The organism is Streptomyces sp. NPDC056503, assembly GCF_042794995.1.
Lineage (GTDB): Bacteria > Actinomycetota > Actinomycetes > Streptomycetales > Streptomycetaceae > Streptomyces.
The window spans coordinates 1-54,878 of the sequence record NZ_JBHTST010000034.1; the positions used below are offsets into that span (position 1 = coordinate 1).

General features: G+C 72.2%; 56 protein-coding genes and 3 tRNA genes. 31 read left to right on the forward strand and 28 right to left on the reverse strand.

The features are described 5' to 3' along the window. Positions 1 to 47: 47 nt before the first annotated feature. Complete coding sequence (gene wrbA / locus ACFQ8C_RS13145; RefSeq protein WP_383455797.1) at positions 48 to 656, reverse strand: NAD(P)H:quinone oxidoreductase; 609 nt, start codon at positions 654 to 656, stop codon at positions 48 to 50. 157 nt (positions 657 to 813) lie between these two features. Here wrbA and ACFQ8C_RS13150 point away from each other — a divergent pair, with 157 nt between their 5' ends. The 5 genes from ACFQ8C_RS13150 (at position 814) to ACFQ8C_RS13170 (ending at position 5,371) form a co-directional block, all read left to right on the forward strand. After that, on the forward strand, positions 814 to 1,497 hold the full coding sequence (locus tag ACFQ8C_RS13150; RefSeq protein ID WP_383455798.1) for a TetR/AcrR family transcriptional regulator: 684 nt from the start codon (positions 814 to 816) through the stop codon (positions 1,495 to 1,497). 235 nt (positions 1,498 to 1,732) lie between these two features. Continuing rightward, on the forward strand, positions 1,733 to 2,308 hold the full coding sequence (locus ACFQ8C_RS13155; RefSeq protein ID WP_383455801.1) for an RBBP9/YdeN family alpha/beta hydrolase: 576 nt from the start codon (positions 1,733 to 1,735) through the stop codon (positions 2,306 to 2,308). A 10-nt stretch (positions 2,309 to 2,318) separates the two neighbouring features. Continuing rightward, entirely contained in the window at positions 2,319 to 3,341 is a 1,023-nt protein-coding gene (gene pip, locus ACFQ8C_RS13160) for a prolyl aminopeptidase (protein WP_383455804.1), read from the forward strand. Between the two features lie 154 nt (positions 3,342 to 3,495). After that, positions 3,496 to 3,702 (forward strand): hypothetical protein, encoded by a 207-nt coding sequence (locus ACFQ8C_RS13165; protein ID WP_383455806.1) that lies wholly within the window; start codon positions 3,496 to 3,498, stop codon positions 3,700 to 3,702. Between the two features lie 115 nt (positions 3,703 to 3,817). Further along, a complete protein-coding gene (locus ACFQ8C_RS13170; RefSeq protein WP_383455808.1) occupies positions 3,818 to 5,371 on the forward strand; it encodes a M28 family metallopeptidase in 1,554 nt (517 codons plus the stop codon). A gap of 69 nt (positions 5,372 to 5,440) precedes the next feature. Here the strand turns inward: ACFQ8C_RS13170 and ACFQ8C_RS13175 are convergent, their stop codons facing one another. Next, entirely contained in the window at positions 5,441 to 7,174 is a 1,734-nt protein-coding gene (locus ACFQ8C_RS13175; protein ID WP_383455810.1) for a helicase HerA-like domain-containing protein, read from the reverse strand. A gap of 96 nt (positions 7,175 to 7,270) precedes the next feature. Here ACFQ8C_RS13175 and ACFQ8C_RS13180 point away from each other — a divergent pair, with 96 nt between their 5' ends. Together ACFQ8C_RS13180 and ACFQ8C_RS13185 are read left to right on the forward strand one after the other, a co-directional pair. After that, positions 7,271 to 7,567: a type II toxin-antitoxin system VapB family antitoxin gene (locus tag ACFQ8C_RS13180; RefSeq protein WP_006377352.1), complete on the forward strand. Its 297-nt coding sequence runs from the start codon at positions 7,271 to 7,273 to the stop codon at positions 7,565 to 7,567. Between the two features lie 208 nt (positions 7,568 to 7,775). After that, positions 7,776 to 8,405 (forward strand): LytR C-terminal domain-containing protein, encoded by a 630-nt coding sequence (locus ACFQ8C_RS13185; protein WP_383455813.1) that lies wholly within the window; start codon positions 7,776 to 7,778, stop codon positions 8,403 to 8,405. A gap of 66 nt (positions 8,406 to 8,471) precedes the next feature. Here ACFQ8C_RS13185 and upp read toward each other — a convergent pair whose 3' ends face one another. Continuing rightward, a complete protein-coding gene (gene upp, locus ACFQ8C_RS13190) occupies positions 8,472 to 9,107 on the reverse strand; it encodes a uracil phosphoribosyltransferase (RefSeq protein WP_383455816.1) in 636 nt (211 codons plus the stop codon). A 244-nt stretch (positions 9,108 to 9,351) separates the two neighbouring features. Between upp and ACFQ8C_RS13195 the strand changes: the two genes are divergently transcribed. From ACFQ8C_RS13195 to ACFQ8C_RS13235, 9 genes are all read left to right on the forward strand, one after another. After that, positions 9,352 to 9,558: a hypothetical protein gene (locus ACFQ8C_RS13195; protein WP_383455818.1), complete on the forward strand. Its 207-nt coding sequence runs from the start codon at positions 9,352 to 9,354 to the stop codon at positions 9,556 to 9,558. Between the two features lie 198 nt (positions 9,559 to 9,756). Beyond that, the gene (locus tag ACFQ8C_RS13200) at positions 9,757 to 10,311 is read left to right on the forward strand and encodes a hypothetical protein (protein WP_383455819.1); all 555 of its coding nucleotides are present in this window, start codon (positions 9,757 to 9,759) and stop codon (positions 10,309 to 10,311) included. 47 nt (positions 10,312 to 10,358) lie between these two features. Next, positions 10,359 to 10,787 (forward strand): tRNA adenosine(34) deaminase TadA, encoded by a 429-nt coding sequence (tadA, locus tag ACFQ8C_RS13205; protein WP_383455941.1) that lies wholly within the window; start codon positions 10,359 to 10,361, stop codon positions 10,785 to 10,787. Positions 10,788 to 10,830: 43 nt separating this feature from the next. Beyond that, positions 10,831 to 10,918 (forward strand) — tRNA-Ser (locus ACFQ8C_RS13210). 508 nt (positions 10,919 to 11,426) lie between these two features. Further along, on the forward strand, positions 11,427 to 11,591 hold the full coding sequence (locus tag ACFQ8C_RS13215; RefSeq protein WP_360604463.1) for a hypothetical protein: 165 nt from the start codon (positions 11,427 to 11,429) through the stop codon (positions 11,589 to 11,591). A gap of 9 nt (positions 11,592 to 11,600) precedes the next feature. After that, the gene (locus ACFQ8C_RS13220) at positions 11,601 to 11,894 is read left to right on the forward strand and encodes a Dabb family protein (RefSeq protein WP_383455822.1); all 294 of its coding nucleotides are present in this window, start codon (positions 11,601 to 11,603) and stop codon (positions 11,892 to 11,894) included. Between the two features lie 256 nt (positions 11,895 to 12,150). Then, positions 12,151 to 12,999: an RNA polymerase sigma factor SigF gene (locus ACFQ8C_RS13225; RefSeq protein WP_383455823.1), complete on the forward strand. Its 849-nt coding sequence runs from the start codon at positions 12,151 to 12,153 to the stop codon at positions 12,997 to 12,999. Between the two features lie 236 nt (positions 13,000 to 13,235). After that, positions 13,236 to 14,162 (forward strand): RNA polymerase sigma factor SigF, encoded by a 927-nt coding sequence (locus ACFQ8C_RS13230; RefSeq protein WP_383455825.1) that lies wholly within the window; start codon positions 13,236 to 13,238, stop codon positions 14,160 to 14,162. Positions 14,163 to 14,749: 587 nt separating this feature from the next. Further along, a complete protein-coding gene (locus ACFQ8C_RS13235) occupies positions 14,750 to 15,049 on the forward strand; it encodes a hypothetical protein (RefSeq protein ID WP_383455828.1) in 300 nt (99 codons plus the stop codon). Here the strand turns inward: ACFQ8C_RS13235 and ACFQ8C_RS13240 are convergent. Further along, on the reverse strand, positions 15,036 to 15,983 hold the full coding sequence (locus ACFQ8C_RS13240; protein WP_383455830.1) for an oxidoreductase: 948 nt from the start codon (positions 15,981 to 15,983) through the stop codon (positions 15,036 to 15,038). The two genes, ACFQ8C_RS13235 and ACFQ8C_RS13240, sit on opposite strands and share 14 nt — an antisense overlap. 81 nt (positions 15,984 to 16,064) lie before the next feature. Between ACFQ8C_RS13240 and ACFQ8C_RS13245 the strand changes: the two genes are divergently transcribed. Continuing rightward, a complete protein-coding gene (locus tag ACFQ8C_RS13245) occupies positions 16,065 to 16,703 on the forward strand; it encodes a TetR family transcriptional regulator (RefSeq protein WP_383455833.1) in 639 nt (212 codons plus the stop codon). A gap of 61 nt (positions 16,704 to 16,764) precedes the next feature. On the opposite strand, the gene ACFQ8C_RS13250 is transcribed toward ACFQ8C_RS13245, so the two are convergent. After that, entirely contained in the window at positions 16,765 to 16,998 is a 234-nt protein-coding gene (locus ACFQ8C_RS13250) for a hypothetical protein (protein ID WP_383455836.1), read from the reverse strand. 183 nt (positions 16,999 to 17,181) lie between these two features. Here ACFQ8C_RS13250 and ACFQ8C_RS13255 point away from each other — a divergent pair, with 183 nt between their 5' ends. Together ACFQ8C_RS13255 and ACFQ8C_RS13260 are read left to right on the forward strand one after the other, a co-directional pair. Then, positions 17,182 to 17,628, forward strand: a complete 447-nt coding sequence (locus tag ACFQ8C_RS13255; protein ID WP_383455839.1) for a MarR family winged helix-turn-helix transcriptional regulator — start codon at positions 17,182 to 17,184, stop codon at positions 17,626 to 17,628. Between the two features lie 59 nt (positions 17,629 to 17,687). After that, entirely contained in the window at positions 17,688 to 19,280 is a 1,593-nt protein-coding gene (locus ACFQ8C_RS13260; protein WP_383455841.1) for an MDR family MFS transporter, read from the forward strand. 79 nt (positions 19,281 to 19,359) lie between these two features. Here ACFQ8C_RS13260 and ACFQ8C_RS13265 read toward each other — a convergent pair whose 3' ends face one another. The 11 genes from ACFQ8C_RS13265 to ACFQ8C_RS13315 all read right to left on the reverse strand — a co-directional run bounded on the left by ACFQ8C_RS13265 (position 19,360) and on the right by ACFQ8C_RS13315 (position 31,218). Further along, positions 19,360 to 20,133, reverse strand: coding sequence for a TetR/AcrR family transcriptional regulator (locus tag ACFQ8C_RS13265; RefSeq protein ID WP_383455843.1), 774 nt, complete (start codon positions 20,131 to 20,133; stop codon positions 19,360 to 19,362). 34 nt (positions 20,134 to 20,167) lie between these two features. Continuing rightward, entirely contained in the window at positions 20,168 to 21,688 is a 1,521-nt protein-coding gene (locus ACFQ8C_RS13270; RefSeq protein ID WP_383455846.1) for an MFS transporter, read from the reverse strand. 74 nt (positions 21,689 to 21,762) lie between these two features. Continuing rightward, on the reverse strand, positions 21,763 to 23,988 hold the full coding sequence (locus ACFQ8C_RS13275; protein ID WP_383455849.1) for an ArnT family glycosyltransferase: 2,226 nt from the start codon (positions 23,986 to 23,988) through the stop codon (positions 21,763 to 21,765). Next, positions 23,985 to 25,268, reverse strand: a complete 1,284-nt coding sequence (locus ACFQ8C_RS13280; protein ID WP_383455850.1) for a glycosyltransferase — start codon at positions 25,266 to 25,268, stop codon at positions 23,985 to 23,987. Before ACFQ8C_RS13280 ends, ACFQ8C_RS13275 begins: the two co-directional genes overlap by 4 nt. 26 nt (positions 25,269 to 25,294) lie before the next feature. Then, complete coding sequence (locus ACFQ8C_RS13285) at positions 25,295 to 26,836, reverse strand: sensor histidine kinase (protein ID WP_383455853.1); 1,542 nt, start codon at positions 26,834 to 26,836, stop codon at positions 25,295 to 25,297. Between the two features lie 6 nt (positions 26,837 to 26,842). After that, positions 26,843 to 27,598 carry a response regulator transcription factor gene (locus tag ACFQ8C_RS13290; RefSeq protein WP_383455856.1) on the reverse strand — a complete coding sequence of 252 codons (756 nt, stop codon included), beginning with the start codon at positions 27,596 to 27,598 and terminating at the stop codon, positions 26,843 to 26,845. A gap of 73 nt (positions 27,599 to 27,671) precedes the next feature. Further along, entirely contained in the window at positions 27,672 to 28,601 is a 930-nt protein-coding gene (locus tag ACFQ8C_RS13295; protein ID WP_383455859.1) for an amidohydrolase family protein, read from the reverse strand. Beyond that, entirely contained in the window at positions 28,588 to 28,923 is a 336-nt protein-coding gene (locus ACFQ8C_RS13300) for an antibiotic biosynthesis monooxygenase family protein (protein ID WP_383455862.1), read from the reverse strand. Before ACFQ8C_RS13300 ends, ACFQ8C_RS13295 begins: the two co-directional genes overlap by 14 nt. Before the next feature lie 70 nt (positions 28,924 to 28,993). Next, entirely contained in the window at positions 28,994 to 29,815 is an 822-nt protein-coding gene (locus tag ACFQ8C_RS13305) for a DUF2797 domain-containing protein (protein WP_383455865.1), read from the reverse strand. 89 nt (positions 29,816 to 29,904) lie between these two features. After that, positions 29,905 to 30,726, reverse strand: a complete 822-nt coding sequence (locus tag ACFQ8C_RS13310) for a Bro-N domain-containing protein (RefSeq protein ID WP_383455867.1) — start codon at positions 30,724 to 30,726, stop codon at positions 29,905 to 29,907. Between the two features lie 126 nt (positions 30,727 to 30,852). Further along, on the reverse strand, positions 30,853 to 31,218 hold the full coding sequence (locus ACFQ8C_RS13315; RefSeq protein ID WP_043224835.1) for a PH domain-containing protein: 366 nt from the start codon (positions 31,216 to 31,218) through the stop codon (positions 30,853 to 30,855). Positions 31,219 to 31,969: 751 nt separating this feature from the next. On the opposite strand from ACFQ8C_RS13315, the gene ACFQ8C_RS13320 reads away from it, so the two are divergent. Further along, positions 31,970 to 32,182: a hypothetical protein gene (locus tag ACFQ8C_RS13320; RefSeq protein ID WP_383455871.1), complete on the forward strand. Its 213-nt coding sequence runs from the start codon at positions 31,970 to 31,972 to the stop codon at positions 32,180 to 32,182. A 142-nt stretch (positions 32,183 to 32,324) separates the two neighbouring features. Further along, positions 32,325 to 32,675, forward strand: coding sequence for a tyrosine-type recombinase/integrase (locus ACFQ8C_RS13325; RefSeq protein ID WP_383455944.1), 351 nt, complete (start codon positions 32,325 to 32,327; stop codon positions 32,673 to 32,675). Positions 32,676 to 33,937: 1,262 nt separating this feature from the next. Here ACFQ8C_RS13325 and ACFQ8C_RS13330 read toward each other — a convergent pair. After that, entirely contained in the window at positions 33,938 to 34,630 is a 693-nt protein-coding gene (locus tag ACFQ8C_RS13330; protein ID WP_383455873.1) for an HAD family hydrolase, read from the reverse strand. Then, positions 34,617 to 35,483 carry a GntR family transcriptional regulator gene (locus ACFQ8C_RS13335; RefSeq protein WP_383455875.1) on the reverse strand — a complete coding sequence of 289 codons (867 nt, stop codon included), beginning with the start codon at positions 35,481 to 35,483 and terminating at the stop codon, positions 34,617 to 34,619. The genes ACFQ8C_RS13330 and ACFQ8C_RS13335 overlap by 14 nt, the downstream gene beginning before the upstream one ends. A gap of 199 nt (positions 35,484 to 35,682) precedes the next feature. Here ACFQ8C_RS13335 and ACFQ8C_RS13340 point away from each other — a divergent pair, with 199 nt between their 5' ends. The 6 genes from ACFQ8C_RS13340 (at position 35,683) to ACFQ8C_RS13365 (ending at position 40,292) form a co-directional block, all read left to right on the forward strand. Next, complete coding sequence (locus tag ACFQ8C_RS13340) at positions 35,683 to 36,093, forward strand: hypothetical protein (protein WP_383455878.1); 411 nt, start codon at positions 35,683 to 35,685, stop codon at positions 36,091 to 36,093. Positions 36,094 to 36,358: 265 nt separating this feature from the next. Further along, a complete protein-coding gene (gene repSA, locus ACFQ8C_RS13345) occupies positions 36,359 to 37,738 on the forward strand; it encodes a replication initiator protein RepSA (RefSeq protein ID WP_383455880.1) in 1,380 nt (459 codons plus the stop codon). Further along, positions 37,726 to 37,932 (forward strand): excisionase family DNA-binding protein, encoded by a 207-nt coding sequence (locus ACFQ8C_RS13350; RefSeq protein ID WP_383455883.1) that lies wholly within the window; start codon positions 37,726 to 37,728, stop codon positions 37,930 to 37,932. The genes repSA and ACFQ8C_RS13350 overlap by 13 nt, the downstream gene beginning before the upstream one ends. Further along, positions 37,920 to 39,161, forward strand: a complete 1,242-nt coding sequence (gene xerC / locus ACFQ8C_RS13355) for a tyrosine recombinase XerC (protein WP_383455886.1) — start codon at positions 37,920 to 37,922, stop codon at positions 39,159 to 39,161. Before ACFQ8C_RS13350 ends, xerC begins: the two co-directional genes overlap by 13 nt. Positions 39,162 to 39,483: 322 nt before the next feature. Beyond that, positions 39,484 to 40,041, forward strand: a complete 558-nt coding sequence (locus tag ACFQ8C_RS13360) for a hypothetical protein (protein WP_383455889.1) — start codon at positions 39,484 to 39,486, stop codon at positions 40,039 to 40,041. Next, on the forward strand, positions 40,038 to 40,292 hold the full coding sequence (locus ACFQ8C_RS13365) for a hypothetical protein (RefSeq protein WP_383455891.1): 255 nt from the start codon (positions 40,038 to 40,040) through the stop codon (positions 40,290 to 40,292). The genes ACFQ8C_RS13360 and ACFQ8C_RS13365 overlap by 4 nt, the downstream gene beginning before the upstream one ends. 332 nt (positions 40,293 to 40,624) lie before the next feature. On the opposite strand, the gene ACFQ8C_RS13370 is transcribed toward ACFQ8C_RS13365, so the two are convergent. The 7 genes from ACFQ8C_RS13370 to ACFQ8C_RS13400 form a co-directional block, all read right to left on the reverse strand. Beyond that, positions 40,625 to 41,968 carry a phage major capsid protein gene (locus ACFQ8C_RS13370; protein WP_383455894.1) on the reverse strand — a complete coding sequence of 448 codons (1,344 nt, stop codon included), beginning with the start codon at positions 41,966 to 41,968 and terminating at the stop codon, positions 40,625 to 40,627. 246 nt (positions 41,969 to 42,214) lie between these two features. Further along, a complete protein-coding gene (locus ACFQ8C_RS13375) occupies positions 42,215 to 42,469 on the reverse strand; it encodes a hypothetical protein (RefSeq protein WP_383455897.1) in 255 nt (84 codons plus the stop codon). 14 nt (positions 42,470 to 42,483) lie between these two features. After that, complete coding sequence (locus ACFQ8C_RS13380; protein ID WP_383455900.1) at positions 42,484 to 44,154, reverse strand: phage/plasmid primase, P4 family; 1,671 nt, start codon at positions 44,152 to 44,154, stop codon at positions 42,484 to 42,486. After that, positions 44,151 to 44,999, reverse strand: coding sequence for a bifunctional DNA primase/polymerase (locus ACFQ8C_RS13385; protein ID WP_383455903.1), 849 nt, complete (start codon positions 44,997 to 44,999; stop codon positions 44,151 to 44,153). The genes ACFQ8C_RS13380 and ACFQ8C_RS13385 overlap by 4 nt, the downstream gene beginning before the upstream one ends. Then, positions 44,996 to 45,316, reverse strand: a complete 321-nt coding sequence (locus tag ACFQ8C_RS13390; RefSeq protein WP_383455906.1) for a hypothetical protein — start codon at positions 45,314 to 45,316, stop codon at positions 44,996 to 44,998. The genes ACFQ8C_RS13385 and ACFQ8C_RS13390 overlap by 4 nt, the downstream gene beginning before the upstream one ends. A 125-nt stretch (positions 45,317 to 45,441) precedes the next feature. Further along, positions 45,442 to 45,639, reverse strand: coding sequence for a helix-turn-helix domain-containing protein (locus tag ACFQ8C_RS13395; RefSeq protein WP_383455908.1), 198 nt, complete (start codon positions 45,637 to 45,639; stop codon positions 45,442 to 45,444). Further along, entirely contained in the window at positions 45,636 to 45,824 is a 189-nt protein-coding gene (locus ACFQ8C_RS13400; RefSeq protein WP_383455911.1) for a helix-turn-helix transcriptional regulator, read from the reverse strand. The genes ACFQ8C_RS13395 and ACFQ8C_RS13400 overlap by 4 nt, the downstream gene beginning before the upstream one ends. A 155-nt stretch (positions 45,825 to 45,979) precedes the next feature. Here ACFQ8C_RS13400 and ACFQ8C_RS13405 point away from each other — a divergent pair, with 155 nt between their 5' ends. Then, entirely contained in the window at positions 45,980 to 46,453 is a 474-nt protein-coding gene (locus tag ACFQ8C_RS13405) for a helix-turn-helix domain-containing protein (protein ID WP_383455914.1), read from the forward strand. Next, the gene (locus tag ACFQ8C_RS13410; RefSeq protein ID WP_383455917.1) at positions 46,446 to 47,666 is read left to right on the forward strand and encodes a tyrosine-type recombinase/integrase; all 1,221 of its coding nucleotides are present in this window, start codon (positions 46,446 to 46,448) and stop codon (positions 47,664 to 47,666) included. The genes ACFQ8C_RS13405 and ACFQ8C_RS13410 overlap by 8 nt, the downstream gene beginning before the upstream one ends. A gap of 118 nt (positions 47,667 to 47,784) precedes the next feature. Here ACFQ8C_RS13410 and ACFQ8C_RS13415 read toward each other — a convergent pair. Together ACFQ8C_RS13415 and ACFQ8C_RS13420 are read right to left on the reverse strand one after the other, a co-directional pair. Beyond that, positions 47,785 to 47,860 (reverse strand) — tRNA-Arg (locus ACFQ8C_RS13415). A gap of 353 nt (positions 47,861 to 48,213) precedes the next feature. Further along, positions 48,214 to 48,304 (reverse strand) — tRNA-Ser (locus ACFQ8C_RS13420). Positions 48,305 to 48,634: 330 nt separating this feature from the next. Between ACFQ8C_RS13420 and ACFQ8C_RS13425 the strand changes: the two genes are divergently transcribed. Beyond that, positions 48,635 to 49,090, forward strand: coding sequence for an SSI family serine proteinase inhibitor (locus ACFQ8C_RS13425; protein ID WP_383455920.1), 456 nt, complete (start codon positions 48,635 to 48,637; stop codon positions 49,088 to 49,090). A gap of 150 nt (positions 49,091 to 49,240) precedes the next feature. Beyond that, positions 49,241 to 53,101, forward strand: coding sequence for a PAS domain-containing protein (locus ACFQ8C_RS13430; RefSeq protein ID WP_383455923.1), 3,861 nt, complete (start codon positions 49,241 to 49,243; stop codon positions 53,099 to 53,101). A 92-nt stretch (positions 53,102 to 53,193) separates the two neighbouring features. On the opposite strand, the gene ACFQ8C_RS13435 is transcribed toward ACFQ8C_RS13430, so the two are convergent. Continuing rightward, a complete protein-coding gene (locus ACFQ8C_RS13435) occupies positions 53,194 to 54,846 on the reverse strand; it encodes a long-chain fatty acid--CoA ligase (RefSeq protein WP_383455926.1) in 1,653 nt (550 codons plus the stop codon). Positions 54,847 to 54,878 lie beyond the last annotated feature (32 nt).

The window sequence follows — 54,878 nt, forward strand, 5'->3', positions numbered from 1 at the left end:
GCGGAAGGTCCTTCCGCCGGGGGCGCGCTCTCTTCGCGGTGCGGGGGTCAGTCGACCGCCAGGCCCTTCAGGCGCTTGGCGATCGTGGTGAGGCGGGTGCCCTGGTAGCGGGCGGCGGCCAGGACGTTCTCGGCGGGGGCGCCGTTGGCGGCGGGGTGGGCGGTGCCGTAGGGGTTGCCGCCGGCCGCGTACACGGCGGGGTCGGTGAAGCCGGGGGAGACGATGACCGAGCCCCAGTGGTGGAAGGTGTTGTAGAGGGCGAGCAGCGTGGACTCGTTGCCGCCGTGGAGGTTGTGGGCGCTGGTGAAGGCGGTGGCGGGCTTGTCCGCCAGGACGCCGCGCTGCCAGAGGCCGCCGGTGGTGTCGACGAACTGCTTGAGCTGGGCCGCCACGTTGCCGAAGCGGGTCGGGGAGCCGAGCGCGTACGCGTCCGCCCACTCCAGGTCGTCGAGGGTGGCGAGCCCGACGCCCGCGGTGGCGTCCACGTGGGCGCGCCAGGCCGGGTTGGCGTCGATCGCGGCGTCCGGGGCCAGTTCGGGCACCCGGCGCAGGCGGACCTCGGCGCCGGCCTTCTCGGCGCCCTCGGCGACGGCCTGGGCGAGCTGGTGCACGGCACCGGTGGACGAGTAGTAGACGACGGCGACCTTGACGGACATGACGGGCTCCTCGCACACGACGACCGGTAAGCGGATTGGTTTCCGTTTAACTGGTCCGAGGCTAAACGGATAACGATCCGGATTGCAAGGGGGGCAGGTATGCTCGGAGGACGGGGACATCGACGACGGGGGCGCGACGAAGGGCAGGAACGGGCCGATGAGCACGAGAACACCGGGCATCCCGGGGCCGGACGACGACGGGTCCGCGCGGCTGCTCACCGTGCTGCCGACCGCACCCGGCACCGGGCCGAACGCCGGCCCCGGCAGCGGCCCCGCTCCCGTCTCCGAGCGCGCCGACGCCGCCCGCAACCGGCGCCGGATCCTCGACGCCGCCGCCCGGATCGTCGCCGAGAAGGGTCCCGACGCGGTCACCATGAACCAGGTCGCCCACGCCAGCGGCATCGGCGTCGGCACCGTCTACCGCCGCTTCGGCGACGTCTCCCAGCTGCTGTGGGCGCTCCTCGACGACCGCGAACGGCAGTTCCAGGAGGCGTACATGAGCGGGCCTCCGCCGCTCGGCCCCGGCGCCCCCGCCGACGAACGGCTCGACGCCTTCCTCGACGCGCTCGTCGACCGGGTCGCCGAACAGCGCCCCATCCTGCTCGCCGCGCACTCCGCGGCGCCCCGCGCCCGCTACCACAGTGGCGCCTACCAGGTCATGCACACGCACGTGGCGATGCTGCTCTCCCGGCTCCGGCCCGACGCCGACTCCACCCTCCTCGCCCACCTCCTCCTGGCCCCCTTCTCGCCGGACCTGATGCACCACCTCGCGGTGGAGCAGGCGCTTCCCGCGGAGCGGGTCAAGGCGGGCGTACGGGAGCTGCTCGGCCTCCGGGCGTGACGGGAGGCCGGGCGGGCGGGGCGGGCGGGGCGGTACGAGAAGGCCGGGCGTCTCCAGGAGACCGGACGGGCCGGAGGTCCGGGTGGAGCCGGGAGGCCGGGCGTCTCCCGGAGGCCGGGCGTCCCCGGAGGTCCGGCGTCTCCCGGAGGCCGGGCGTCCGGAAGCCCCCGCCCCCGGGAGTCCAGCCCTCGGAATCCTCTGGACCCGGGATCCGGGCGCGGCTCACGATCGCCTCATGACCACCGCGCCGAAGACCTTCCTCATCCTCCACGGGTTCCAGAACCACCGGCCCGTCGGCCACTGGCAGCACTGGCTCGCCGGGGAGCTGCGCGCACGCGGGCACGAGGTGCGCTACCCGCAGCTGCCCGAGCCGGACGCGCCCGTCCTCGACGACTGGATCGCGGCGCTGGAGGAGCACGGGAAGCGGCCGGCCGAGGGCGAGTTCGTCGTCCTCGCGCACAGCCTGTCCGTGCTGCTCTGGCTGCGGGCGGGCGCGCGTCGGCCCGCGGCCGACCGGGTGCTGCTCGTCGCCCCGCCCTCCCCCGCCGTCACCGCCTCCGTCCCGGAGATCGCCGGCTTCGCCGACGGGCTCGACCTCGCCGAGGAGGGCGTGACGGCCCGGCTCGTGTACGGGGACGGGGACCCGTACTGCCCCGAGGGCGCCGACCTGCACTACGGCACCCCGCTCGGCCTCGGGCTCGACCTCGTCGCGGGCGGCGGCCACCTCAACCCCGACACCGGCTTCGGGCCCTGGCCCGCCGTCCTGCGCTGGTGCGAAAACCCGGGGGACCGGATCACCGGCGCCGAGTAGCGTCGGGCGGATGCGATCCGAGCCCTCTCCCCCTCCCTCGTCCCCAGCCCCGTCCCCGTCCCCGTCCCCGTCCCCGTCCCCGTCTCCGACCCCGGCCCCGGCCCCGGCCCCGGCCCCGTACGAAACCGGGCTGCTCGACGTCGGCGACGGCAACCGCGTCCACTACGAGGTCCACGGGAACCCGCGGGGCAAGCCCGCGCTCGTCGTGCACGGCGGGCCGGGCTCCGGGTCCTCCCGGAACTCTCCCCGGCTCTTCGACCCGGAGAAGTACCGGGTCGTCCAGTTCGACCAGCGCGGCTGCGGGCGCTCCCTCCCGCACGCGAGCGACCCGGCCGCCGACCTCTCCGTGAACACCACGGCCCATCTGGTGGCCGACATGGAGCTGCTCCGGGTTCACCTGGGGATCGACCGGTGGCTGCTGTACGGCGGCTCATGGGGCTCGACGCTGATCCTGGCGTACGCGGAGGCGTACCCGGAGCGGGTGAGCGAGATCGTCATCGCCGCCGTCACCACCACCCGACGCTCCGAGACGGCCTGGCTGTACGAGGGGGTCGCCCGCTTCTTCCCCGAGGCGCACGAGCGGTTCCGGGCCGGTGTGGACCACGCGGAGGACCTGGTGGGGGCCTACGCGGCCCGGATGAACCACCCCGACCGGGCCGTCCGGGAGCGCGCGGCGGCCGACTGGTGCGCCTGGGAGGACGCCGTCCTGTCGATGGAGGGCATGGGGACCCCTTACACCGACCGCGTCGACGACACCCGGCTCGGCTTCGTCCGGATCTGCTCGCACTACTTCGCGCACGGCGCCTTCCTGGAGGAGGGCGCCCTGATCCGGGACGCGCACCGGCTCGCCGGCATCCCCGGCGTGCTGATCCACGGCCGGCTCGACATGGGCGGGCCCCTCGCCACCGCCTGGGAGCTGACCCGGGCCTGGCCGGACGCCGAGCTCCACGTGGTGGAGGCGGCGGGGCATCTGGGCGGCGACGAGACCCGGCGCCTGGTCGTCGACGCCCTGGAGCGCTTCGCGGACGCCTGAGCCCGTGCGTCTGAGCCCGTGCGCCGGACCTAGGACGCCTGAGCCCGTGCGCCGGACCTCGGACGCCTGAGCCCGTACGCCGGACCTCGGGCGGACGGACCTCGGGCGGACGTCCCGCCGGGCGGACCCGCCCGCCCGGCGGGATCATCGAACCATGAGCCCCGCGAGCACGAAGAGCGTCGACAGGACCAAGAGCACCGGGATCCGCCTCGCCCGGGATCCCGAGGCCCTCCGGCGGACCGCCGACAGCGGCGAGGGGCCGCTCGCGAACGTCCGCGCCCCCCAGCGGGAGGTGAAGGCCGATGCCAAAGCGGCGAAAGCCGTCAAGGCGACCAAGGACGGCAAAACCTCAGGGAATTGAGAATTCCAGATGTCAATCCTGTTCAAGGTGACATGAATTGCGCCGAACGTGTTCACAGAACGCCCTTCCGGTGGCTAACTTCCCCTCAACCTCGTCCCCATCGGGAAGGACTTCTGTGAACGCAACGCAGCGTCGTACCGCGGCCATCCTCGCCGCGGCGGCCCTCGCCACCCCCCTGGTCCTCGCCTCTCCGGCCACCGCCGTGAAGGACCCCGCCGCCGCGCCCGCCCGGGACGCCGCGAAGCTGGCGAAGAAGCTGGTCCGGGAGACCACCGGCCAGGACGCCTTCAAGCACCTGCAGAAGTTCCAGGCGATAGCCGACTCGGCCGGCGGTCACCGCGCGGCCGGCTCCCTCGGTCACGACGCCTCGGCCGCGTACGTGTACACGCAGCTCAAGAAGGCCGGCTACAACGTCTCGTACGAGAAGTTCGACTTCGTCTACACCGAGACCACCGCCGAGAAGGCCTCCGTCCTCGGCGACGCGCCCCGCGCGCTCGACATCCGGGCGATGACCTACACCAAGTCCACCCCGGTCGGCGGCATCACCGCCGGTCTGGCCGCCGTCCCGGTCGACGCCGACGGCACCACCGGCTGCGAGCCGGCCGACTTCGCCTCCGGCACCTTCACCGGGAAGATCGCCCTGATCAAGCGCGGCGGCTGCACCTTCGCCGTGAAGCAGGAGAACGCCGCCGCGGCCGGCGCCGTCGGCGCGATCGTCTACAACAACACCGCGGGCCTGCTCTCCGGCACCCTCGGCGCCGCCGACGCCGGCAAGGTGCCGACCGCCGGTCTCTCCCAGGCCGAGGGCGAGCAGCTCGCCGCCGACCTCGCCAAGGGCCCGGTGAACCTCTCCTTCGAGGTCCGCCAGCTCAACGAGAACCGCTCCACCAACAACGTCATCGCGGAGACCAAGGGCGGCAACGCCGCCAACACCGTGATGCTCGGCTCGCACCTCGACTCCGTCACCGCCGGCCCCGGCATCAACGACAACGGCTCCGGCTCCGCCGGTCTCCTCCAGACCGCCCTGGAGCTCGCCAAGTCGAAGGACCAGGTCCGCAACAAGGTCCGCTTCGCCTGGTGGTCCGCGGAGGAGAACGGTCTCCTCGGCTCCGAGCACTACGTCGCCAACCTGACGGAGCTCGACAAGAAGGAGATCAAGCTCTACCTCAACTTCGACATGATCGCCTCGCCGAACTACGGCCTGTTCGTGTACGACGGCGACGACTCGGACGGCGTCGGCGCGGGCGCCGGCCCCGCGGGTTCCGCGCAGCTGGAGCGCGACATCAACGACTTCATGGACAAGCGCGGGCTCCCGCACGAGGGCACCGACTTCACCGGCCGCTCCGACTACGGCCCGTTCATCGAGGTCGGCATCCCCTCCGGCGGCACCTTCACCGGCGCCGAGGGCATCAAGACCCCCGAGCAGGCCGCCAAGTTCGGCGGTGAGGCGGGCGTCGCCTACGACGTGAACTACCACGCCAAGGGCGACGACATCACCAACGTCAACCGCGAGGCCTTCGACGCCAACATCGACGTCATCGCCAACGCCGTGGGCACCTACGCCCACGACATCTCCTCGCTGCGCAAGCCGGTCGTCTCCGTGCCGACCACGGGCGACGCGGGCAGCGGCGGCGGCCTGCACGACGACCACCACGAGGTCACCGAGTAGCAGGCGGACGGGCCACCGGCCGGCCGGTGGCCGCCGCGTGGTCGGCGCGTGGTCGGTGGCGGGCGGCCGTCACCGCCTGCGGCGGGCCGTCCCGAAGATCGAGCGGCTGATCTCCCGGCCCAGCTGGGTGCCGACCGACCGGGCGAGGGACCTGAACATCCCGCTGCCGACGACCTGTTCGACGAGCGAGGGCTCCTCCTTGGGGGCCCTCGCTCCCGTCTTCGCCTCCGCCTTCGCTTCCGCTTTCGCCTCCGCCTTCGCTTCCGCTTTCGCCTTCGCCTCCGCCTTCGCTTCCGCTTCCGCCTCCGCCTTCGCGGCCTCCGCGCGGGCCGCCTCCGCCGTGCGCGCCTCCTCGTCCGCCGACAGGCGCTCGTACGCCGACACCCGGTCCACCTCCGGCGCGTACCGCCCGTACAGCGGCGAGCCCTTCACCGCCGCGTCGAGCGCGGCCGCGTCGACCGGCCCCATCAGCGACTCCGGCGCCCGCAGCCGGGTCGCCGCCACCGGGGTCGGCGCGCCCCGCTCGCTCAGTACGGTGACCACCGCCTCGCCCGTACCCAGCGAGGTCAGCACCTCCTCCAGGTCGTAGGCCGACGCGGGGAAGGTCCGCACGGTCGCCTTCAGGGCCTTGGCGTCGTCCGGGGTGAAGGCCCGCAGCGCGTGCTGCACCCGGTTGCCGAGCTGGGCGAGGACGTCCGCCGGCACGTCCTTCGGGGTCTGGGTCACGAAGAAGACGCCGACGCCCTTGGACCGGATCAGCCGGACCGTCTGGGTGATCGACTCCAGGAAGGCCTTCGACGCCCCCTTGAAGAGGAGGTGGGCCTCGTCGAAGAAGAAGACCAGCTTCGGCTTCTCCTGGTCGCCGACCTCCGGCAGTTCGTTGAAGAGGTCCGCGAGCATCCACATCAGGAAGGTCGAGAAGAGCTGCGGCCGCTCCCGCACGGAGGGCAGCTCCAGGACCGAGACCGTCCCCCGCCCGTCCGGCGCGGTCCGCAGGAACGCGGAGGTGTCGAACTCCGGCTCCCCGAAGAAGCCGCCCGCGCCCTGCTGCTCGAAGGCGGTCAGGGCGCGCAGGATCACCCCGGCGGTCACCGTCGACAGACCGCCGATCCCCTTCAGCTCGGGCCTGCCGACGTCCGAGACGAGGAAGGCGACCACCGCCCGCAGGTCCTTCAGGTCCACCAGCTCCAGGCCCTTGGCGTCGGCGTAGTGGAAGATCAGGCCGAGCGACTGCTCCTGCGTCCGGTTCAGCTGGAGCACCTTGGAGAGCAGCACCGGGCCGAAGCCGGTGACGGTGGCGCGGACCGGGATGCCGGGGCCGGTGCCGCCGAGGCCGTAGAACTCGCAGGGGAAGCCGGTGGGCGTCCACTCCTGGCCGACCTGCGCGGCCCGCTCGCGTACCTTCTCGCCGTCCTCGCCGGGGGCCGAGACGCCGGAGACGTCGCCCTTGATGTCGGCGAGGAAGACCGGGACGCCCTGGGCGGAGAGCTGCTCGGCGATCAGCTGGAGGGTCTTGGTCTTGCCGGTGCCGGTGGCGCCGGCGACGAGGCCGTGCCGGTTGAGGGCGGGCAGGGGGATCCGTACGCGCGCGTCCGGGTGACAGATCCCGTCCCACAGCACGGCGCCCAGGTCGAGCGCGGGGCCCTCGAAGGCGTACCCGGCGGCGATCCCGGCGACCGGCCCGGGAAGCGCGCCGGGCGGTTCCTGGGCGGGCGCGGGCGGTTCCTGGGCGGGCGCGGCAGTGGGGCCGGGTGCCGGGCCGGGCGGCTCCGGGGTCGTCGGCTGCTGCTCCGGCTCGCTCATGCGGCACCCCAATGTCGCTTATGTCATGGTCCGTGACAGCATCCCATCGGTTCCGCGTGGCTGCGCCGGTAGCCGCTCGCCCGGTAGGCTTTCCGTGTGATCTTCAAGCGCATCGGAAACGGCCGACCGTATCCCGACCACGGCCGGGAAAGCACCCGGCAGTGGGCGGACGTCGCCCCGCGCCCGGTCCGCCTCGACCAGCTCGTCACCACCAAGGGCCAGCTGGACCTGGAGACCCTGCTCGCCGAGGACTCCACGTTCTACGGCGACCTCTTCGCGCACGTCGTGAAGTGGCAGGGCGACCTGTACCTCGAGGACGGACTGCACCGCGCCGTCCGCGCGGCCCTCCAGCAGCGCCAGGTGCTCCACGCGCGCGTGCTCGAGATGGACTGACGCGCCGCCGCACCAGGCCGGACCGACAGCACCGGAGCAGGCCCGAGCGACACCGCCGGAGCAGGTCCGACCGCGATGTCCGGGCCGGTCCGCGGGCTCCCCGAGGGGCGTCCGCGGCTGATCCTTTCGGGGGCAGTTCGCGCCCATCCGGCCGCGATCACATGATCATCAAGTAGGCATCGCGCACGGGCGGCATTACGCTGCGCCCATGAGCATGCTCACTCCCCCCGGCATGGGCGGAAAGTACCGCATCACGGGGGATGTCTACCCGCGCATGCGTCGACCCCACCGCCGGCGCAGGATCGTCCTGGCCTCGACCGCCGCGGTGGTCGTGCTCGGCGCGGCCGGCTGGGGCACGCTCCAGCTCGTCGACGTCTTCTCCGGCGGCGACGACACCCGGAAGACCACCGCCGGCAAGCAGGCCGACTGCAAGCCCGCGCCCACCCCCAGCGCCACGGCCGCGGCCAAGCCGCCCAAGCCCGCGCAGGTCACGGTGAACGTCTACAACGCGACCCCGCGCAAGGGACTCGCCAAGGCCACCGCCGACGAGCTGAAGAAGCGCGGCTTCGCCATCGGCAAGATCGGGAACGCGCCCGCCGCCTACGACAAGAAGGTCCCCGGCGCCGGGCTGCTGCTCGGCGCCCCGGCCGCCACCAAGGGCACCTTCGCCGTCCTCGGCACCCAGCTCGCGGGCGCCACGACGAAGGTCGACGCCCGCACCACGGCGGACGTCGACCTCATCATCGGTACGGCCTTCAAGACCCTGTCGCCCAAGGCGACGGCGGACGCGGCCCTCGTGGCCCTGAACAAGCCGAAGCCGGTACCGGGCCGCTGCTGAGCCCCGTGGGCCCGGGCCCGGGCCCGGAAGCCCGGAGCCCGGAGCCCGGAGCCCGGCGGGAGGGTCCTACTCGGCGGTGCCGTACATGCGGTCACCGGCGTCGCCCAGGCCCGGGACGATGTAGCCGTGCTCGTTGAGCCGCTCGTCGACCGAGGCCGTCACGACCGTCACCGGCGTGCCGGCGAGCTCGCGCTCCATGACCTCGACGCCCTCCGGGGCGGCGAGCAGCACCACGGCCGTCACGTCGTCCGCGCCGCGCCGGATCAGCTCCTGGATCGCCGCGACCAGCGTGCCGCCGGTCGCCAGCATCGGGTCGAGCACGTACACCTGGCGGCCGGACAGGTCCTCCGGCATCCGGGTGGCGTAGGTCGACGCCTCCAGCGTCTCCTCGTTGCGGATCATGCCCAGGAAGCCGACCTCGGCCGTCGGGAGCAGCCGCACCATGCCGTCGAGCATGCCGAGCCCGGCGCGCAGGATCGGGACGACCAGCGGGCGCGGGTACGACAGCTTCACGCCGCTCGTCGGCGTGACGGGGGTCTCGATGTCGACCCGCTCGGTCCGCACGTCCCTGGTGGCCTCGTAGGCGAGCAGGGTGACCAGCTCGTCGGCGAGCCGGCGGAAGGTCGGGGAGTCCGTGCGCTTGTCGCGCAGGGTGGTGAGCTTGTGGGCGACCAGCGGGTGATCGACGACGTGGAGACGCATGACCCCACAGTAGCCCGCCCCGCACCGGGCACCGGCCCACCACCGGCACCGCGCGCGAGTGGCACCGAGCCGCCGCCGGCGCGGCGCGCGAACGGCACCGAGCCGCCCCGGGCACCACGCGCGAACGGCACCGGCCCGTCCCCGGGCACCGCGCGCGAACGGCGTCGACCCACCACTGGCATGGAACCGCGCGGCTGCGGCAAGGTGGGGAGCACAGGGACCCAGCGATGGGGTGGTGTGGCCGATGCCCAACCCGAAGAACACATCCGGCCGGGCGCCGGAGAAACAGCCGGACAGCGACACGGAGACCGACGCGGAGCGCCGCAGGCGCCGCGCCCAGTTCCTCCGTGAGCTCGGCGAGGCCAAGGCGCTGCGCGACCGGGTCCAGCCCCGGCGCGCCCGGGCGGCCCGCATGAGACAGGCGATGCGCATGCGCACCTTCCGTTGGTGAGGCCCCTGGCCACGACGGCCGCGCCCCCTCCGTGCGCCGGGGTCGTACGCCCACCCGAACGCGGTGTGGTTCAGACTGATGCACGACGCAAGAGCCGAAGACCTCTCCTCAGGCCGTCGTTTCTGTCACGATGCCGATTGGGCGGGGCTCAGGAGCGCGCCGCCGGATCATCACACCTCTGATCAGTGGGAGAGTCAGGTGTACTTCGCCGCACTGCTCGCGCGCACCGAAGACGGGTGGGAAGCGAGCGATACGGAGCTCGACGACGTGGAGACGCTGGCGGACCTGGCCGATCTGGCCCGTGAGGCGGCGGCCGACGAGGGGGAGACCGTCCTCGTCTTCATCGAGCAGGAGGACGCGTGGTTCGGCATCGTCCGCGTCGACGGAGAGGACGACCCCCGGGTCTACGTCTCCCACGCGGCGGCCGCGGCCCGGTCCTCGTACGGGGAGATCCTCACCTCGGAACTGCTCGGCGCCGACGACCCGGACAGCGAGCTGGACGAGCTCGACAAGCTCGCGGACCTGGACGGCACCGAGGACGGTGAGCCGGAGCACGCGGCCGGCGAGGACCGCGACGAGGACGACGCCTCCGCCGGGAGCGCCGGCATCGCGCCGGCCGGCCCGCTCGGGGAGGGCCGGATCCTCGCCGACCTCGGCATGTCGGAGCGGACCCTGCTCGGCCTGAGCGAGGACGCCCTCGGGGAGATCGCCGACGCCATCGGCGCCTCCGAGATCCTGGAGGCCGTCCGCTAGTGCCACCCGCCGTACCCGGCCCCGTGCCGGACCCCTGGCGGGACGCCATGCGTCTCGCCCTCGCCGAGGCCGACGCGGCCGTGCCGGCCGGTGACGTACCGGTCGGCGCGGTCGTGCTCTCGCCGTCCGGCGAAGTCCTCTCCCTCGGTCACAACGAGCGGGAGGCGACCGGCGATCCGACCGCCCACGCCGAGCTCCTGGCGCTGCGCCGGGCCGCCGCCGCCACCGGCGAGTGGCGGCTGACCGGCTGCACCCTCGTGGTGACCCTGGAGCCCTGTGTGATGTGCGCGGGCGCACTGGTCCAGTCCCGCGTCGAGCGGGTCGTGTACGGCGCCGACGACGAGAAGGCGGGCGCCGCCGGCTCCCTGTGGGACCTCGTCCGCGACCGCCGCCTCAACCACCGTCCGGAGGTCGTCCGGGGCGTCCTCGGCGAGGAGTGCGCGGAGCGGCTCACCGCCTTCTTCCGCGCTCGCTGAAACGGATTTCTTGCCTGGGCGACTTTGGGCTAAGCTCTCTCTCGGTAGCGTGTCCGAGCGGCCGAAGGAGCTCGCCTCGAAAGCGAGTGTGGGGAAACTCACCGAGGGTTCAAATCCCTCCGCTACCGCCACTACGAAGGGCCCGACGCGAAAGCGCCGGGCCCTTCGGCGTATCCGCTCCTCCTTCCCCCGCCCCCTTCCCCCGCGCGATCGCGGTCACGGCGGATGCGGGTGCGGTCACGGCGGATGCGGCGGTACGGGGCGGACACGTCGAAGGGCCCCGGCGCACCACCGGGGCCCTTCGACGTCCTGCTCGCGTCCCTGCTCACGTCCCGCCTGACGTGGGGACGGGGGGAGCGGCATCGGGGGGACAAGCCGCTCCCCCCGATGAGAACCGGTCCGGCAAGCCCTGCGCCGCAGTCAGGGGGAAGCTCGCGGCGCGGACCCCGCAGTGCGGGCCGGTTCCATGTGCCCTGCGGATTCCTGCCAGATCCGCCGGGCTCGACATCCATCCTGCCCCCGGTGCACCCGTCCGGGGGATGGCGAAAGACCCCGAACGCAGGGCCCTTGGTCCATAAAGGCTCGGTTAGAGTGGGCCACCGCCGAGGCGGGGTGACGGTACGGGGAGGGGAGGGGCTGATGTCCCAGGCGAGGAAAGTCGCGGTCTACGCGTTCGGGGTCTTCGTGCTGTACGCGATCATCACCGCCCCCGACCGCTCCGCCGAGCTGGTCCAGATAGGCTTCGAGGGCCTTTCCAGCGCCGCCAAGGGTGTCGGAGAGTTCATGACCGAACTCATCAACTAGGAGCCCTCCGTGATCCGCCATCTGGTCCTCTTCAAGCTCGCCGAGGGTGTCGAGCGGGACGAGCCGCGTGTCGTCGCCGGCGTGGAGGCCTTCCGGGCGCTCGGCGGCCAGATCCCCGAGCTGCGCTTCTGGGAGTGCGACTGGAACGTGTCGGAGCGGCCGATCGCCTACGACTTCGCGATCAACTCGGCCGTGGAGGACCTGGAGGCGCTCCAGCGGTACCTCGACCACCCGGCGCACCAGGCGGGCGTGGCGCTCTGGCGCGAGTTCTCCACCTGGGTGATCGCGGACTACCCCTTCTAGGGCGGTTCCAGGGCCGTTCGGCCCCGTACGTCTCCGAGACCCCCCGCCGTCCGGGCGGGGGGTCTCGCGCGTTTCCGCCCACCACGCCTCTGGCCTCCGGTTTTTCGTCCACCATGCCTTCAACACGTGCTGATGCGGTGCTTGCACACAGTGGACATGTCTTGTGATGCTATGACCGCTTTTGATGGATGAGTTGACCGTTTGACCGTAGTTGTCCCAATCGACCAGCTACACCAGCCAAAGGGGTGGCGTGAACGTGCCGGCCAGTACAGCGCCTCAGGTCCCGCCCCAGCACGAGGGAGGCGAGGCCGCGGACGCCCCCCGCCCCCGGGACCGGAGCACTCGCGGCGCCGACACCAGGGCGCTCACCCAGGTGCTCTTCGGGCAGCTCAAGAACCTGGAGCCGGGCACCCCCGAGCACGACCGGGTGCGCGCCGCGCTCATCGAGGCCAACCTGCCGCTCGTGCGGTACGCGGCGGCCCGCTTCCGCTCGCGCAACGAGCCGATGGAGGACGTCGTCCAGGTCGGCACCATCGGACTCATCAACGCCATCGACCGCTTCGACCCGGACCGGGGCGTGCAGTTCCCGACCTTCGCCATGCCCACCGTGGTCGGCGAGATCAAGCGGTACTTCCGCGACAACGTCCGCACCGTGCACGTGCCGCGCCGGCTGCACGAGCTGTGGGTGCAGGTGAACGGTGCCACCGAGGACCTGACGACCGCCCACGGCCGCTCCCCCACCACCGCCGAGATCGCCGAGCGGCTGCGGATCGGCGAGGACGAGGTGCTCGCCTGCATCGAGGCCGGACGGTCGTACCACGCCACCTCCCTGGAGGCCGCGCAGGAGGGCGACGGGCTGCCCGGACTGCTCGACCGGCTCGGTTACGAGGACCCCGCGCTCGCCGGCGTCGAACACCGCGACCTGGTCCGGCACCTGCTCGTCCAGCTGCCCGAGCGGGAGCAGCGGATCCTGATGCTGCGCTACTACAGCAATCTGACGCAGTCCCAGATCAGCCAGGAGCTCGGGGTCTCGCAGATGCACGTGTCAAGGCTCCTCGCCCGCAGCTTCGCCCGGTTGAGATCCGCAAACAGAATCGAGGCATGACCGGATCGGGTAGACCGGTTCGGAGCGGTTCCACGGCACCCCCTTTGCCGTACACCCCTTGTTTCCTGCGGATATGCGTCCACTCCTTGTCGACAAGTCACTACAGCGTGTTGCCGACATGTGACATTCTGCTGGGGACGCGTTTGCCGCAGCCCCACGGCCGGTATTCAGGTGGAAGCTGCGTTCCTCCGATGGTCGCGGCCCACCGCGACCGTCCGCGACCTCTAGGGGGTGGCATGTCCGCAGATCAGGGCAGCTCGAAGGTGCTCACGCTCACGCCCGTTCCGGTCCTCGTGTCCGAGCCCGTACCCATGCAGAAGACGGCGACGACGGCGGCCGAGAGCGAAGCGCTCCTCCCCCCGCCGCCGCCCGCCGCCGCCCCGGAGACCCTCGACACCCGCACCCTCTCCCGCTCCCTGTTCCTGCGGCTGCGCGCCCTCGACACCGCGGGCACCGCGGCCGACAGCCCGGAGCGCACCTACGTCCGCGACACCCTCATCGAGCTGAACCTGCCGCTCGTGCGGTACGCGGCGGCCCGCTTCCGCTCGCGCAACGAGCCGATGGAGGACATCGTCCAGGTCGGCACCATCGGCCTGATCAAGGCGATCGACCGCTTCGACTGCGAACGGGGCGTGGAGTTCCCGACGTTCGCGATGCCGACGGTCGTCGGCGAGATCAAGCGCTTCTTCCGCGACACCTCGTGGTCGGTGCGCGTCCCCCGCCGGCTCCAGGAGCTGCGGCTCGCCCTCACCAAGGCCAGCGACGAGCTCGCGCAGAAGCTCGACCGCTCGCCGACCGTCCCCGAACTCGCCGCCGTCCTGGGCGTGTCGGAGGAGGACGTCGTCGACGGCCTCGCGGTGGGCAACGCGTACACGGCCTCCTCGCTCGACTCGCCCTCCCCGGAGGACGACGGCGGCGAGGGCTCCCTCGCGGACCGCCTCGGCTACGAGGACACGGCCCTGGAGGGCGTCGAGTACCGCGAGTCGCTGAAGCCGCTGCTCGCCAAACTCCCGCCCAGGGAGCGGCAGATCATCATGCTCCGCTTCTTCGCGAACATGACCCAGTCGCAGATCGGCGAGGAGGTCGGCATCTCGCAGATGCACGTCTCGCGCCTGCTCACCCGGACCCTGGCGCAGCTCCGCGAGGGCCTGATCTCCGACTGACTTCCGCGAACACGCCTCTTGTTGACGTTCCGTCAGCCACACTGGGACGCATGAGGCGCAGGAAGCAGCCGGTACTCGTGGCGGTGGCGCTCTGCCTCGGCGGAGCGCTCACCGCGTGCGGAGGCGGAGGAGACGGCGAGGGATTCGCGGCGGTCGGCGCCGGTCCCTCGCCCGGCGGCGCGGTCGCCCCCTCGGGCGCGGTCACCCTGGTCCCGCTGGACAGCCCCACGGCGAGCGGCACCACCTCCAGCACCTCGTCCCCGCCTCCGGGCCCGGACGCACCGGAGCGCCCTGGCCCGTCCCCGTCGCCCTCGCCGCCCCTCGGCACGGGTCCGGGGTCCGGATCGGGGTCCGGATCGGGGTCGGGGTCGGGGTCGTCCGGTTCCGGGTCTGGTCCCGGGTCCGGGTCCGGAGGGCGTACGGAGTCGGGGGCGCCGCCCGGGGGTTCCTCCGGCGACGGCTCGTCGTCCGGCGCGACGACCGCCCCTCCCGGTACCCCCGGCACCACCCCCGCGCCGCCCCCGTCCACCACGCCCGTCCCCCCCGCGCCCCGGCCGTCCACACCGACGCCGGCGCCCGGGCCCGCCGTGCTCTCGGTCTCCGCGCCGGTCACCGCCGACGGCGACGAGCGCTGGTGCGAACGGGTCACGGTGACCTTCCGGAACACCGGCGGCTCCCCCGTCGCCTCCGGCACGGCGAGCTTCGCCACCCATGTCATCGGCGCGCTCGGCATCGACTGGGGCACGGTCACCACCAGCCAGCCGCTGCCGGCCCCGATCGCCGCCGGGGCCGCGCGGAAGCAGACGTACACGGTCTGCGTGGAGTCCTGGCGGGTGCCGCTCGGCATGCGCGTCGACACCCGCGAGGTGACCGCTAGCTGGCGGTGAGCCCGTACCGGACCCCCGTCAGCTCCTCGGAGAGGTCCCAGAGGCGGCGGCCCGTCTCCGGGTCGGCCGCGGCGGCCGAGGGCTTGACCCGGGCCGGGACGCCGCGCAGTTCGCCGAGGCCGTCCGGGCCGATGAAGTCCCCGCCGGCCGCGTCCGGGGCGGTGGCGGCGTACAGCTGGGGCAGGACTCCGCGCTCCGGTCGCTGGGCGACGAGCGGGTTGCCGATCCGGCCGTAGAAGAAGCGGGCGAGGCCGGTGGCGTCGCGGGTCTGGAGGCTGGTCGCGGTGTAGCCGGGGTGGGCGAGGACGCTGCGGACCTGACTGCCGGCGGCGGTGAGACGGCGGTGCAGCTCGCGGCCGAAGACCGCGTTGGCGAGCTTCGACTGGTTGTAGAAGGCCATCGGGGCGTAGCCGCGCTCGCCCGCGAGGGCGGCGGGGTCGTCGAGGCGGAGCCTGCCCTGGCGGTGCACCAGCGAGCTGACGGTGACGACCCGGCCGCCGGCCGGCAGGCGGTCGAGGAGGAGGCCGGTGAGGGCGAAGTGGCCGAGGTGGTTGGCGGCGAACTGGAGCTCGTGGCCCTGGGCGCTGAGCGTGCGGGGCGGGCCCATCACGCCCGCGTTGTTGAGGAGCACGTCCAGGCGCGGATGGTCGGCGCGCAGGTCCTCGGCGAAGGCGCGCACCGAGTCGAGGTCGGCGAGGTCGATCCGGCGGACGGTCAGGAGGTCCCCGTCGATCCCCTCGGCGGTGAGGGCGGCGACCGCCTGCCGGCCCTTCTCCTCGTCCCGTACGGCGAGGACGACCCGCCCGCCCCTCCGGGCGAGGGCGCGGGTGGTCGCGAGACCGAGGCCGCCGGTGGCTCCGGTGACGACGTGGACCCGCCCGCTGAGGTCGGGGATGGCATCGGCGGTCCAGTGCTGGATACGCGTACGACTCATGCGACACACACTGCCCCTGGTGTCACTCGGTGTCAACCACGTCGTTGACTGCCTTCGGCGACACCGCGTTACCATCGACGCGTGAGCACCCCACCCGGCCCCCGCACCCCGGCGCCCGCGCCCCCCGCCTCCACCCTCGCCCAGCGCAAGAGGCAGCTCGTCGCCACCGAGCTGACCGAGACCGCGCTCCAGCTCTTCGCGCACAAGGGGTTCGAGGCCGTCACCGTGGACGAGGTCGCGACGGCCGTCGGGGTCTCCAAGCGGACGTTCTTCCGGTACTTCGCGTCCAAGGAGGACGTCGTCGTCCAGTTCCTGGCCGGGATGGGCGCCGAGATGCGGGCGGAGCTCGCGGCCCGGCCGGCCGGCGAGCGGACCTCGGCCGCGCTGCTGCACGCCGTCTCCGTGCCGCTCGCCGCCTGCGGGGACCACGCCGAGCGCACCCTGCCCGTGGTCCGGCTGATCCTGCGGACGCCCGCGCTGCTCGCCCGCTTCCTGGAGCACGAGGCCGGGTGGCGCGAGGAGCTGGCCGGGGAGCTCGCCGTCCGGCTCGGGCTCGACCCGGCGGAGTCGCTCCATCCGGCGCTCGCGGCCGGCATGGCGCTCAGCGCCTTCGACACGGTGCTGCGCCGCTGGAGCGAGGACGCCCGGGCCGCCGACCCGCGCGCCCTGATCGAGCAGGCCTTCGAGCTGCTGGCCCCGGCCCTGGACGCCGCCGGGTGACGCGGAGGGGCCCGATCCGTGCGGATCGGGCCCCTCCGGGTGGGGTCGCGAACGGGAGGAGTCAGAAGGCGGCGAGCCAGACGACGCCCGCGACGACCACGATCGCCGCGATCACACCGGCGATCACGCCGACGCGCGGGCCGCCCGTCGCGGCCGTGGCCTGCTGCGGCTGGTGCTGGTTCTGCGGGGTGCCCTCGTCGACGAAGGCGCGGAACATCTGGGTGCTGCCGGCGGGGTCGTAGCCCTCGGGGCCCTGGGCGCCCTGGCCGTACGGTGCTTGCGGGTTGTGTGCCATGGGCCAGGACCCTAGCGAAATCGGGGCGAGGGGCCCAAGCCCTGGCACTCCGCCTCCCCCACACCCCCTCCACGCCTCCCCTTTGCCGATTCTTTAGCGCCGTTTGACCGATTTAGTTTGCCTGGAGCAACCATCCATCTCTATGGTTGCCCTAAGCAACAAGTTGGAAGGGGTCCGGACTCCGTGGAGCCGAGCAGCAGCCGCTACGAGGACCTCGCCCGCGCCATCAGCGCGATCGGGGCCGTGAAGCGCGGCGTCGCCCGCGTCCTGCCCGGCGACTGCCAGGGCGGCGCCGCCGCCGTCCTCGCCATGCTCAAGCACCACGGGGACATGCGGACGAGCCGGCTGGCCGAACTGATGGCCGTGGACATGTCCGTATGCAGCCGCCACGTCGCGCACACCGTCTCGCGCGGCTGGGTCGAACGACTGCCCGACCCCGACGACGGCCGCTCCCGCATCCTGCGGCTGAGCCCCGAGGGCTTCGCCATGCTCACCGAGCTCGACCGCCGGGTGACCGAAGCCTTCACCCGCTACCTCGCGGAGTGGTCCGACGACGACGTCGCACTGCTCACCACCCTGCTCGCCCGACTCCGCGACTCCTTCGGGGACTGCCGGGCCATCCACGCCTGACCACGCCGACCGCGCGTGAGCCCGCCCGACCACGCTTGAAACCAGAGGAATCCCACTTCATGGCTACGACCACACCCGAGACCGGTGTGCGGGGCGCCCCGGCCGCCGAAACCGGAGACTCCGCCACTCCGATGACGCACCGTCAGATCATGGAGGCGCTCTCCGGGCTGCTGCTCGGCATGTTCGTCGCCATCCTGTCCTCGACGATCGTCTCCAACGCCCTCCCGCAGATCATCACCGACCTGGAGGGCGGCCAGTCCGCCTACACCTGGGTCGTCACCGCGACCCTGCTCTCGATGACCGCCACCACCCCGCTCTGGGGCAAGCTGGCCGACCTCTTCTCCAAGAAGCTGCTCATCCAGATAGCCCTGACGATCTACGTCGCGGGCTCGATCGTCGCGGGTCTCTCCCAGTCCACCGGCATGCTCATCGCCTGCCGCGTGGTCCAGGGCGTCGGCGTCGGCGGTCTCACCGCCCTCTCCCAGATCATCCTCGCCGCGATGATCGCCCCCCGTGAGCGCGGCCGCTACAGCGGCTACCTCGGCGCGGTCTTCGCCGTCGCCACCGTCGGCGGCCCGCTGCTCGGCGGCGTCATCACCGACACCGAGTGGCTCGGCTGGCGCTGGTGCTTCTACGTCGGCGTGCCGTTCGCGATCATCGCGCTGGTCGTCCTCCAGAAGACCCTCAAGCTCCCCGTCGTGAAGCGCGAGGTCAAGGTCGACTGGGCCGGCGCCTTCTTCATCAGCGCCGCCGTCTCCCTGCTCCTCGTCTGGGTCACCTTCGCCGGCGACAAGTACGACTGGATGTCCTGGCAGACCGCCGCCATGGTCGGCGGATCGGTCCTGCTCGGCGCGGTCTTCGTGTTCGTCGAGTCCCGCGCCTCCGAGCCGATCATCCCGCTGCGGCTCTTCCGCAACCGGACCATCACGCTCGCCTCGCTCGCCTCGCTCTTCGTCGGCGTCGCGATGTTCGCCGGCACCGTCTTCTTCAGCCAGTACTTCCAGCTGGCCCGCAACGAGTCGCCGACCATGTCCGGCGTCCTCACCATCCCGATGATCGCCGGCCTCTTCGTCTCCTCGACGGCCTCCGGCCTGATCATCACCAAGACCGGCCGCTGGAAGGCCTGGCTGATCAGCGGCGGCGCGCTCGCCACCGCGGGCCTGGGCCTCCTCGGCACCCTGCGGTACGACACCCCGTACTGGCACATCGCGCTCTTCATGGCGGTGCTCGGCCTGGGCATCGGCATGATGATGCAGAACCTGGTGCTCTGCACGCAGAACCAGGTCGCCCCCGCCGACCTCGGCTCCGCCTCCTCCGTCGTCACCTTCTTCCGCTCCCTCGGCGGCGCGATCGGCGTCTCGGCGCTCGGCGCGGTCATGGCCCACCGGGTCACCGACTACGTCAAGGAGGGCATGGCGGAGCTCGGCCCGAAGGCCGCGGCGGCGATGGGCCAGGGCGGCACCGGCGGCGGCATCCCCGACATGGACAAGCTCCCCGGCCCGATCCGCACCGTCTTCGAGAGCGCGTACGGACACGGCGTCGGCGACGTCTTCCTCTACGCGGCGCCCTTCGCGCTGCTCGCCTTCCTGGTGACGCTCTTCATCAAGGAGGTCGCGCTGAAGAGCAACACCGTCACGGCGGAGGACGCCTAGAAGACTCCCGGCCGCGCTTCGAGCGGAGGCGCGACCGGGTCGGAACGGAGCGGCGGGCAGGGGACGGCCCGCCGCTCCGTCATGCCTCCGGGGCCTCCCGGGCCACCATCGCCTCGATGCCGGCGACCAGGAGGTCCAGGGCGAAGGCGAAGTCCCGGTCCCAGATGTCCGTGACGGAGCCGTGCGTGGCCCGCTCGTCGAGGAGGTCCGCCATAGGCTCCAGCGCCTCCATGAAGGCGGGGTCCTCCCTGAACGCCTTGACCGACTCGCCGTAGAAGTCGTCCGCGTCCATCCCGGCCTCGACGGCCCGCCGCCCGAACTGCGACTCGATCGTCCCGTAGCCGTACACGAACTGGAAGACCGCCGACATCGCGCTCGGCTGCCGGCCGACCGGCAGCCCGGTGTCGCGGATCGCCTGCTGGATCCTCGCGCCGACGGCGATCGCGTTCGGCCCGATGTTCAGGTACTGGCCCGCGCACGGCGACATCCACGGGTGGCGCACCAGCATGCGGCGGTAGTGCAGGGCGAGCGTCCGGAGGCGCTCCCGCCAGTCGGCCCCGGCGGCGACCGCGTCCAGGTCGACCTCCCCGTACACGGTGTCGATCGCGTACTCGATGATGTCGTCCTTGGTGTCCACGTACCAGTACAGGGACATCGCGGTCACGCCGAGCTCGGCGGCCAGCCGGCGCATCGACAGCTTGGCGAGCCCGTCCTGGTCGAGCATCCGGACCGAGGCGGCCACGATCCTGTCCCGGTCGAGCCCGGCCGGGCCGCCGCCCGTGCGGGCGGCCCGTCGCTCCAGCCAGACACTGGAGCCCGCCGGGTTCTTCTCCCGGTCCGCGGCCTTGACCATGCGGTTCCTCCGTCCGTCGGCGCTCGTGACCATGCTAGGCAGCGGTGACGGTCTCGGGTGCCACGGACTGCTCCGCCCGCTCCGTCCGCTCCGCCCGCCGGAGCAGGAAGGCGGCGAGCAGACCGCCGACGAGGACGGCGACCGCGCCGACCAGCTGGCTGGTCTGGAGCCCGGAGGCGAAGGCGTCGGAGATCCGCGCCCGCTCGACCTCGTCGCCGGCCGCGGCGAGGGCCGCGGGGAGCGAGGTGGCGGTGACAGTGACGAGGGCGGCGAAGCGGGCGTTGAGGACGGCGCCGAGGACGGCGACGCCGAGGCCGTTGCCGAACTCGGCGAGGGTGCCGTTGACGCCCGCGCCCACACCGGCCTTCTCCGGCGGGATCGCGCTCATGATCGCGTTGGCCATGGCCGGGTTGGAGACCGCGAGGCCGATGCCCATGAGGACCAGGCCGAGCAGCATGCCCCAGTAGGTGCCGTCCGTGCCGCCGCCGATCAGGGCGATCGACGCGAGACCGGCCGCGACCAGCGTCATGCCGACCGTGACGGTGAGCGGGGTGCCGAGCTTCATCACGATCCGCGGGCCGATGCCGCTGAGGTTGAGGACGACCACGGTCAGCGCGAGCGGCGCCATCCGCAGGCCGGCCTCCAGCGGCGCGTACCCGAGCACGAACTGGAGGTGCTGGGTGAGCAGGAACATCGAGCCGCCCATCCCGAACATCACCAGGATGGCGCCGGCGACCGCGCCCACGAACTTCTGGTTGCGGAAGAAGTGCATGTCGAGCATGGGGTACGGGGTCCGCAGCTCCCACAGCGCGAAGGCGGCGAGCACCGCGACGCCGATCGCGGCCGGGACCAGCACCTCGGTGGAGGTCCAGCCGTGCTCGGGGCCGGTGATGATCGCGTACACGGCGGCGGTCATGCCGATGGTGGAGAGCAGCGCGCCGAGCAGGTCGGGGCGGTCGCCCTGGGGGTTCTTCGACTCGGGGACGAGCTTGAGGACGGCGACCAGGCCGACGACCGCCACCGGGATGTTGACGAGGAAGATCATCCCCCACCAGAAGTGCTCGATGATGACGCCGCCGATGAGGGGCCCCGCGGCGAAGCCGAGCGAGCCGACGGTGGCCCAGAGGGCGATGGCCTTCACGCGCTCGGAGTCGTCGAAGATCTGCATGACGACGGCGAGGGTGGTGGTCATCAGGAGCGCTCCGCCGACGCCCATGCCCGCGCGGGCGGCGATCAGCTGCGCGGTGGAGTCGGCGAGTCCGGCGGCGAGCGAGCCGAGGCCGAAGAGCGCGAGGCCGACGGCGAGCAGCTTCTTGCGGCCGTAGCGGTCGGCGGCGTTGCCGGCGGTCAGGAGCAGGCCGGACTGGACGAGCGAGTAGGCGTTGATCATCCACTGGATGTCGCTGGTGGAGGCGTGCAGCTCCGTGGTCAGCGAGGGGATGGCGACGCTGAGGACGGTGTTGTCGAGCAGCACGGTGAGCTGGGCGAGGCAGATGACGCCGAGGATCAGCCAGCGCTGGGGATGGCCGCCTGTCGCCGTGGGCGTGGCCGTCATGGAAACTCCTTTACGGTGTACGAGGCTCTGGGCTCGTACACCGTATAGGAGGTCTCGTACGCTGTATAGGGCTTTTACTTCGGGGCGGTCAGGTCGTAGAAGGTGGCGCTGCCGACGGTGGTGGCGGTGAAGTTCTCCTGGACCCAGGTGCTGATGTCGGAGCTGCCGCCGCCACCGGGGCCGCCCATGCCGCCGCCTCCGCCGCCTCCGCCGATGAAGTAGTGGATCCGGCCTTCGGCGACGTACTGCTTGAACTGGGCGAGGGTCGGGGACGGGTCGCTGCCGTTGAAGCCGCCGATCGCCATGACCGGCTTCTCGGTGGCGAGCTGGTAGCTGGCCGCGTTCTGGGCGCCGATGGCCGCGGCGGCCCAGGTGTACGCGTCGGCGTCCTGGAGCAGCTTCGCCTTGGCCTCCGCCCCGACGCTGGCGCCGTTGAGGAGTCCGCCCATGCCGCCGCCCATGCCGCCGCGTTCACCGAAGCCGGGCATCTGGCCGGCCGGGAGCTGCGTCTGACCGCCCCCCTGCGCCTGGCCGTTCGGAGCCTGGCCGTTCGGAGCCTGGCCGCCCTGGGCCTGGCCGTTGGGGACCTGGCCGCCCTGGGCCTGGCCGCCGCCCGGGAAGCCGTTCGGGAAGCCGTTCGGGGGCTGCATGCCGTTGGGGGGCTGCATGCCACCGCCCTGATTGCCGCCGGTCCCGCCGTCCGGACGCTGCCCGGCGCCGTCCGTGCGCTGGCCGCCGCCGGGGAAGCCCCCGCCTCCCCCCGGTCCGCGGCCGCCGAAGCCGGCGCCCGACGGGCCCGCCGTGACGATGGAGCCCTGGTGCCCGGTGGAGAGCGTCTCCAGGGTGTACGCGAACGGGCCCGCGAGTCCCGCCGCCAGGCCGAGGCCCGCCGCGGCGAGTCCCAGCCGCCGGTCGACCCGGCCCGCGGCGAGCAGGCCGACCGCGGCCACCGCGCCCGTACCGAGCACGGTCCAGCGCAGCCACGGCAGGTAGTCCGGCGTACGGCCGAGCAGGGTCCAGCCCCACCAGGCCGTCACGCCGACCGCCGCCGCGAGGCCCGCGGAGGCGAGGATCCTCGTCCGCTCCTCCCACAGCACCGCGGCGCCCATGCCGATCAGGGCGGCGAGGTACGGGGCCAGGGCCACCGTGTAGTACTCGTGGAAGATGCCGGCCATGAAGCTGAAGACGCCCAGCGTCATCAGCAGAGATCCGCCCCACACCAGGAACGCGGCCCGGGCCGTGTCCGTGCGCGGCGCCCGCCAGGTGACGACGAGTCCGGCGAGGAGCAGGAGCAGCGCGGCCGGGAGCAGCCAGGAGATCTGGCCGCCGATGGAGTCGTTGAACATGCGCAGCAGCCCGGTCTCGCCCCAGCCGCCGCCCTGCCCGCCGCCGCGTCCGCCGCCGCCACCGACGCTGCCGACCTCGTTGCCGTTGATCCGGCCGAGGCCGTTGTAGCCGAAGGTCAGCTCCAGGAAGCTGTTGTTCTGCGAGCCGCCGACGTACGGGCGCGAGGCCGCCGGCCAGAGCTCGACGAGCGCCACCCACCAGCCGCCGGAGACGACCAGCGCCAGCCCGGCGAGGCCCAGCTGGCCGAACCGCCGCAGCGGACGGGCCGGGGCGCACACCGCGTACACGAGCGCGAGCGGCGGCAGGATCAGGAAGGCCTGGAGGGTCTTCGTCAGGAACGCGAAGCCGAAGGCGACCCCCGCCGCGACCAGCCACTTCGTGGCCCCCTCGGCCCGCTCCAGGGCCCGCAGCACCGCGTACACGGCCACGGTCATCAGGAGCGCGAGCAGCGCGTCCGGGTTGTTGAAGCGGAACATCAGCGCGGCGACCGGGGTGAGCGCGAGCACCGCGCCCGCGATCAGGCCGGCGCCCGCGCCGAAGCGGCGGCGGACGGCCGCGTACAGCACGGCGACCGTGCCCACGCCCATCAGCACCTCGGGCAGTAGGATCTGCCAGGAGCCCAGGCCGAAGAGGCGGACGGAGAGCGCCATCGGCCAGAGGGCGGCCGGCGGCTTGTCGACGGTGATGGCGTTGGCCGCGTCGAGGGAGCCGAAGAAGAAGGCCTTCCAGCTCTCGCCTCCGGCCTGGACGGCCGCCGAGTAGAAGGAGTTGGCGTAGCCGGAGGCGCTCAGGTTCCAGAGGTAGAGCGCGGTGGTGACGGCGAGCAGGCCGAGGAAGGCGGGGCGCACCCAGGGGGCGTCGTCGGGGCGGCCGCGCCAGAGCCGGGCGAGCCGGCCGGGCGCCCGGGGGCCGGCGTGCGCGACCGGTGTCGCGGGCGGTGTCAGAGCGGTCATCGGGGGTCCCCCGTGGGGTGTCGGCGGTCCGGGAAGACCCAGAGCCGGAAGAGCAGGAAGCGCAGCACGGTCGCGGCGAGGTTGGCGACGACGAGCACGGCGAGTTCGGTGGAGTGCGCCGGGTCGCCGGTGGCCGCGCCGAGCGCGGCGAGGGAGCCGCTGGTCAGGGCGAGGCCGATGGCGAAGACGACGAGCCCCTGTGCCTGGTGGCGGACGGCCCGGTCGCGGCCTCGGACGCCGAAGGTGAGCCGGCGGTTGGCGGCCGTGTTGGCGACGGCGGAGACCAGGAGGGCGGCGGCGTTGGCGATCTGGGCGCCGGCGCCGCCCCGGAAGAGGGAGTAGAGCGCGAGGTAGAAGAGCGTGGAGAGCACGCCGACCACGCAGAACCCGACGAGCTGGCGGGCGAGTCCGCCGGGGACGCCGGAGAGGTCGCGGTCGCGCGGGTCGTCGCCGAAGGGCCGGGCGAGCCGGTCCAGCGGCAGCGAGCCGGTCGCGAGCGCCCGTCCGACCCGCCAGACGCCCTTCAGGTCGTCGGTGGCGGTCCGCACGATGTGCACGGTCGAGTCGGGGTCGTCGACCCAGTCGACCGGCACCTCGTGGATCCGCAGGCCCGCCCGCTCGGCGAGGACGAGCATCTCGGTGTCGAAGAACCAGCCGGTGTCCTCGACCATCGGCAGCAGCCGCTCGGCGACATCGCGCCGGATCGCCTTGAAGCCGCACTGGGCGTCGGAGAAGCGGGCGGCGAGCGAGCCGCGCAGGATCAGGTTGTAGGCGCGGGAGACGAACTCCCGCTTGGGCCCGCGCACCACCCGCGAGGAGCGGGCGAGCCGGGAGCCGATGGCCAGGTCGGAGTGGCCGGAGATCAGCGGCGCGACCAGCGGGAGAAGCGCGTTCAGGTCGGTGGACAGGTCCACGTCCATGTAGGCGAGGACGGGGGCGTCGGAGGCCGACCACACGGTCCGCAGCGCCCGGCCGCGGCCCTTCTGTTCGAGCCGTACGGACCGCACCCCGGGCATCTCGGCGGCGAGGGCGGCGGCGATGTCGGGCGTGGCGTCGGTGGAGGCGTTGTCGGCGACGGTGACGCGGAAGCCGTACGGGAAGGTGCGCTGGAGGTGCGCGTGGAGGCGGCGGACGCACGGCTCCAGGTCCTTCTCCTCGTTGTAGACGGGGATCACCACGTCCAGAACGGGCCGGCCCGCTTCGCTCACCGGCAGGTGCTCCCGGGCGGGGAGGGTGCCGGGGGCCTGCGTCGCGGGCCCCGCGAGGGTGTGGGTTCGCATGTCCACGACCCTCGCCGGGCCCGCTGTCACGGCTGTGTGATCAGCCTGTGGTCCGTCTGTGAGTACGTGTCCGCCGGGAGGATCACCGAGAAGACGGTCCGTCCGGGAACGCTGTCGACGGTCACCGCCCCGCCGTGGGCGGCGACGACGGCCCGCACGATGGCGAGGCCGAGCCCGGTGGAGCCGGCCTGGCGGGAACGGGAGGCGTCGCCCCGGGCGAAGCGCTCGAAGACGGCCGGCAGCAGCTCGGGCGGGATGCCGGGCCCGTCGTCCTGGACCTCGACGACGACGGACCCGCCCTCGGTCCTGACGCGGGCGGTGACGGTGGTGCCGGGCGGGGTGTGGGTGCGGGCGTTGGCGAGCAGGTTGAGCAGCACCTGCTGGAGCCGGGCGCCGTCGCCGCGGACGGCGGGGGGCGTGGTCTCCCCGGGCAGTTCGAGGCGCCACCGGTGGCCGGGCCCGGCGGCCCGGGCGTCCCCGACGGCGTCCACGACCAGCGGGACCAGATCGGTGGTCTCGTACGAGAGGGGGCGTCCGGCGTCGAGCCGGGCGAGCAGCAGCAGGTCCTCGACCAGGCCGGTCATCCGGATGGCCTCGGACTCGATCCGGCCGAGCGCGTGCCGGGTATCGGGCCCGCACTCCTCCCGTCCGCGCCGGGTGAGTTCGGCGTAGCCGCGGATGGAGGCGAGCGGGGTGCGCAGCTCGTGGCTGGCGTCGGCGACGAACTGCCGGACCCGGGTCTCGCTCTGCTGGCGGGCGTCGAGGGCCGCGTGGACGTGGTCGAGCATCCGGTTGAGGGCGGCGCCGACCTGTCCGACCTCGGTCCGTGGATCGGCCTCGGCCTCCGGGACCCGCTGGTGGAGCGCGACCTCGCCGCTGTGCAGCGGCAGCCGGGCGACCTGGGCGGCGGTGGCGGCGACCCGGCGCAGCGGCCGCAGCGCGATGCGGACGAGCACCGTCCCGGCGAGGGAGGCGGCGGCGAGGGAGGCGCCGGTGAGGCTGAGTTCGACGAGGACGAGGGTGGAGAGGGCGTTCTCGACCTCGGTGAGCGGGATGCCGGTGAGGAAGGCGCCGTGGGCGCCCTCGGTGTAGACGACCCGGTACGAGCCGAGCCCGCCGGGAAGTTCGACGGTGTGCGCCCGGCCGTCGCGGGGCACGGTGGCGAGGGCGGTCTCCTGCGCCTCGTCCAGCTCCCTGACCGGGAAGCGGGGCCCGTCGCCCGTGCCGCTGCCGGCCACCTCCGTCGAGTACCCCGCCTCGGTGACCTCGGTGCCGTCGACGACGGCGCCGAGCGTCCCGATCGGGGAGCCCGGCGTGCCGAGGAAGGCGAGCGGTTCGCGGTCCCGGACCGGGTCGGGCCCGAACGGCACGACCGGCGGCCCGGCGGCCCGCTGGGCGAGCCCGGTGAGCTGCTCGTCGGCCCGGTCGTAGAGGTAGGAGCGGTACGCGATGGTGGTGACCGTGCCGATGACGGCCGCGACGACCGCGATCAGCCCGACGGCCGAGACCACGAGCCGCGTCCGCAGCGACCACGGCCGCCGTGGGCGGCTCCGGAGACGGAGGCGCATGAAGGCCTACTCCCCCGGCTTGATGAGGTAACCGGCCCCCCGCCGGGTGTGGATCATCGGCGAGCGTCCGGCGTCGATCTTCCGCCGCAGGTAGGAGATGTAGAGCTCGACGACGTTGGCCTGGCCGCCGAAGTCGTACGACCACACGCGGTCCAGGATCTGCGCCTTGCTGAGCACCCGGCGCGGATTGCGCATGAGGTAGCGCAGCAGCTCGAACTCGGTCGCCGTGAGGTGGATCGACTCGCCGCCCCGGGTGACCTCGTGGCTGTCCTCGTCGAGGGTGAGGTCGCCGACCACGAGCATCGACTCGCTGCGGGCCTGCGCCGCGCCCGAACGCCGGATCAGGCCGCGCAGCCGGGCGACGACCTCCTCCAGACTGAACGGCTTGGTGACGTAGTCGTCGCCGCCGGCCGTGAGCCCCGCGATCCGGTCCTCCACGGCGTCCTTCGCCGTCAGGAAGAGGACCGGCACCTCGGGCAGCTCGCGCCGGATCGAGCCGAGCAGGCTGAGCCCGTCGACGTCCGGGAGCATGATGTCCAGGATGACGACGTCGGGACGGAACTCGCGGACGGCCCGCAGGGCACCGGCTCCGTCACCGGCGCTGCGGACCTGCCAGCCCTCGTAGCGCAGGGCCATCGAGAGCAGTTCGGAGAGGGAGGCCTCGTCGTCGACGACGAGGACGCGGACGGCGGTGCCGTCGGCACGGAGCAGATCGGCGCGGGTGCCGCGGCGGGCTGAAGTGCTGCGAGTGGTGACGGTCATGGCACCACGCTGGCCGCCGCCGCTGAGATCCCTCTTTCGCTTTCCTGTGAATTCCCTGAGAAAGCCGCGGGCCTCAGGCGGCCGGAGGTTTCACGTGAAACATGGCGGCGCCGTTGTCGTGGAGGACGGCCCGGAGCCAGTCGTCGCCGAGCCCGAGCCGCTCCAGGGCCTGGAGCTGGTGGACGTACGGGTACGGGATGTTCGGGAAGTCCGAGCCGAGCAGGACCCGGTCCTGGAGGTCGACGAGCCGCTTGAGCGCGTCGCGCGGAAAGGGCGCGAGCCGCTCGCTGAAGTCCGTGAACGCCATGGTGGTGTCCAGGTGCACGCCCTCGTACCGCTCCGCGAGCCCGAGGAATTCCTCGTACTCCGGCATGCCCATGTGCGCGACGATCATCCGCAGCCGGGGGTGCCGGGCGAGGAGCTCGCCCGCCGGTCCCGGCCCGGTGAAGGCTCCGGGCGTGGGCCCGGAGCCGCAGTGGACGACGGCCGGCGTCCCGCTCTCGGCCAGCAGCCCCCACACCTCGTCGAGCAGGGGGTCGTTGGGGTCGAAGCCGCCGACCTGGACGTGCACCTTGAAGACCCGGGCCCCGCCGTCGAGGGCCTGCCGGACGTAGTCGGCGGCCCCCGGCTCGGGGAAGAAGGTCGCGGTGTGCAGACAGTCGGGGGTCCGACCGGCGAAGTCGGCGGCCCAGGAGTTGAGCCAGGCGCCCATCCCCGGCTTGTGCGGGTAGAGCATCGAGGTGAAGGCCAGCACGCCGAAGCCGCGCAGCAGCTCGACCCGCCGGTCCTCCTCCTCGCGGTAGGTGATGGGCCAGGGCTGCCCGGTCATCGGCCCGACGGCGTCGAAGTACGCCCAGACCTTGTCGAGCACGTTCTTCGGCATGAAGTGGGTGTGCACGTCGACGAGACCGGGCAGCCCGAGCCGCGTGGTCAGCTCCCGGAGGAGCGCAGCCTCCCGGACGAGCGTCTCCTCCCGGGCGCCGGCGACCTCACTCCCGCTCAAAGCCGTAACTCCGCTCGACCTTCCCGATGTGCACGCTGTACGCCTCGTACCAGTGGTCCCGCCCGTACTTCTTCGCCGCCGCGTGCGCGGTGTCGAGGCGCCAGGCGTCGAGCGCCTCCAGGTCGCGGAAGTAGGCCACGGTGATGCCGATGCCCCCGGGCGTGCGGGCCGCCTCGTACCCGAGGAAGCCGGGGACGTCGGCGACCCGCTCGCGCAGCTCGGCGGCGGTGTCGGCGTACCCCTCGGGGGCGTCGGGCCGGACGGAGGTGAACACGGCGGTGTAATAAGGCGGTTCGAGACCGGAAACCAGCTTCTGCGTCATGTGATCACCCTCGCCGGGCGGGCAGGACGATGTCCACGGGCGGCGGCCAAAGGGATCCAAGACTTTACGTTCAGAACAGACCGTCCTGACCGGCCTCGTTCCGCGGCGGTGCGCCGCCCACCGGCACGCTCCAGGCATCGTCCTCCCCGCCCCGCTCCAGCCCCCACCCACCGAGCAGCCGCCCGTCGAGGACGAGGTGGCGGCCGCCGGGATCACGCAGGTGCAGATCGGGCCCGGCGGCGGCGAGCACCCGCCCGGTGACGGTCCCGCCGTCGACGAGCTCGGAGACCGTCCCGTCGAGCGCGGGCAGCTCCCCGAGGCCGAAGACGTCCCCGTGGTCGTGCGCGGCGAACGGCAGGGCCTCCAGCGTCTCGCCCCACCCCCCGACGCCCAGGGCCCGCCCGTACAGCTCCTCGATCTCGCCCCGCCGTGCGCCCGCGTCCGGCAGCCCGACCCGCAGCCCCCGCTTCCGCTCGTACGACACCCGGTCGGGCACGCCGAGCGCCTGTCGCAGCACCTCCTCGGTCCGCCGGGCCGCCATCAGCGGCCCGCGCCCGAGCCAGCAGAAGGCGACGGCACCCTGTTCGAGGAGGCGCGCCGGCCCCCGGTGCTCCCCGGTGATCCCGACCTTGACGGTGCCGGGACCGAACCAGGCGAGGTAGACGCGGTAGGGCCGGGGGTCGTCGGCGAAGGTGTCGGCGGCGACGGAGTGGGCCCGGTCGAGCCGCGCGCACTCGGGGCAGAGACCGCCGGTGGACCGCCCGGGCACCTCGGCCGCGACGGGGCAGGCGTTGCCCCGCACCCCCGCGCAGGCCCGACCGCCCACGGCCCGGAAGACGAGCGGCTGCCCGACGGCGACCGGGCTCACCCGCCCGCCCCACCACCGCAGCACGGCCGATCCCTCGCGCCACCCGACGCCGCCACTCCGCCACACGGCTGGCCACCTCCCACGTCCTCGTCCCGCCGCTCCCATCCTCCCCCTCAGGGCAGGACGTAGATCCGGGTCCCGTCCGGGCAGGGATCGCCGACCTCGCGCATGCAGCCCCGCTCGATGAGCAGCCGGACGCAGTCGCGGACGCGCTCGCCGGACAGGCCGGTGCGCCGGGTGACGTCCTGCGGACGGCAGCGGACACCGCCGCGGACGAGGGCGGGGGCGAGGTAGCTGGCGACGGCCCGCATGTCGCCGCTGATCTCCCAGGACTCGACCAGCTCCTGCGCGCTGAGCCGGGGCGGCTCCTCGGCTCCCCGCTGGTGGGGGACGGCGAAGGACCGCTCAAGGGAGTCGGCGACCCTTGAGAGGTTGCGCCGCGTCTCCCGCAGCAGCTCCGCGTACTCGGCGAGGTCCGCCGCGCCCTCGTCGAACCGTCCCTCCAGCCGGACGAGGACGTCGACGAGCTCGGGCGGCAGCACGAACCCGTCGTGCGCGGGCGCCGGTTCGAGACCGTAACCGCCGTGCCGCTGCACCTCGGCCACCAGCTCGCCGACCCAGGCCCGGAAGGGCCCGGCCTCGGGCGAGCGGCAGGCGGTGACGAGCTGCACGAGCCCGGGGAGGCTCACCATGCGCGCGGTGCCCCGGATGCCGCTGCGCGCGAGTGCGTCGGGGTCCGGAGCCAGTTCACGGGCCGGCGCCAGGCACCAGACGGGCAGGACCACGCTCCGCAGCACCTCGCGCGCCCCGGCGTACCCGAGCTGCCGGGCCACGTCCACGACGGGGAACCAGTGCGCCCCGTCGACCGCCGTCAGCCGCCTCAGCCGGCCCCCCGCGGCGGCCCGTACGAAGTCATCGATGTCGATCGCGTCCAACGATCATCACCTCCACCCGCACGCTAGGCCGAAGGCATATTCAACTGACATGCAAATCAGATGGGTTCACCCAAAAGGGGAAGGCCCCGGGCAAACCCAGGGCCTTCGTACGAGTCTCCGCGTCCGCTAGCGGGCGACGAACTGCGTGAGGATCGCCTGCACCTCGTAGATGTCCACGCCCTTGGTGAACGTCTTGGTGACGGGCAGCTGCTGACCCGAGATCCAGATCTTCAGCTCGGCGTCGAGGTCGAAGGTGCCGGCCGTCTCGACGGCGAAGTGCGTGATGCTCCGGTACGGGATCGAGTGGTACTCGACCTTCTTGCCGGTGATGCCCTGCTTGTCGACGAGCACGAGCCGTCGGTCCGTGAAGAAGATGACGTCACGGATCAGCAGGTACGCGGCGTGCACCTGCTCCCCCTGCCCGAGCAGCCGCGCGTAGTCCTGCTGCGCCTGCGCCGGATCGATCGCGTGTGCGTTCCCGAAGAGCGCCATGCTCTATCCCCCACTTTTCAGACAAAGAAATATGATCACCCGAACCTAACCCCACCCACCCCACTCCTGGCAACGCCCCGCGCCACGGCCGCCGTCGGCCCGCACACGGCCCCGCCCGGGAGCCCCGCTCCACCCCTTGGCCCCCGGCAGCGCCCGCCCCGCCGGCCCCACTCCGCCGGCCCGCTCCACCCGCCTCGCCCGCACCAGGCCGCCCCGCCCGCCTTCGACGGAACACCCCCGGACAACGCAAGAGGCCCGGACTTTCGTCCGGGCCTCTCAGCTGTGCACTCGGCAGGATTCGAACCTGCAACCTTCTGATCCGTAGGCGCGTGCCGTCATTCGTGGCCTCGGATCGCACCCGCCAATCCACGCGGCTCGCCGGGCGCTCCCGCGACTGCCTGTCCATGGAAGTCTGCCGTTGTGTGTGGGCGTTGATGTCAGCGGCTGATGTCAGCGGTCGGCTAGCCGCTTGACAGGCATCCTGCCGCTCTTCCCTCTTACACCGCAGGGCAGTTGATGCCGCTGCTATCATCAGAGTGCCAGTTGTCCCACGACGCAAACGGGACGCGGTGCCGTGTAGTCAGCAGGGCGTCCGTGTAGTTGACGGGCCTACGACCAGCACCACTCCGGCTGAACGATCAAGTTTCGAGACTGAGCGTCCGCAGATCTCAGGTCAAACACCCATCTGGGTGGTTGGGCTGAGGTCTGTCTTTTTTTGCCCAACCACCCTCCGTTTGGAGGGAATGAGTTCTTGGTTGCACAGCCCGTACAGCCCGTCCGTACGACGAGGATCCTTGCCGTCCTGCTTGCGGCGTCGCTCGGCCTCGTGGTCGCCCTGGTGGCAGGAATCCTCGTAAGCACGACGGGTACCTCGTTGGCCGAAGCCTTCCTCTACGGTGGCGGCGCCTTCGCCGTAAGCATGACGCTCTTTCTGTCGGCGTTCTCCGCGGTTGGGCTCGTCTGACAGCACCCGCGAACGGGCCGAGTCGGTCGGCTGTGCGAGCCATATGCGAGCCGCACAGCCAGCCGCCCATCCCTCACAAACCTGGGTAGGCCGCTGAGCGCTCCCCGACTTCCGGTCGACAGCCGGCGCGAAGTGGAAGCCGCTGGACCACCAGCCCAGCGGGCTCGTCTTCACGACGTCCACGGGGCGGGCGACCGACCCTCGCAGCCTGAACCGCATGCTCACGATCCTCTGCGGGAAAGCCAAGGTTCGGCGCGTCCGCGTCCACGACCTCCGGCACACCTGCGCTTCGCTGCTGCTCGCGCAGGGGGTGGACGCCCGGGTCATCATGGAGACGCTCGGGCACGGCACCATCACGATGACCCTCGACACCTATGCGCACGTCATGCAGACGACGCTGCGGGCGGCCGCGGACCGGATGGACGACGCCCTGGGCCCGGACGACATCGCCCCGGACGAGGAACAGGAGCCCGAGGAGAATCCCGCCGCCTGATCGGTTCGGCCGTGGACGTTGATGTCATCCACTGATGTCAAAGGCCCCCTGGACGATGTCCGGGGGGCCTTTGACCTGTGTGCACTCGGCAGGATTCGAACCTGCAACCTTCTGATCCGTAGCTCTAGCCAGATCGGCCAGTGGCAGCCATACCGGCCGCTACAGGGCGCCAGAGAGACGCTAGTGGCTTGGGGCAGTCGCCGAGGTTGCTGTACGGCACTGCTGTACCAGTGCTTCCGCAAGTAGGCCCGCGATGGCCAACGCGTCCAGATACATGGTGGCCGTTTGACCAGCGCCGGCGGATACGAGGATCACCGCGACGACGACAGTGATAACCCAGCTCTTCCATCGCGGGATTGACACGAGCTGTGGTGCAGGGATGAAACTCATACTGACCCTCCGTGGGTTCACGGCCCCACCCTGACCGCTCTCGCCGGGAAGCCTGCGCGGCGGGGTGGGGTTGCTCGATGGCGGTCTCCATGCTGAGCCAGTAGGTCAGTCCTCCGCAACGAAGGCCAGAGCACCCTTCCGGCGCCTTCATCTACCACTCGCTAGACCAGTCACATCCGGAAATCCGGACACGGCAGTCCGAGGGCCAGCCGCAACCCGGTCTTCGATCCGTGAATCCGGCGATCTATCCGAGCACAATAAATAACGCGGTCAAGCCCATAAATAGCTAATACCGCAACGAAGCGGACTTTCTGCCTTTGCTATTTATTTACCTAGGCGCGGGCGATTATCGAGATACATCCCGTTTAGGTGGTTCTGCGCAAGCTGTGCTGCTGCACCCTCGGCCACTACTCACCTCAACTCCCATCCCGTCTGCCGTCGACCCACACACCGTGGAGCAGGCGCGGTGCCGGGCGTCCAGGTGGAGCGCGCCACTGTACGAACGACCTGGACGCCCGGTGCCGTGTCTGCTCGGCTCTGCCTGGGTCGACGGCAGGCGGGATGGGAGTTCCCCACCGCTACACCCCACCGGCCGGCACCCGCCCGCGGGCCCCTCCCATCCCGGAGCCTGAGCGCCCCCGCCGGAGGCATGTCGGTGACCTGAGGAACCCCGGCGGCCGTTGGGGCTCGGACTCATGCTCTTGGGCCTATCCCGTCTTGCAGGGGCGGGCGTCGGCGCAGCGGGGGCGGAGCGGGCCGAAGGCAGGAGCGGCGCCCCGAGCGGAGCCGGGAAGCCCGCCCGGCGGAGCGGAGCGCAGCCGGGTGCTTGATGAGGTAGAGAAACCTGTAACAGGTCCTCCGCTGCTCCTCGGCTATGCCGTGGTGAGTGCGTCGGCGATGGCGTGCATGTCGTCGGTGATGGTGTCGGCCTGAGCCTCGGCGAAGAGGTCGGCCTTGTGGGGCTTGTTGGCGTAGGCGATCACCGTGGCCCCGGCTGCGTGAGCCGCATGGATGTCCGTGAGCGAGTCACCGATCAGGGCGCAGTTCGTGACGTCGATGTGCATCCGCTCGGCCGCTGTGATGAGCGGGAACGGGTTCGGCTTCATCAGGTGGGGCTGTCCCGTCGGCCGGCCGACCACCTTCGCGACGTATCCCTCCAGCCCGTGCGCCTTGAGGAAGCTCTCAACGCACTCGGCCGAGTTGTTACTCACCACCGCGACCGCCCTCCCCGAGGCGTTCACGGCCTGGAGGGCTTCCACTGCCCCCGGCGTCGGCGAGCCCGCTACCGCGACGGCTTCGACCTCCGCCTCCGTCAGCCGCTGCTCGATCTCCCCACCCAGCTCGGCGTCCGCCTCATGCGCGATGCGCAGAACCTCGATGGGGTCATCGGTCTCGGCTGCCTTCGCGCCCGCGGCTGCGTCCTTCGTCTTGAGGATCGCCGTGAGCTGTTCCGCGACTTGGGAGGCAGGGAGCCTGGCGAACACATCGCACACGGGGCCGTCGAAGTCGAAGAAGACCACCCGGGCGTTGCCCAGGACCTCGGAGAGTCGGTCATCGTGCGTCAAGGTCGAAGTTCCTTCCGATGGTCTCCCAGACACTGTCGAACCACATCCGGGCTTGCTGGACCTGCTGCGCTCCGCCGGATGACTCGCCCTCGTTGACCGAGTGGTGGAACAGGATCGTGTCCTTCCCGACAAGGTCATAGATCTCGATCGCCTCGCCCTGGGCCACGACCTTGTTCGGACGGATCGGGTAGTACCCGAAGAACGCGTCCTCGTTGTTGATGACGTACAGCTTGAAGAACTGGGTGCCGCTGTGGACGCGGACGTCGATGCGCGTCTCGGAGACCAGACCCAGGTGCTCCAGCTCGGTAATCGCGTCCCGGATGCTTCGGGTGTAGCCGACCATGATGTCGTGCATGCGGTCGCGGAGCCTCTTGTCGTCCGCGCCGTCAGACATCCGGACCGGCGCCGCCTGAGGCACTGCCATGTCGGGGACGAGTATCCGCATGGTGATGCTCGACGGCGTGAGTCTGCCGACGCGGATCTTGTCGAGTGGCTCTTGAAGAGCGCCGTGCAGCGTCTCGCTGGAGAACCCCGCGAAGTCGATGGTCACGTGATCCTTCGCGAAAGCCTGCTCGACGTAAGGCCGAAGCCCTGCCGGCCGTTCCGTGCGGTTGCGGACGTAGACACCGCTGCCCTTGCGCGAGACCACGAGTCCTTCGTCCTCAAGGTCCCGTAGCGCGCGCTGGATCGTCGCGCGCGCGAAGCCGTAGTGCTCCGTCAACTCCTTGTGCGACGGCAGCTTCTCGCCCGGCCCAAGCCTCCGCGTACGAATCGCTGCGCTCAGGCTGCTCGCGACCTGCTCGTACGGGGCTCGGTCGTCGTCGGGGTCGAGGGGCTCGGGGACAAAGGTCATGGGTCGATGGTAGGGGACATTCCCTCAGTCTGGACAGCCATGTCAGCCAGGCCGTTGACATGGCTAGCCATGTCTCCTACTTTATCCATGTGACCAACCGGGCTAGCCATGTTGGTCACGTGATGAGACTCCGGAGGACGGCGCACTACCGCCAAGCAGACCGCCGTCCTCCTTCGCTCCCATGAAGGGAAGTTCCATCATGCCTGCCTTGCTCAAGCTCGCGCAGTCCGCCGGGATCTCCGTCTCCGACTTAACGAACGGGGAGCGTGCCGTGGCCCTGTACGTCTCGGACATGCCGACCTCGTACCGGTTCCGCAGGGGCGACATGCCGAAGGCGTGCGACTGGATCCTCCAGGGCGCCGCTCGCCTGGGGCTGGAAGAACTCGCCTACATCGCGGCCCTGCACCAGGAGTGCCGCCTCGAATGGCTGCGCGGTGTCACGCTCGTGGTCAGGAGCGTTGAGGGGTTCTCGGACGAGGCCCGCACCGAGCGCGCGGAGTACCTTGCCGCACTCGTCACGTCCGATGTCCGCGTCAGTGACGAGGCGTTGCGGCGTCACAAGCAGTCGGCCACTGCGCTGCGTCCCCTCGCCGCGAAGGCGGCTGCGTGATGGGGTGGGTGCGAGGCTTCGGCCAGTCCCGTGACCCGCTCGACTCGGACGCCGACGAGGCACGGAAGGTCGCCAGTAGCCATGACCGCTACTGCGCGGGCAAGGGGCAGAACTTGCCCCGGATGGGGAAGAAGGGTTCGCCAGGACGTCCGTCGGACAACACGTCCGGCCCCTCCTCGACGTCGGCCAGCACCCCGAAGAAGGGGTGGCGCTGGTGACGGTCTTCCCCGTCCCCCCGGCCGCTGTCGCTGATGTGGCGGCGGCCGTGGGTGCCGACCCCCTTGCCCTGGCGGACCTGTTGCGGGTGGCGAACGCCCCGGGGTTCGAGCGGTGGCGCGAGCAGGTGCGGCGTACGGGCGGCTGCTCGGATCCGATCCACCTGTCGGGCACCACGGTCACCCGCGACCGGCGCACCGGGGATGTCCTGTACTCGTACTCGACGGCCGAGGAGCCGGGTGGCCGGTTACGGGTCGCCTGCGGCAACCGCCGGGCCTCGCGCTGTCCTTCGTGCGCCTGGATGTACGCGGGGGACACCTATCACCTGATCCGGGCCGGGATCACGGGCGATGAGCGCAAGAACGTCCCCACAACGGTCCGGGATCACCCCCGGGTCTTCGCCACCCTGACCGCTCCTTCCTTCGGCCCGGTCCACAATCGTCCCGCCTCCGGTCGCTGCCGCTGCGGTGTCCCGCATCCGGAGAACGCCCCCGTCCTGGGTACCGCGCTGGATCCGGCCCGGTACGACTACGCGGGCGCGGTGCTGTGGAACAACCACGCCGGTCACCTCTGGCAGCGCTTCACCATCTACCTCCGCCGCGAGATCGCCGCCCGCGCCGGCATCACCCAGGCCGCGTTGAAGGACTCGTGCCGGGTCTCCTTCGGGAAGGTCGCCGAGTTCCAAAAACGCGGCGCGATCCACTTCCACACCGTCGTCCGCCTCGACGGCCCCGACGGGCCCGGCACCGCCCCGCCGGGCTGGGCCTCGGTCGACCTCCTGGACGACGCGATCCGCGCGGCTGCCGCCCGGGTCGCCGTCACCGTCCCGGCCGCCGGCACCCAGCCCGAGCGGACGCTGACGTGGGGAACACAGGTGGACGTCCAGCCGATCGGCGCCCTCGGCCAGGAGGAGCTGACCGAACAGGCCGTCGCCTCCTGCGTCGCCAAGTACGCCACCAAAGCCGCTGAGACCACCGGCACGGCCGACCGGCGCATCGGCGAACCGGCGGAGCTGGCCAAGCTCGACCTGCCCGACCACACCCGGCGCCTGATCGAAGCCTGCTGGGCCCTCGATGCGGACTATCCCGACCGGATGCTGGCCCGCTGGTCCCACATGCTCGGCTTCCGAGGCCACTTCTCCACCAAGTCCCGGGCCTACTCCACCACCCTCGGCGCCCTCCGGCAGACCCGCGCCGACTACCGCGCCGCCCAGGAACGACGCGAACGCGGCCTGCCCGACCCGGACGACGACCCGGAGGGCTCCACCCTCGTGATCGCCCACTGGACCTACGCCGGACACGGCCACACCCCCGGCGAATCCTGGCTCGCCGCCAACATCGCCCGCGACATCCAGCACAACCGCGAACTCAATCGCGAGATCCGCACCGAACTGACCGATCTGGAAAGGGAACACGCATGGCTGCCGTAGTCATCGAGCGGAAGTGGCACACGACCGCCGAGGTCGCCGAGATGCTCGGCTTCGGCCTGTCCAAGACGAAAATGCTCGTCCTCACCGGGGAGATCCGCTCCGTGAAGGTCGGCCGCAACCGTCGCATCCTCCCTTCGTGGGTGGACGAGTACGTCGAGCGCGTCGCCGCCGGCGCCGAAGGGTGGGCCGCATGAGCGGGAAGCGCGGGAACGGCGAGGGGTCCATCTACCCGTACAAGAACGGGTACGCGGCCTACGTCTGGGTGACCAAGCCGGACGGGAAGCGGGCCAGGAAGTACGCGTACGGCAAGACAAGGGAGGAGGTCCACGAGAAGTGGCTCGCCCTCCACGCCGAGGCGAAGAAGGGGCCCGTGGCCACCCGGCACCGCACCCTCGCCGTGTTCCTCGCCTACTGGCTCGACTCGATCGTGAAGCCCAACCTGGCTCCGCTCTCGTACGTCTCGTACGAGGGGTACGTCCGGCTGTACATCGCTCCGCACCTCGGTGTGAAGCGGCTCGACAAGCTGACCGTGCGGGACGTGCGGGAGTGGCTGACCAAGCTCGCGGGCATCTGCCAGTGCTGCGCGCAGGGGAAGGACGCCAAGCGGGAGCAGGGCCGTCGGAAGTGCTGCGCCGTCGGGGAGTGCTGTGAGTCGTACCCCTCCCGTCGGGTCGTCCAGGGCGCCCGTGACGCTCTCCGGGCAGCGCTCACGCACGCCGTCACCGAGGAGGAGATCGGGAAGAACGTCGCCTCGCTCGTGAAGGTGCCCAAGCCTCGCCGCCGCCGGATCAAGCCGTGGTCCGTCGCCGAGGCGGGTCAGTTCCTCGCGGACGCGGCCGACCGGGACGATCACCTCTTCGCGGCCTGGATGCTCGTGCTGTGCCTCGGGCTCCGCCGTGGTGAGGTTCTGGGGCTGACGTGGGAGTCGGTCGACTTCGAGACCGGAGAGATCTACGTGGACCACCAGATCCAGCGGGCCGGACGCCAACTGCTCCACCGGGAGACCAAGACCGAGGAGTCGGACGACTTCCTGCCGCTGCCCGCCGTCTGCCTCAAGGCGCTTCGGATGCGGCGCGCTCAGCAGCTCGGGGACCGGAAGGCGGCCGGCGACCTGTGGCAGGACAGCCGCGGGCTCGTCTTCACGACGAAGTACGGCACCCCGATCGAGCCGGGGAACCTGACCCGGATGTTCGCCCTGCGGGCCCGTCGCGCCGGCCTCCGGGTGATCCCGCTCCGGAACACCCGGCACACGTGCAGCTCGCTCCTGGTCGCCCTCAAGGTCCACCCCAAGGTGGCGCAGAGGATCCTTCGCCACTCGCAGATCGCCATGACGATGGAGGTCTACGCCGAGGCGAGCGAGGAAGAGGTGCGTACCGCGATCGGCAAGCTGTCCGACGTGATGGGCGGGACCGCCATCGGTTGATCGCGATCGGCGCGGTTGCTGTACTTCGCTGCTGTACAGCCCGATAACGCAAGAGGCCCGGACTCTCGTCCGGGCCTCTCACCTGTGTGCACTCGGCAGGATTCGAACCTGCAACCTTCTGATCCGTAGTGATTTGAAGGGCGTCCAGTGTGTCCACACAGTCCGTAGGTAGGCGCCTGCGGACGTGTTCAGAACCCCCGGCTCCACCTCGTCACACAGCGTCCGTTAGACGCCTGTGAGACAGAGGCGGCCCCGATTCGGCGGTCCGGATACCGCCCGGGGCCTTGATCCGAACCCCTTCAGGTCAAGGAGTCCCCTCGTCATGAGCACGACTGTACCGCCCGCCAGCCTGTCCGCGCCGTTGCAGGACCTCGCCGACCGGCTCGACGCCCGGCGCCCCCGCGCGGCCATGACCGAGGCGCTGCGCCGCGCGCAGGCCCTCGTGATCGCGGACCGGCTGGCCGCCTCCGACGACGACCTCGACGCCGTCGAGACGGTAGTCCTCGGCGTCCTTCCGGCCGTCGAGCCGGGGCAGACCCGGGGCGCCTACGCGTCCGAGCTGCGCCGCCTCGGCGCTGCCACGGTGCCCGCGCCCGCCGCCTCGCTCGGTGTGTCCGAGCCCGTCCTCGGGCTGCTCGCCACGATCGCCGACCTCCTCGACGTGCCCGCGCCCGCGCCGGACTTGATCGACGAGGTCAAGCACCGCAGGGTCGTCGCCGACCGCGTCGGCTACATCCAGCTGGCCATCCGCGCCATCCTCGCGGGCGAGGCCGACCTCGGCCTCGACTGGGAGACCGCCTACTTGCGCCGCAAGGCCGAGCAGCACCCGCCCGCGTACCGCACCCTCGACGACCTCAAGGGCGAGGGGGCCGGCCAGTGAGCACCCCGCCGAAGGCCGGAAAGCGGATGAGCGTCCGCGTCGACGACGCCCTGTCGGACGACCTGGCCGCCCTGATGCGGACCGGTATGACGGCGTCGGACGCCGTCCGGCTCGCGGTCGGGTTCCTCGCCCACGGCTACCGCGATCTGTGGGCCCACGGCGTCTACCCCGACGGCGTCGCCCCCGCCCGCATGCGGCTCACCACGCCCCCGCATGACGCTCGTCGGACGGCGTCCGACGTGACCGGCTGACGAGCCAGGAAGGCCCCCGGGCGGTGAGGATCGCCCGGGGGCCACCGACCGGCCCGGGACCTACACCGCACCCCTACGGCTTGTGGTCCTGGCCTTCCCCCGGTTGGCCGCGGGGGAAGCGTGCATCGGCCGGCGGGGAAGGCCCGCCAGCCGAGAGGGGATCACGTCCCCCTTGAACACCTGCACCGCCCGGCCGCGGCCTACGTCGACGAGCAGGTCCTCGGCGGCCCGCTCAGGTACGCGGGCCGGGGCCGGCGCCGGGGGGTTCTCCGGCGCCTCGAACTTCGACAGGTCCGCCTCGTCCTCGGTGAACACGTCCGACAGGCGCATGATCAGGCCGCCGGGACGATGCCGGTGAGGACGTTGAACGCCTCGGGGTGCGCCACGGCGACGTCGGCGCGCAGGTAGGCGAAGAACCCGATCTCCCCGGTCTCGACGTACCGCTCGACGAGCGGCCGGATGGAGAACGAGGTGCGCATGCCGATGATGAGCTGCGACCAGTCCCCGACGTACGCCTCGGACGCGTCCGTCGCCGTGCCGTGCGTGAGGTTGACCGGGACCTGCGTGGTGGTGAGCTGCTGAAGCGCCGACAGGGCCGCGGGCGGCTGAAGGTACTGTCCCTGGGAGTCCTTCAGCAGCGACAGGTCGGTCTCGGTGCGCGGGTTGTGGATCGCGGCGTTCGGCTCGAAGTTCTCGCCCCGCACCGTGCCCACGGCCTGGACGTAGTTGTCCCACGTCGGCGCCGCGCCGGCGGCTGCGCCGAGGTCGGTCACGGTGATACCGGAGGTGTTCCGCAGACCGCGCGGCTCCGGCGCCGTGCCCGTTCCCCGCAGCGCCACCCTGTCGAGCTCCAGCGCGATCGCCTTCGCGACGCTGTTCGTGATGATGTTGTCCAGGTTGTCGACGTCCTCCAGGACCTCGATGGACGCCTTCACGAGGCACGGCAGGGTCTGCGCCTTCAGGGTGATCGAGTCGAAGCTGAGATCGGACGGGGTGATCGCCGCCGCCTCGGTGTGCCAGGCGAGCGCCGGGTCACCGGTCTGTCGCGCGATCTTGAGCGTCTGCGACTCCATCGGCACGGTCGACGCGCCGGCCTGCATCACGCGAGCCTGCGCACGGGCGAGGTCGAGCACCCGCGCGGCAAGCGGCGTCGGCACCAGGACACCGCCGGCCCCCGGCACGCCCTCCGACAGGGCCCGCCGTTCGGCGTCCGCCCCGATCCAGTCGCCGGTGAGCATCCCGCGCACCAGGCGGTCGAACGACAGGTCGGCGCCGCCCGAGTAGCCGCGGCTCCGCACGTGGTCCGTCATGCGCTGGTCGCGCGTCAGCCGGACGGCCGAGGACGACCGCCGGCCGGGCAGCCCGGTCGCGCTGCGGGTGCCGTCGTCGACTCGGCTCGCTCCGCCGCGGATCGGCTCGGCCGTCAGCGCGGCCCGGTGCTCCGCCGCCTCGGTCTGGTCGATCTGATCGGTCAGGTCGGTGATCCGCCGGTCCAGGCCGTCGAACTCGGTCGCCTCCGCCGAGCTGAGGTCGCGGGACTCCCGCGCGCTGCGCCGGTAGATCTCCCGCGCCTGCTTCACGAGCTGGTGCCGCTCCTGGCGGAGCTCCACGCTCGTCTTGGAGCGGGTCTCCTGCTCGTCGAGCCAGGCGGGGCGGTTGCGGGTCTGAGCGTCCATCGGTTTCTCCTCACAGGGGTGATGCGTGCCCCCTCAGGGGCACTACAGGTGTAGTGATTTTACCGCGCGGGGGTCCGTCAGGAACCCCCATTTACGCAGGTCACCGCCCGTAACCGCTGGTTACAGGCGCCTCAGAAAGGGGGGTGAAACTCGCGGTTACGCGCGCGACACCCCCGCCTGCGCTTCGGACCCGCCCCGGGGCGAAGATTCACCCCCGCCCCGGGGTGGTCCATGCCTGCCGAGCCGTCAGGCGGCGGCGTCGACGACGGCGAGCAGGTGAAGCCGTACGCGTCGCGCCGCATGGTGTCGCGCGGCGGGGTCGGCGCCGGCCGCCGCGTCCGGAAGCCAGCACCGCAGGGCGAGCGCGGCGAGCGCGGCGACGACGGTCGCCGTGGCCTCGGGGTCAAGGTCTGACAGCAACGGGTCGACGTCGGCGTACCGGTCCTCTGCGATGGTGGCGACGATGGCGAGCGCTCGGGCCTTGAGCTGTTCGTCGGTCATGCTCGGTCCTTCGGTCAGGCCGCGGCGCGGCAGTCGTAGCAGAGGGGGGATCCCTCTGCGTTCCACTGGGGACGGGAGCACTGAGCGCACGGGGATTTACGGCCAGGGTGTGCCGACAATGGGAAATCGCCCGGCTCACCCGGCTCACCCCGGCTCGCATCCCTCTGACCTGCGACTTCACTGAGCCGTGCGGCCCGCCGCGCCCGGCTCATGCCCGGCTCGCCATCGAAGAGTGAGCCAGGGTGAGCCGTGTGGTGCACCTCGGGGGCAGGGGCCTGACCTGCGGCGTTGCCGGGTGAGCCGGGTGAGCCGGGGAGTTCGCCATTGTCGGCGTACCCCTTCACTCCGATGCCCTCGTACACCGGCACCTGCCGGCCGTTGATGCGCGGCTTGGCTCGCCGAAGGCGCGGCTCGACGGAGAGCAGGTTGCGGCCGAACAGAGCCTTGTTCCCCGGGCGGACGCCCTGGTCCTCGGCCCAGTCCTTCCACATCTCCCACAGTGCGTCGACCGGGACCGAGCAGGACGGGCCCACCTCGCAGCGGTCACGGACGAATGCGGACGTCGGCGAGGCGGTGTCCTGCATGGTGACGATGGCGTCCGTGGACGAGGACGGTTGCGTGATGCGTCCGTTGGCCTCCAGTCGAGCGAGCCCCTGCAACGACCAGTTGAGGATGCCGGGCAGTTCGGCGGCCAGCTTGTCCGTGAGGGCGGGGTCCTCCTTTCCGAGCCAGCTCACCGTCATGTTCAGCACGATGAAGCGGCGGGCGATGACGCCCGAGGAGTCGCCGAAGTTCGGCAGCTCGTTGGACAGGATCATCAGTCGGGCCGGGATCTTCCCCGTCCAGGGCTCCCGGTACTTCCGGTCGACGTCGAGGGTGTCCTCGCCGGAGATGGTCAGCAGCCGCTCGACGACCTGGTGCCCGTCGCGGCCCGCGAGACGGGCGTCGGAGATGACCGCCAGCGGCTTGCCGAGCAAGGGGGACAGACCGAAGTTCGTCGCGAGGCCGGCCAGCGTGGGACCGGCGACGTTACCCTTCCCGACGAGCATGCCGAGGACGCGCGCGATCGTCCCCTTCCCGGACCGGGTCGGCCCGACGACGAGCAGGATCTTCTGCTGGTCGGTGCGCCCGGAGAGGATGTACCCGAACCACTCCTGTACGGCCTGGACCGACTCGGCGTCGTCCGGCCATACCTTGCGCAGGAACCCGAGCCACGTGGGGCAGTCGGCTGCCGCGTCGTAGTCGAACGGCACGGACACGAGGTTGAAGAACTCCGGTGTGAGCGGCCGGAGTTCCCTGCTGGTGACCTCCAACAGGCCGTTGGTGCACGCGACGACGGGCGACTTCTGCGCGGTGCCGTCCGTCCAGGTCGGGGCGTCCAGGCTCGGCGAGAGAATGCGGATGGCCGACATGGCCTCCATGAGGTCGGCGATCTTCTTCTTCGTCGGCGCCCACGGCTTGATCTCCACGCCGCCCTTGGGCGTCTCGAACTCGAAGGTGGCGTGCTCCAGCTCCTTGTACGCGACCGAGCGGACCTCGGCGGCGTCCAGCTCGCGCCAGTGCGTGCCCTGCCACTCCATCCACTGCCCCCGCCAGTGCAGCAGCGTGGGGCGCCCCTTGTCGGTCCAGGACGGCAGCAGGTCCCGCGCCACGGCCATGGGGTTGCTCGGCGGCGGGGTCGTCATGCGGTGGCTCCCATGCGGTTGTACGCGGATCGGATGGTGGCGGCGGCCTCCCGGGCGTCCAGCCCGGCCCGAACCGCAGCACCGAGCAGGGCGTCCCGGGGGTCCTCGCGGCCGGCCCGGACGTCCTCGGCCGCCCGACAGGCGGCCCAGAAGAGCCGGTTGTTCCGGTCGCCCTGGCGGGAGTCGAGGATGAACGCGACGAGCCCGCGGGCGCGCTCGTCCCCACCCGCCGGCGCCGCGTCCCGCCACCTGGTGCGGCGGGACGGGAACGACGGCTTGGTGACCAGCGCGTCCAGCAACCAGGCCGGCGCGGGAACGGGCGGCTGCTCGGGGTCGGCCAGCTCGTACAACGCGCCGGAAGCGTGCCGGGCCCCGGGGCCGACGACGTAGGCGTTCCCGGCCCGCACGTCCCCGTCGAACTGGCCGTGCAAGGCGCCGAGGCCGTTGCCGAGCTTGAGCGCAGGGGGAGCCCACAGGTAGTCGTGGTGCCCCTTCGCGGTCAGGACGCGCATGGTGGCCGGCCACCGCTGGCCGTGGGCGGCTGCTACGTCGTCGATGGCCCCGGGGCGGTCGCTGTCGACGACGAGGAGGCGCGACCCTCCCGGGCCCGAGCAGGCGCCTACGGCGACGGCGGGGTTCCGCAGTCCGCGGGCGAACGTCTCGTGCGTGCGGCGTTCGTCCAGGGTCCAGGCCCTGGTGAAGGCAACGGCCGGGTGCTTGCCCCGGGACCCGTCGCAGGTCTTGTGCAGGCCGGTGCAGCGCGGGGTAGAGGGGTGATCGCACGGGAAGACGGGGAAGCCGTGGCGGACGAGCCACAGCGCGCCGTCGAGGGGAGTGCGGGTCACGGGCGCTCGCCGCCTCGGTCCGCGGCGTCGAGGGCGTCGGCGAGCGCTTCGACCTTGTCCAGGTGGGCGCGGAGGTCCCGGCACTGCTGGCGGAGCTCGGCGGGGGAGAGGTCGAGGTCGAGGAAGCCCACGGTCGGGGCGTCGGCCCCGGACGCGAGCACCAGGGCGTCGAGCAGCCCACCGCGGCCGGCGCCGGCGCGGGTCGGCGCCGAGGCGTGGTCCTCGTGGCGACCCTGTATGACGCACCACGCGTGCGTGGAGCAGGGGACCGGCTCGCAGCGGTCGGCGGGCGCTTCGGGGCGGGGCTGTGCCATCATGCGGGAAGTCCGTTTCTTTCGTTGAAGCCCTGGGTCGCTGGTGAGCGAGGAGCCCGGGGCTTCGGCGTTACTGGGATCGGATAGGCCCTCAGCGCTGGCGTTGACGCGCCTGCTGGGGGCCGCTTTCACGCGGCTTCGAGGAGCGCGACGAGCGAGGCCGTGATCACGCGGTGGCGGGTGCCGAACGAGAGCGTGCGCACCGGGGCCTCACCGCGCTTGATCAGCTCGTACAGGTGGGACTTCGAGACGCCGAGCACAGCCGCGGCCTCGGGTACCGCCACGGTGGCCGGCCACTGCCGGACCTCGTCAAGCGTGGCGCTCATGCGGCGGCCTCGGTCGGCACGGTGCGCGCGTCGAGCCACGCCTCGATGGCGGCCCGCCGGTAGACCACGCGACCACCCCGACCGGGCGTCTTCTTCACATAGGAGGGCCCGACTCCCTGGCAGCGGTAGTTGGCCAGCGTCTGCACGGCGATGCCGTACTCGGACTGGACTTCCGCAGGCGTCATGATCTGTCGCACTACAGCCTCCTGTCGAATTTTTCGCGACAAAGACTTGCATCATCGCGGTAATCACCGGGATGATGCGGAGCGTAACCGGGATCATCCCGGTCCGCAAGATCCGGACTTCTGTCGAGAAAAGCTCGACTGATACCGTCCGGATCATGACGACGGGACGTATCGAGTTGGGACCGACGGGGCGGACTGTTGCCGCCAACGTGAAGCGACTGCGGGCAGGCCGGGGGCTGACGCTCCGGGCGCTGTCGACAGCGCTGAAAGAGCACGGACGGGCGCTGAGCGCCGACGCGCTCAACAAGATCGAGAACGGAGCTGAGCCGTCAGACCGGGGAGTTCGCCGCGTCGACGTTGACGACCTGATGGCCCTGGCCGTCGTCCTCAACGTCTCCCCGCTGACTCTGCTGCTCCCCTACGACGCTCGCGAGCAGACGGACGTCACCGGAGCGGGCACCGTCGAGGGCGTCCGGGCCTGGGAGTGGGCGCTCGCCAAGCGGCCACTGTCCTACCCGGCGGACGCCGACGCGGAAGAGCGCAGCCGGCACCGCGCGCTGTTCGAACTCGGCTCGCGCGCCGTTGGACTGCGAGACAGGAAACCGAGGGACTGGGGGGACGATGGCTGACCCGATCAAGAAGGTCGTACTCAAGGGCGGGAAGGCCCGGTGGCGGTTCGTCGTCGACGTCGACCCCGTGCCCGTGCGCGACGAGAGCACCGGCGCGGTGGTCGTCGACCCGGTGACCGGTCTGCCGAAGATGAAGCGCCGGCAGCTCACCGTCACCCGGGACACCAAGACCGAGGCGGAGAACGAGTACGCGCGGATCCGGCACCAGCGAGCCACCGGCACGTTCGTGGCGCCGAGCAAGACGACCGTGGCCGAGCTCGTCGACATGTGGCTGAAGGCGGCAACGCGAGACGTCGAGCGGGCCACCGCGCGCAGCTACGAGGACGCCATGCGCTACGTCCGTGCCCACCTCGGGAGCAAGACGCTCCAGGACCTCACCGAGGACGACGTCGAGTCGCTCATCGACTGGATGCTGACGAGCGCGCGCCGCATCGGCGGGAAGCCGGGTACCGGACTGAGCGTCCGTACCGTGAGCCTCACCCTCGGGCGCCTGCGGGCCGCGCTCAACCTCGCCATCCGCCGCGGCCTGATCGCCCGGAACGTCGCCGAGCACGTCACGATTCCGCGCCAGGCCCGGAAGGCCGACCGGGCGCGCAAGAAGGAACGCGTGCCCTGGTCCGAGGACGAGGTGAAGGAGTTCCTCGCGAGCGTCGCCCATGACCGGCTGTACGCCGTGATGCTGCTGTCGCTGATCGGTCTGCGGCCGGCCGAGGTCTGCGGCCTGCGGTGGCGGGACGTCGACCTCACCGCGGGCACCCTCTCGGTCGAGACGACGCGCACGCTCGTCGAGGGCGTCGTCATCGAGAAGGACGCCAAATCCGAGGCCGGTGAGCGGAAGCTGCCGCTGCCCGCGGTCGTCCTCGGCGCGCTGAAGGCGTTCCGGTCCCGGCAGCATCAGGAGCGGCTGAAGGCCGGCGACGGGTACGAGGGCTCCGGGCGGGTCGTCGTCGACGAGCTCGGGCGCGCGGTGAAAACCGACTGGCTCCGGCGCGAGGCGTACAAGCGGATGGAGCGGGCGAGCGTGCGGAAGGTCCGGCTGTACGACGCACGGCACGCCTGCCTGTCCTGGATGGCGAACAACGGCGTGCCGGACACGGTCGTTTCGGCGTGGGCCGGCCACAGCGACCTGTCGTTCACGAAACGGGTCTACGTCCACCCCGACCCGCAGAGCCTGCGCGCGGGGTCGGAGAAGCTGGCCGACCTGCTCGGCTAGCCATGATCAACAACCGCATGTGAGAGAACGTGAGATCCGGGCGGTCGGAGCAACGCAGAAGCCCCGACTCACCGGAGCGAGTCGGGGCTTCTGATCAGGCACTTAGCCTGTTTCCCTCTGGTGCACTCGGCAGGATTCGAACCTGCAACCTTCTGATCCGTAGTCAGATGCTCTATCCGTTAAGCTACGAGTGCTTGTTTTTAGTTCTTGTCTCCGTTTCCCGGCCTTTCGGCCCGCTGTCCCGGCGACAGGAAGAACATTACATGAGTCCCGCCGTCATGTGAAATCCGATTACCCCACCCCTTCTGACCTGCGAAAACGCCATCTGAGGGCATCGTGGACGGCGGGGTGGAGCGAGGGGTTCCAGCGGGGGAAACGGGGCTGGAGGGGCAGGAAGAGACCCGGGTCACACGAGGGCACGTTCCCGGTGCCCCCTCCCTGGCGAGAAGACGCCAGGGAGGCGCGAGAAGGCGCGAGCGGGCGGGCGAAGGGGAGAACGGTCCGGGAACGGCGGAAGCCCCGGCCGTGGGGCCGGGGCTTCCTGAAGCGGAGGCGGAGGGATTTGAACCCTCGATGGGCGGTAAAACCCAAACCGCATTAGCAGTGCGGCGCCATAGACCGGACTAGGCGACGCCTCCTCGCACCACGCGCATGCGCGGACGGTGCGTGCAGATGATGACACAGGCGAGCCTGGTGTCACCAATCGCTTTCACCGTACTAGGCGTGCGGGGTGCAGGGCAAAGCCCTCGGCGCGTCCCGGCTCCGCCCCCGGGGCACACCCCGGGCCCCCGCCCGGCGCACCCCGGTTGCGCAACGCCCGTGGGGCCGGAGCGTTAGAGGGGTGGCGGGCCGGGGGCCCGGGACCTCCCGCTCCCGAGCGATCCCGCCATTCCCGTAAGCCGCACCCCGCACCCCCGTAGTCCCGTAGCCCCGTACGCACGCATTACGCACGTATCCGGAGTCGCTCCATGCCGCTGCGCCGTCTCGCCCTCTCCACAGCGCTCGCCACGGCCCTCGCCGCCGGGCTCGCCGGCACCGCCGCCGGGGCCGCCCCGGCCGTGCCGCTTCCGCCGCTGCCGCTGCTGTCGCCGCCCGACTCGCTGACGGTGACCGTCACCGGGAGCGGGAACCCGGCCGCCGAAGGGAGCTGGAAGCTGACCTGTGACGACCGGCCCGGCGGCGATCATCCGGCGGCCGCGCGGGCCTGCGCGCGCTTGGAGGGCTTCGCGCGCGCCGGGGAGGACCCCTTCGCGCCGGTGCCGGCGGACCGGATGTGCGCGCAGGTGTACGGCGGGCCGGTGACCGCCCAGGTGACGGGCGTGTGGCAGGGGCGTCGGATCGAGGCCCGGTTCACCCGTTCGAACGGCTGCGAGATCGACCGCTGGGAGAACGTGGAACCGCTCCTTCCGAGCGTCCGGGGCTGACGCTCGGGGGCGCCGTTAGACTCCCTCAGTGACAGGGCCGCCGCCCGAGGGGCAAGATGGGGCCGGCCCGCCGTCACGGCACATGCCGGACGGCACACACCGCGGGCACGGCCCGCAGGCAATTGCAGGCGTCAGGGAGGAAACGTCGTCGTGAGCAGCAGGCCATCCCGAGGCGCTGCTCGCCTCGCAGCCATACTCGACGCCCTCCCCGACGGCCTCGTGCTCGTCAACTGCAACGGCACGGTCGTCAACGCCAACACCATCGCCCTCGGCATGTTCGAGACCCCCGGCACCGCGCTCGTCGGGCGCGGGCTGCTCGATCTGCTGCCCACCTTCGACTCGCGCCTGATCCCCGGCTCGATGCGCCGCCCCGATCCGTCGGACGAGCGCGGCCGGACCACGCCGACCCGGATGATCGCCCGCCGCACGGACGGCGGCGAGTTCCCGGTGGAGGTGACGAGCGCCAGCCTGGAGGACGGGCGCGAGGCATACGACTCGTACTCCAGCTACACCGGCGACGAGCTGCTGATGCTCGTCGTCCGCGACCTCACCGGCACCCTCGACACCGAGGCCGAGCTGGCCCGCTCGCAGCGGCAGACCGAGATGATCCTGCGGGCCGCCTCCGAGGGCGTCGTCGGCACGGACACCGACGGCCGGGTCGTCCTCGTGAACCCCGCCTTCGCGCAGATCCTCGGCTACCGCGCCGGTGAGCTCGGCGGCGCCGAGCTGCACCCGCTGATCCTCGCCAAGCGCGCCGACGGCACCCCCTTCCCGTACGAGGACTCCCCGCTCGCCGACACCCTCAAGTCCGGCCGCAAGCACCGGGTGCGCGGGCAGGTCCTGTGGTCGAAGAGCGGCGACCGCGTGCCGGTCGACCTGACGACCGCTCCGGTGCGGGACGGCGACCAGCTCGTCGGCGCCGTGATGACCTTCACCGACCGCAGGCCGCACGAGGAGCTGGTCGAGAAGCACACCGCCGAGCTCGCCGACCGCGCCGAGCGGCACGCGGCCGAGCGCGAGGCGCAGGCGGAGAAGTACGCGGCCCTCGCCTCCCGGCACGCCCAGCTGACCGCCGTGCTGGCCGAGTCGCTGCGCGGGCCCCTGGAGGAGCTGCGCGGGGAGCTGGGGTCGCTCGCCGCCGACGACGGCGTGCAGCTGTGGCCCGAGGCCAACCAGGTGCTGCACCACCTGGTCGCCGGGTACGCCCGGATGACCGCCCTCGTCGACAACGTCCTCGGCTACCAGCGCCTGGCCGCCGGCGAGGAGGAGCTGGACCGGAAGGTCGCGCTGCTCGACGGGATCGTGACCGGCGGCATCGACGCGGCGCTGGAGCTGATCGGCCCGGGCCGCGCCCAGTTCGCCGTGCACGCGCCGCCGATCGAGGCCGAGGTCGACGCCGGACGGCTGACGACGGCGCTCGCCCATCTCGTCGCGGACGTGGCCGGGGTCGACGCCACCGGCAAGACCCGCGCCTCGGCGCAGGGCGCCGCCACCCCCGCCGACTCGACGATCGTGGTCGCGGCGGCGCAGCGCGGCGAGGTCGTCCGCATCGAGGTCCGCGGCCCGTACGCGGGCGGCGACCCGGTGCACGGGCCCATCGTGCGCGGCATCGTGGCGGCGCACGGCGGTGTCGTGCAGACCCATGAGGTGCCGGGGACAAGCGGCGGGGCGTACGTCCTGGAGGTGCCGATCGGCGCGGGTCGGGGGACCGTTCCCGCGGCCGAGGCGAAGCCCAGGACCGAGATCGAGCCCAGGACCGAGCCCACGACCGGGACCGGGACCGAGCCGGAGCGCGCGCCCGGCGCCTCCTCCGCCGGGGCGGAGGGCGGTGTACCCGCGCTGCCCGCGCAGGCCTCCGGTCCCGCGGACGGCGGGACGGCGGGCGGCGGGACCGCGGGCGGTTCCGGGCGGCGCCGGGCGCGGCGCGGGTCCACCGACGCGTTCCTGGAGAGCGCGACCTCTCCGGAGGGCGGCGCCGAGGCGGTCGCCGTGCCGGCCGCCGGTGGCGGACGCCGTCGCGCCCGTACGGAGGAGGCCCCGGGGCCCGCCGAGCTGATCCCCGCCCAGCAGTCCGCCGGCGTCGAGCCGACCGGCCGCCGCCGGGGCCGCCCCGCCGAGGGCGCCGTGGTGACCGCGGCCGAGGGCGCCCAGGAGCGGGCGGCGCTCGGTGCCGCCGTGCCGCCGCAGGGCGTCGCCGCCGAGCCTGCCGGTGCTCCCGCGCTGACCCCTGCCCTGCCGGCCGCGCCGCAGGGCGCCGCGATCGCCGTGGTCTCCCCCGAGGGCACCGAGGCCGAGCGGCCGACCGGCCGCCGTCGGCGCGCGCTCGCCGCCGCGCAGGAAAGGGCCGCCGCCGCCGAGGCGGCGCCCCGGACGCCGTTCGCGCTGCCGCCGGCCGAGGCCGACCGCGAGGAACCGCCGACCGCCGTACGGGACGAGGACGGGCACGAAGCCGACCGCGGGCCCGGGCACGTGGCCGGGCACGAAGCAGGACGTGCGGCCGGGCACGGGACCGGGCGGGCCGTCGGGCACGAGGCCGGGCGTGAAGCCGGTGCCGGTGCCGGTGCCAGTGCCGGGGACCGGCAGGGGCACGAGGCCGTACGGGACGTGCCCGCCGGCCACACTCCCCCGCTGCCGCATCCCCTCCCGGCGGCCCCGGCCGCACCGGCGGCCACCGCGGTCCCGGCCACCGGTCTGGCTCCGGTCGCCCCGCCCATGCCCGCGCCCGCGCCCGCGCCCGAACCGATGCCCCTTCCCGGGCCCGTCGCCGTACCGCCGGCCGCTCCGTCGCCGACCGCCTCCGCCACCCCCGCGAACGGCACGGGCACCGGTTCCGTACCGCTGCCTCCCGAGCTCCCGATGCCCGCGCCCGCGCCCGCGCCGGGCCCGGTTCCGCCGTCGGCTCCGCTGCCGAAGGACTCCACGCAGGGGCGGGCGTTCAGCGTGCGCACGCTCGGCCAGGGGGTGCCCTTCGCGCCGCCGGCGCAGGCGGGGACGCCCGTGGCCGCTCCGTCGAACGGTTCGGGCCGGCGCCGCAAGCTCGCGACGCCGCCGGAGCTCGACCCGCCGGCCCCGCTTCCGGCCGCCACCGCGACGCCCGCGCCCGTGACCCCGTCCGTACCGGAGCCCGTCGGGCTGCCGCCCGCCGCCGAGTCCGAGGGCCGTGGGCGGGCGTACGCGATAGGGGCACCGGCCGAGGGCTCCGACGAGGGACCCGAGCCGCTCGACGGCCCCGGTGGCGCGGTCGAGGTCGTCAACCGGCCCGCGCCGCTCCCCGTCGACGACGAACTCCCCCCGGAGCCGCTCGACAACCCGCGCCGGCTGCTCGTCTGGCCCGCGCCGGACGTGGCCACCCAGCAGGCGCTGAGCGACCGCGGCTACCGGCCGGTGATCGTGCACTCCCGCGAGGAGGTCGACGCGCAGATCGCCGCCTTCCCGGCCGCGCTCTTCGTCGACCCGCTGACCGGCCCCATCACCCGGACCGCGCTCCAGTCGCTGCGCCAGGCGGCCGTCGCCGCCGAGGTGCCGGTGCTGCTCGCGGCCGGACTCGGGCAGGCGGGCCGCGAGGAGGCGTACGGCGCCGATCCCGCCGTGCTGCTCAAGGCGCTCGCGCCGCGCGACAGCGAGCAGCACCCCTCGCGGGTGCTGGTCATCGAGGAGAACGAGCACATCGCGGACGCCCTCTCCGCCACCCTGGAGCGGCGCGGGATGCAGGTGGTGCGCGCGGCCACGGACACGGAGGCGGTGGCGCTGGCCGGCGAGACCCGGCCGAACCTGGTGGTCATGGACCTCATGCAGGTACGCCGTCGGCGGGCCGGGATCATCGACTGGCTGCGGGCGAACGGGCAGCTCAACCGCACCCCGCTGGTCGTCTACACCTCGGCCGACCTCGACGCCGAGCGGCTGCCCGAGCTGTCCTCCGGCGAGACGGTCCTCTTCCTGGCCGAGCGCTCCAACAGCGCCGAGGTCCAGGCCCGGATCGTCGACCTGCTGGCGAAGATCGGCACCAACTGAAGGGCGGGGTAGGGCCGTCGTGGCCCTACCCCGCCCCCGGTACCGCCCGGCCGGAGCCGGCTGCCGCCCGGCCGGAGCCGGGCGACGTCCGGTTAGAGCTGGGTGACGTCCAGCTCGCCCTCCGCGTACTGCTTGCGGATCACCTTCTTGTCGAACTTGCCGACGCTGGTCTTCGGGACCGCCGGCACGATCGCCCAGCGCTCCGGCAGCTGCCACTTGGCGATGCCGCCCTCGGTGGCGAGGAAGTCCCGCAGGGTCGTGTAGTCGGCGGTCTCGCCCTCCCTGAGGACGACGGTCGCGAGCGGGCGCTCGCCCCACTTCTCGTCCGGGACGGCGACGACGGCGGCCTCGGCGACGGCCGGGTGCGCCATGATCGCGTTCTCCAGCTCCACGCTGGAGATCCACTCGCCGCCGGACTTGATGACGTCCTTGGCGCGGTCGGTGAGGGTGAGGAAGCCTTCGGGGCTGATCACGCCGACGTCGCCGGTCTTCAGCCAGCCGTCCTCGCTGAACTTGTCCTCGGGGCGGATCGGGTCGGCGCCGACGCCGCCGAAGTACGCGCCCGCGATCCAGGTGCCGCGCACCTCCAGCTCGCCCGCGGACTCGCCGTCCCAGGGCAGGTGCTCGCCGGAGGGGCCGACGAGCCGGCCCTCGACGCCCGCGGGGAAACGTCCCTGCGTGACGCGGTACGGCCACTCCTCCTCCGGGGTCAGCCCGGCCGGCGGGTGCGCCATGGTGCCGAGCGGGGAGGTCTCCGTCATGCCCCAGGCGTGACAGAGACGGACGCCGAGGCGGTCGTACGCCTCCATGAGGGAGGGCGGGCAGGCCGCGCCGCCGATGGTGACCTGCTTCATGGAGGAGAGGTCGCGCGGGTTGGCGGTGACCTCGGCGAGCAGGCCCTGCCAGATGGTGGGGACGGCGGCGGCGTGGCTCGGCTTCTCGCGCTCGATCATCTCGGCGAGCGGGGCCGGCTGGAGGAAGCGGTCCGGCATGAGCATGTTGATGCCGGTCATGAAGGTGGCGTGCGGCAGGCCCCAGGCGTTGACGTGGAACTGCGGGACGACGACCAGGGTCGTGTCGCTGTCCGTCAGGCCCATCGACTCGGTCATGTTCACCTGCATGGAGTGCAGGTAGATCGAGCGGTGGGAGTAGACGACGCCCTTCGGGTCGCCGGTGGTGCCGGAGGTGTAGCACATGGCCGCGGCCGAACGCTCGTCCAGCTCGGGCCAGTCGTAGCCGGTCGGGCGGCCCGCGATCAGCTCCTCGTACTCGTGGACGCGCGGCGCGGCGCCCTCCAGGAGGGAGCGGTCGCCGGGGCCCGAGACGACGACGTGCTCGACCGTCGGCAGGTGCGGCAGGAGCGGGGCGAGGAGGGGGAGCAGCGAACCGTTGACGAGGACGACCCGGTCGGCGGCGTGGTTGACGATGAAGGCCAGCTGCTCGGGGGGAAGGCGCAGGTTGAGGGTGTGCAGGACGGCGCCCATGGAGGGCAGCGCGAAGTACGCCTCGACGTGCTCGGCGTTGTTCCACATCAGCGTCGCCGTGGCCTCGCCCGGCTGGACGCCCAGCTCGTCGCGGAGCGCGTTGGCGAGCTGGGCGGCACGGTCGCCGATCTCGGCGAAGGTGCGGCGGTGTGGTTCCGGCTCGCCGGTCCAGGTCGTGACGGTGGACCGCCCGTGGACCCGTCGGCCGTGCTCGAGGATCCGGCTGATGGTGAGCTGTACGTCCTGCATGGTGCTGTACACGGGGCGTCCTCCCGGTGGGCGCTACGTGGCAG

Bases quoted from the DNA above. Each gene is read 5' to 3' on its own strand.
- wrbA (WP_383455797.1), bottom strand. From the start codon at position 656: ATGTCCGTCAAGGTCGCCGTCGTCTACTACTCGTCCACCGGTGCCGTG.
- ACFQ8C_RS13150 (WP_383455798.1), top strand. From the start codon at position 814: ATGAGCACGAGAACACCGGGCATCCCGGGGCCGGACGACGACGGGTCC.
- ACFQ8C_RS13155 (WP_383455801.1), top strand. From the start codon at position 1,733: ATGACCACCGCGCCGAAGACCTTCCTCATCCTCCACGGGTTCCAGAAC.
- pip (WP_383455804.1), top strand. From the start codon at position 2,319: ATGCGATCCGAGCCCTCTCCCCCTCCCTCGTCCCCAGCCCCGTCCCCG.
- ACFQ8C_RS13165 (WP_383455806.1), top strand. From the start codon at position 3,496: ATGAGCCCCGCGAGCACGAAGAGCGTCGACAGGACCAAGAGCACCGGG.
- ACFQ8C_RS13175 (WP_383455810.1), bottom strand. From the start codon at position 7,174: ATGAGCGAGCCGGAGCAGCAGCCGACGACCCCGGAGCCGCCCGGCCCG.
- ACFQ8C_RS13185 (WP_383455813.1), top strand. From the start codon at position 7,776: ATGAGCATGCTCACTCCCCCCGGCATGGGCGGAAAGTACCGCATCACG.
- upp (WP_383455816.1), bottom strand. From the start codon at position 9,107: ATGCGTCTCCACGTCGTCGATCACCCGCTGGTCGCCCACAAGCTCACC.
- ACFQ8C_RS13195 (WP_383455818.1), top strand. From the start codon at position 9,352: ATGCCCAACCCGAAGAACACATCCGGCCGGGCGCCGGAGAAACAGCCG.
- tadA (WP_383455941.1), top strand. From the start codon at position 10,359: ATGCGTCTCGCCCTCGCCGAGGCCGACGCGGCCGTGCCGGCCGGTGAC.
- ACFQ8C_RS13215 (WP_360604463.1), top strand. From the start codon at position 11,427: ATGTCCCAGGCGAGGAAAGTCGCGGTCTACGCGTTCGGGGTCTTCGTG.
- ACFQ8C_RS13230 (WP_383455825.1), top strand. From the start codon at position 13,236: ATGTCCGCAGATCAGGGCAGCTCGAAGGTGCTCACGCTCACGCCCGTT.
- ACFQ8C_RS13240 (WP_383455830.1), bottom strand. From the start codon at position 15,983: ATGAGTCGTACGCGTATCCAGCACTGGACCGCCGATGCCATCCCCGAC.
- ACFQ8C_RS13250 (WP_383455836.1), bottom strand. From the start codon at position 16,998: ATGGCACACAACCCGCAAGCACCGTACGGCCAGGGCGCCCAGGGCCCC.
- ACFQ8C_RS13260 (WP_383455841.1), top strand. From the start codon at position 17,688: ATGGCTACGACCACACCCGAGACCGGTGTGCGGGGCGCCCCGGCCGCC.
- ACFQ8C_RS13265 (WP_383455843.1), bottom strand. From the start codon at position 20,133: ATGGTCAAGGCCGCGGACCGGGAGAAGAACCCGGCGGGCTCCAGTGTC.
- ACFQ8C_RS13270 (WP_383455846.1), bottom strand. From the start codon at position 21,688: ATGACGGCCACGCCCACGGCGACAGGCGGCCATCCCCAGCGCTGGCTG.
- ACFQ8C_RS13275 (WP_383455849.1), bottom strand. From the start codon at position 23,988: ATGACCGCTCTGACACCGCCCGCGACACCGGTCGCGCACGCCGGCCCC.
- ACFQ8C_RS13280 (WP_383455850.1), bottom strand. From the start codon at position 25,268: ATGCGAACCCACACCCTCGCGGGGCCCGCGACGCAGGCCCCCGGCACC.
- ACFQ8C_RS13285 (WP_383455853.1), bottom strand. From the start codon at position 26,836: ATGCGCCTCCGTCTCCGGAGCCGCCCACGGCGGCCGTGGTCGCTGCGG.
- ACFQ8C_RS13290 (WP_383455856.1), bottom strand. From the start codon at position 27,598: ATGACCGTCACCACTCGCAGCACTTCAGCCCGCCGCGGCACCCGCGCC.
- ACFQ8C_RS13300 (WP_383455862.1), bottom strand. From the start codon at position 28,923: ATGACGCAGAAGCTGGTTTCCGGTCTCGAACCGCCTTATTACACCGCC.
- ACFQ8C_RS13315 (WP_043224835.1), bottom strand. From the start codon at position 31,218: ATGGCGCTCTTCGGGAACGCACACGCGATCGATCCGGCGCAGGCGCAG.
- ACFQ8C_RS13335 (WP_383455875.1), bottom strand. From the start codon at position 35,483: ATGACCTTTGTCCCCGAGCCCCTCGACCCCGACGACGACCGAGCCCCG.
- ACFQ8C_RS13340 (WP_383455878.1), top strand. From the start codon at position 35,683: ATGCCTGCCTTGCTCAAGCTCGCGCAGTCCGCCGGGATCTCCGTCTCC.
- ACFQ8C_RS13350 (WP_383455883.1), top strand. From the start codon at position 37,726: ATGGCTGCCGTAGTCATCGAGCGGAAGTGGCACACGACCGCCGAGGTC.
- ACFQ8C_RS13360 (WP_383455889.1), top strand. From the start codon at position 39,484: ATGAGCACGACTGTACCGCCCGCCAGCCTGTCCGCGCCGTTGCAGGAC.
- ACFQ8C_RS13370 (WP_383455894.1), bottom strand. From the start codon at position 41,968: ATGGACGCTCAGACCCGCAACCGCCCCGCCTGGCTCGACGAGCAGGAG.
- ACFQ8C_RS13375 (WP_383455897.1), bottom strand. From the start codon at position 42,469: ATGACCGACGAACAGCTCAAGGCCCGAGCGCTCGCCATCGTCGCCACC.
- ACFQ8C_RS13380 (WP_383455900.1), bottom strand. From the start codon at position 44,154: ATGACGACCCCGCCGCCGAGCAACCCCATGGCCGTGGCGCGGGACCTG.
- ACFQ8C_RS13390 (WP_383455906.1), bottom strand. From the start codon at position 45,316: ATGATGGCACAGCCCCGCCCCGAAGCGCCCGCCGACCGCTGCGAGCCG.
- ACFQ8C_RS13395 (WP_383455908.1), bottom strand. From the start codon at position 45,639: ATGAGCGCCACGCTTGACGAGGTCCGGCAGTGGCCGGCCACCGTGGCG.
- ACFQ8C_RS13400 (WP_383455911.1), bottom strand. From the start codon at position 45,824: ATGACGCCTGCGGAAGTCCAGTCCGAGTACGGCATCGCCGTGCAGACG.
- ACFQ8C_RS13405 (WP_383455914.1), top strand. From the start codon at position 45,980: ATGACGACGGGACGTATCGAGTTGGGACCGACGGGGCGGACTGTTGCC.
- ACFQ8C_RS13410 (WP_383455917.1), top strand. From the start codon at position 46,446: ATGGCTGACCCGATCAAGAAGGTCGTACTCAAGGGCGGGAAGGCCCGG.
- ACFQ8C_RS13425 (WP_383455920.1), top strand. From the start codon at position 48,635: ATGCCGCTGCGCCGTCTCGCCCTCTCCACAGCGCTCGCCACGGCCCTC.